This is a genomic window from Vibrio sinus (genome assembly GCF_023634645.1).
Lineage (GTDB): Bacteria > Pseudomonadota > Gammaproteobacteria > Enterobacterales > Vibrionaceae > Vibrio > Vibrio sinus.
Genome location: NZ_JAMKMR010000016.1, coordinates 1 through 57,671 on the forward strand (window position 1 = coordinate 1; position 57,671 = coordinate 57,671).

54 protein-coding genes, 6 tRNA genes and 1 riboswitch (1 of these 61 running past the window's edge) are annotated in these 57,671 nt (G+C 44.5%); of the genes, 44 read left to right on the forward strand and 16 right to left on the reverse strand.

What is annotated here, in order from left to right:
* Window positions 1-144: 144 nt before the first annotated feature.
* The 8 genes from M9194_RS15570 (at window position 145) to thiH (ending at window position 7,203) form a co-directional block, all read left to right on the forward strand.
* Window positions 145-221: transfer RNA gene (locus M9194_RS15570), tRNA-Asp, on the forward strand.
* Window positions 222-439: 218 nt separating this feature from the next.
* A complete protein-coding gene (gene crcB / locus M9194_RS15575; RefSeq protein ID WP_250613610.1) occupies window positions 440-823 on the forward strand; it encodes a fluoride efflux transporter CrcB in 384 nt (127 codons plus the stop codon).
* 57 nt (window positions 824-880) lie between these two features.
* Window positions 881-978, forward strand: a riboswitch (TPP riboswitch).
* A gap of 115 nt (window positions 979-1,093) precedes the next feature.
* Window positions 1,094-3,043: a phosphomethylpyrimidine synthase ThiC gene (gene thiC, locus M9194_RS15580; RefSeq protein ID WP_250613611.1), complete on the forward strand. Its 1,950-nt coding sequence runs from the start codon at window positions 1,094-1,096 to the stop codon at window positions 3,041-3,043.
* A gap of 3 nt (window positions 3,044-3,046) precedes the next feature.
* Window positions 3,047-4,330: a thiamine phosphate synthase gene (locus M9194_RS15585; RefSeq protein WP_250613612.1), complete on the forward strand. Its 1,284-nt coding sequence runs from the start codon at window positions 3,047-3,049 to the stop codon at window positions 4,328-4,330.
* A complete protein-coding gene (locus M9194_RS15590) occupies window positions 4,324-5,097 on the forward strand; it encodes a HesA/MoeB/ThiF family protein (RefSeq protein WP_250613613.1) in 774 nt (257 codons plus the stop codon). Before M9194_RS15585 ends, M9194_RS15590 begins: the two co-directional genes overlap by 7 nt.
* 2 nt (window positions 5,098-5,099) lie before the next feature.
* Window positions 5,100-5,309, forward strand: a complete 210-nt coding sequence (gene thiS / locus M9194_RS15595) for a sulfur carrier protein ThiS (protein WP_250613614.1) — start codon at window positions 5,100-5,102, stop codon at window positions 5,307-5,309.
* Between the two features lie 8 nt (window positions 5,310-5,317).
* Window positions 5,318-6,082, forward strand: coding sequence for a thiazole synthase (locus M9194_RS15600; protein ID WP_250613615.1), 765 nt, complete (start codon window positions 5,318-5,320; stop codon window positions 6,080-6,082).
* An 8-nt stretch (window positions 6,083-6,090) separates the two neighbouring features.
* Window positions 6,091-7,203 carry a 2-iminoacetate synthase ThiH gene (thiH, locus tag M9194_RS15605; protein ID WP_250613616.1) on the forward strand — a complete coding sequence of 371 codons (1,113 nt, stop codon included), beginning with the start codon at window positions 6,091-6,093 and terminating at the stop codon, window positions 7,201-7,203.
* 88 nt (window positions 7,204-7,291) lie between these two features.
* Here the strand turns inward: thiH and M9194_RS15610 are convergent, their stop codons facing one another.
* Both M9194_RS15610 and M9194_RS15615 read right to left on the reverse strand, forming a co-directional pair.
* On the reverse strand, window positions 7,292-9,082 hold the full coding sequence (locus M9194_RS15610) for an aminopeptidase P family protein (protein ID WP_250613617.1): 1,791 nt from the start codon (window positions 9,080-9,082) through the stop codon (window positions 7,292-7,294).
* Between the two features lie 76 nt (window positions 9,083-9,158).
* The gene (locus M9194_RS15615; RefSeq protein ID WP_250613618.1) at window positions 9,159-10,130 is read right to left on the reverse strand and encodes a LysR substrate-binding domain-containing protein; all 972 of its coding nucleotides are present in this window, start codon (window positions 10,128-10,130) and stop codon (window positions 9,159-9,161) included.
* 109 nt (window positions 10,131-10,239) lie between these two features.
* Between M9194_RS15615 and M9194_RS15620 the strand changes: the two genes are divergently transcribed.
* Together M9194_RS15620 and tsrA are read left to right on the forward strand one after the other, a co-directional pair.
* Window positions 10,240-11,427 (forward strand): multidrug effflux MFS transporter, encoded by a 1,188-nt coding sequence (locus M9194_RS15620; RefSeq protein ID WP_250613619.1) that lies wholly within the window; start codon window positions 10,240-10,242, stop codon window positions 11,425-11,427.
* A 199-nt stretch (window positions 11,428-11,626) separates the two neighbouring features.
* Window positions 11,627-11,908, forward strand: a complete 282-nt coding sequence (gene tsrA, locus M9194_RS15625; RefSeq protein WP_250613620.1) for an H-NS-like global regulator TsrA — start codon at window positions 11,627-11,629, stop codon at window positions 11,906-11,908.
* Window positions 11,909-12,020: 112 nt separating this feature from the next.
* On the opposite strand, the gene asnC is transcribed toward tsrA, so the two are convergent.
* A complete protein-coding gene (gene asnC, locus M9194_RS15630; RefSeq protein ID WP_250613621.1) occupies window positions 12,021-12,485 on the reverse strand; it encodes a transcriptional regulator AsnC in 465 nt (154 codons plus the stop codon).
* A gap of 274 nt (window positions 12,486-12,759) precedes the next feature.
* On the opposite strand from asnC, the gene M9194_RS15635 reads away from it, so the two are divergent.
* Complete coding sequence (locus M9194_RS15635; RefSeq protein WP_250613622.1) at window positions 12,760-13,539, forward strand: class I SAM-dependent methyltransferase; 780 nt, start codon at window positions 12,760-12,762, stop codon at window positions 13,537-13,539.
* A gap of 101 nt (window positions 13,540-13,640) precedes the next feature.
* Complete coding sequence (locus M9194_RS15640; protein WP_250613623.1) at window positions 13,641-14,144, forward strand: hypothetical protein; 504 nt, start codon at window positions 13,641-13,643, stop codon at window positions 14,142-14,144.
* A gap of 84 nt (window positions 14,145-14,228) precedes the next feature.
* Here the strand turns inward: M9194_RS15640 and M9194_RS15645 are convergent, their stop codons facing one another.
* Window positions 14,229-14,657, reverse strand: a complete 429-nt coding sequence (locus tag M9194_RS15645; RefSeq protein WP_250613624.1) for a universal stress protein — start codon at window positions 14,655-14,657, stop codon at window positions 14,229-14,231.
* Window positions 14,658-14,817: 160 nt separating this feature from the next.
* Between M9194_RS15645 and ftnA the strand changes: the two genes are divergently transcribed.
* From ftnA to M9194_RS15660, 3 genes are all read left to right on the forward strand, one after another.
* On the forward strand, window positions 14,818-15,345 hold the full coding sequence (ftnA, locus tag M9194_RS15650) for a non-heme ferritin (RefSeq protein ID WP_250613625.1): 528 nt from the start codon (window positions 14,818-14,820) through the stop codon (window positions 15,343-15,345).
* A 71-nt stretch (window positions 15,346-15,416) separates the two neighbouring features.
* A complete protein-coding gene (gene uspB / locus M9194_RS15655; protein WP_250613626.1) occupies window positions 15,417-15,740 on the forward strand; it encodes a universal stress protein UspB in 324 nt (107 codons plus the stop codon).
* Window positions 15,741-15,839: 99 nt separating this feature from the next.
* Window positions 15,840-17,027 (forward strand): BaiN/RdsA family NAD(P)/FAD-dependent oxidoreductase, encoded by a 1,188-nt coding sequence (locus M9194_RS15660; protein ID WP_250613627.1) that lies wholly within the window; start codon window positions 15,840-15,842, stop codon window positions 17,025-17,027.
* A gap of 124 nt (window positions 17,028-17,151) precedes the next feature.
* Here M9194_RS15660 and rcnR read toward each other — a convergent pair whose 3' ends face one another.
* Window positions 17,152-17,424: a Ni(II)/Co(II)-binding transcriptional repressor RcnR gene (gene rcnR / locus M9194_RS15665; protein WP_250613628.1), complete on the reverse strand. Its 273-nt coding sequence runs from the start codon at window positions 17,422-17,424 to the stop codon at window positions 17,152-17,154.
* 114 nt (window positions 17,425-17,538) lie between these two features.
* Between rcnR and M9194_RS15670 the strand changes: the two genes are divergently transcribed.
* Window positions 17,539-18,351, forward strand: a complete 813-nt coding sequence (locus M9194_RS15670) for a nickel/cobalt efflux protein RcnA (protein ID WP_250613691.1) — start codon at window positions 17,539-17,541, stop codon at window positions 18,349-18,351.
* 80 nt (window positions 18,352-18,431) lie between these two features.
* Here M9194_RS15670 and M9194_RS15675 read toward each other — a convergent pair whose 3' ends face one another.
* Complete coding sequence (locus tag M9194_RS15675; protein WP_250613629.1) at window positions 18,432-18,764, reverse strand: hypothetical protein; 333 nt, start codon at window positions 18,762-18,764, stop codon at window positions 18,432-18,434.
* Between the two features lie 288 nt (window positions 18,765-19,052).
* Between M9194_RS15675 and M9194_RS15680 the strand changes: the two genes are divergently transcribed.
* Entirely contained in the window at window positions 19,053-19,877 is an 825-nt protein-coding gene (locus M9194_RS15680; RefSeq protein WP_250613630.1) for an HDOD domain-containing protein, read from the forward strand.
* Between the two features lie 96 nt (window positions 19,878-19,973).
* On the opposite strand, the gene M9194_RS15685 is transcribed toward M9194_RS15680, so the two are convergent.
* A complete protein-coding gene (locus M9194_RS15685) occupies window positions 19,974-20,888 on the reverse strand; it encodes a DMT family transporter (RefSeq protein ID WP_250613631.1) in 915 nt (304 codons plus the stop codon).
* A gap of 216 nt (window positions 20,889-21,104) precedes the next feature.
* Between M9194_RS15685 and rmuC the strand changes: the two genes are divergently transcribed.
* The 7 genes from rmuC (at window position 21,105) to tatC (ending at window position 27,321) form a co-directional block, all read left to right on the forward strand.
* The gene (gene rmuC, locus M9194_RS15690; protein WP_250613632.1) at window positions 21,105-22,586 is read left to right on the forward strand and encodes a DNA recombination protein RmuC; all 1,482 of its coding nucleotides are present in this window, start codon (window positions 21,105-21,107) and stop codon (window positions 22,584-22,586) included.
* 170 nt (window positions 22,587-22,756) lie between these two features.
* The gene (ubiE, locus tag M9194_RS15695) at window positions 22,757-23,539 is read left to right on the forward strand and encodes a bifunctional demethylmenaquinone methyltransferase/2-methoxy-6-polyprenyl-1,4-benzoquinol methylase UbiE (protein ID WP_250613633.1); all 783 of its coding nucleotides are present in this window, start codon (window positions 22,757-22,759) and stop codon (window positions 23,537-23,539) included.
* Window positions 23,540-23,551: 12 nt separating this feature from the next.
* Window positions 23,552-24,160 (forward strand): ubiquinone biosynthesis accessory factor UbiJ, encoded by a 609-nt coding sequence (locus tag M9194_RS15700; RefSeq protein ID WP_250613634.1) that lies wholly within the window; start codon window positions 23,552-23,554, stop codon window positions 24,158-24,160.
* Window positions 24,157-25,791, forward strand: a complete 1,635-nt coding sequence (gene ubiB / locus M9194_RS15705) for a ubiquinone biosynthesis regulatory protein kinase UbiB (RefSeq protein WP_250613635.1) — start codon at window positions 24,157-24,159, stop codon at window positions 25,789-25,791. The genes M9194_RS15700 and ubiB overlap by 4 nt, the downstream gene beginning before the upstream one ends.
* A gap of 46 nt (window positions 25,792-25,837) precedes the next feature.
* A complete protein-coding gene (gene tatA / locus M9194_RS15710; RefSeq protein ID WP_250613636.1) occupies window positions 25,838-26,092 on the forward strand; it encodes a Sec-independent protein translocase subunit TatA in 255 nt (84 codons plus the stop codon).
* A 2-nt stretch (window positions 26,093-26,094) separates the two neighbouring features.
* Window positions 26,095-26,499 carry a Sec-independent protein translocase protein TatB gene (gene tatB / locus M9194_RS15715; protein ID WP_250613637.1) on the forward strand — a complete coding sequence of 135 codons (405 nt, stop codon included), beginning with the start codon at window positions 26,095-26,097 and terminating at the stop codon, window positions 26,497-26,499.
* 60 nt (window positions 26,500-26,559) lie between these two features.
* Entirely contained in the window at window positions 26,560-27,321 is a 762-nt protein-coding gene (gene tatC / locus M9194_RS15720; protein WP_250613638.1) for a twin-arginine translocase subunit TatC, read from the forward strand.
* 82 nt (window positions 27,322-27,403) lie between these two features.
* Here tatC and M9194_RS15725 read toward each other — a convergent pair whose 3' ends face one another.
* Entirely contained in the window at window positions 27,404-28,165 is a 762-nt protein-coding gene (locus M9194_RS15725; RefSeq protein ID WP_250613639.1) for a TatD family hydrolase, read from the reverse strand.
* A gap of 138 nt (window positions 28,166-28,303) precedes the next feature.
* Between M9194_RS15725 and hemB the strand changes: the two genes are divergently transcribed.
* The 3 genes from hemB (at window position 28,304) to spfP (ending at window position 32,920) form a co-directional block, all read left to right on the forward strand.
* Window positions 28,304-29,338, forward strand: coding sequence for a porphobilinogen synthase (gene hemB, locus M9194_RS15730; RefSeq protein ID WP_250613640.1), 1,035 nt, complete (start codon window positions 28,304-28,306; stop codon window positions 29,336-29,338).
* Between the two features lie 569 nt (window positions 29,339-29,907).
* Window positions 29,908-32,691 carry a DNA polymerase I gene (polA, locus tag M9194_RS15735; protein ID WP_250613641.1) on the forward strand — a complete coding sequence of 928 codons (2,784 nt, stop codon included), beginning with the start codon at window positions 29,908-29,910 and terminating at the stop codon, window positions 32,689-32,691.
* Window positions 32,692-32,872: 181 nt separating this feature from the next.
* The gene (gene spfP, locus M9194_RS21880; protein ID WP_438356636.1) at window positions 32,873-32,920 is read left to right on the forward strand and encodes a small protein SpfP; all 48 of its coding nucleotides are present in this window, start codon (window positions 32,873-32,875) and stop codon (window positions 32,918-32,920) included.
* A gap of 276 nt (window positions 32,921-33,196) precedes the next feature.
* Here the strand turns inward: spfP and yihA are convergent, their stop codons facing one another.
* Window positions 33,197-33,862: a ribosome biogenesis GTP-binding protein YihA/YsxC gene (yihA, locus tag M9194_RS15740; RefSeq protein ID WP_250613642.1), complete on the reverse strand. Its 666-nt coding sequence runs from the start codon at window positions 33,860-33,862 to the stop codon at window positions 33,197-33,199.
* A 148-nt stretch (window positions 33,863-34,010) separates the two neighbouring features.
* On the opposite strand from yihA, the gene M9194_RS15745 reads away from it, so the two are divergent.
* The 5 genes from M9194_RS15745 to hemN all read left to right on the forward strand — a co-directional run bounded on the left by M9194_RS15745 (window position 34,011) and on the right by hemN (window position 38,113).
* Entirely contained in the window at window positions 34,011-34,628 is a 618-nt protein-coding gene (locus M9194_RS15745; protein ID WP_250613643.1) for a c-type cytochrome, read from the forward strand.
* A gap of 236 nt (window positions 34,629-34,864) precedes the next feature.
* The gene (locus M9194_RS15750; protein ID WP_250613644.1) at window positions 34,865-35,512 is read left to right on the forward strand and encodes a methyltransferase domain-containing protein; all 648 of its coding nucleotides are present in this window, start codon (window positions 34,865-34,867) and stop codon (window positions 35,510-35,512) included.
* On the forward strand, window positions 35,502-36,074 hold the full coding sequence (yihI, locus tag M9194_RS15755) for a Der GTPase-activating protein YihI (protein WP_250613645.1): 573 nt from the start codon (window positions 35,502-35,504) through the stop codon (window positions 36,072-36,074). The genes M9194_RS15750 and yihI overlap by 11 nt, the downstream gene beginning before the upstream one ends.
* A gap of 9 nt (window positions 36,075-36,083) precedes the next feature.
* Window positions 36,084-36,572 (forward strand): DUF2489 domain-containing protein, encoded by a 489-nt coding sequence (locus tag M9194_RS15760; protein WP_250613646.1) that lies wholly within the window; start codon window positions 36,084-36,086, stop codon window positions 36,570-36,572.
* Window positions 36,573-36,724: 152 nt separating this feature from the next.
* On the forward strand, window positions 36,725-38,113 hold the full coding sequence (hemN, locus tag M9194_RS15765; RefSeq protein ID WP_250613647.1) for an oxygen-independent coproporphyrinogen III oxidase: 1,389 nt from the start codon (window positions 36,725-36,727) through the stop codon (window positions 38,111-38,113).
* Window positions 38,114-38,121: 8 nt separating this feature from the next.
* On the opposite strand, the gene ilvY is transcribed toward hemN, so the two are convergent.
* On the reverse strand, window positions 38,122-39,015 hold the full coding sequence (gene ilvY / locus M9194_RS15770; RefSeq protein ID WP_250613648.1) for an HTH-type transcriptional activator IlvY: 894 nt from the start codon (window positions 39,013-39,015) through the stop codon (window positions 38,122-38,124).
* Between the two features lie 156 nt (window positions 39,016-39,171).
* Between ilvY and ilvC the strand changes: the two genes are divergently transcribed.
* On the forward strand, window positions 39,172-40,656 hold the full coding sequence (gene ilvC / locus M9194_RS15775; RefSeq protein ID WP_250613649.1) for a ketol-acid reductoisomerase: 1,485 nt from the start codon (window positions 39,172-39,174) through the stop codon (window positions 40,654-40,656).
* Window positions 40,657-40,889: 233 nt separating this feature from the next.
* Here the strand turns inward: ilvC and ubiK are convergent, their stop codons facing one another.
* The 5 genes from ubiK to M9194_RS15800 form a co-directional block, all read right to left on the reverse strand.
* On the reverse strand, window positions 40,890-41,147 hold the full coding sequence (gene ubiK / locus M9194_RS15780; RefSeq protein ID WP_250613650.1) for a ubiquinone biosynthesis accessory factor UbiK: 258 nt from the start codon (window positions 41,145-41,147) through the stop codon (window positions 40,890-40,892).
* Window positions 41,148-41,316: 169 nt separating this feature from the next.
* Complete coding sequence (locus M9194_RS15785) at window positions 41,317-44,463, reverse strand: multidrug efflux RND transporter permease subunit (protein ID WP_250613651.1); 3,147 nt, start codon at window positions 44,461-44,463, stop codon at window positions 41,317-41,319.
* Between the two features lie 11 nt (window positions 44,464-44,474).
* On the reverse strand, window positions 44,475-45,581 hold the full coding sequence (locus M9194_RS15790; protein ID WP_250613652.1) for an efflux RND transporter periplasmic adaptor subunit: 1,107 nt from the start codon (window positions 45,579-45,581) through the stop codon (window positions 44,475-44,477).
* 18 nt (window positions 45,582-45,599) lie between these two features.
* A complete protein-coding gene (locus M9194_RS15795; RefSeq protein WP_250613653.1) occupies window positions 45,600-46,181 on the reverse strand; it encodes a TetR/AcrR family transcriptional regulator in 582 nt (193 codons plus the stop codon).
* Between the two features lie 125 nt (window positions 46,182-46,306).
* Window positions 46,307-47,323, reverse strand: coding sequence for a YHYH protein (locus M9194_RS15800; protein ID WP_250613654.1), 1,017 nt, complete (start codon window positions 47,321-47,323; stop codon window positions 46,307-46,309).
* 219 nt (window positions 47,324-47,542) lie between these two features.
* Here M9194_RS15800 and rep point away from each other — a divergent pair, with 219 nt between their 5' ends.
* Entirely contained in the window at window positions 47,543-49,558 is a 2,016-nt protein-coding gene (rep, locus tag M9194_RS15805) for a DNA helicase Rep (RefSeq protein ID WP_250613655.1), read from the forward strand.
* A 70-nt stretch (window positions 49,559-49,628) separates the two neighbouring features.
* Here rep and M9194_RS15810 read toward each other — a convergent pair whose 3' ends face one another.
* Complete coding sequence (locus M9194_RS15810; RefSeq protein ID WP_250613656.1) at window positions 49,629-50,048, reverse strand: c-type cytochrome; 420 nt, start codon at window positions 50,046-50,048, stop codon at window positions 49,629-49,631.
* A 287-nt stretch (window positions 50,049-50,335) separates the two neighbouring features.
* On the opposite strand from M9194_RS15810, the gene M9194_RS15815 reads away from it, so the two are divergent.
* The 10 genes from M9194_RS15815 to M9194_RS15860 all read left to right on the forward strand — a co-directional run.
* Window positions 50,336-50,412: transfer RNA gene (locus tag M9194_RS15815), tRNA-Arg, on the forward strand.
* A 35-nt stretch (window positions 50,413-50,447) separates the two neighbouring features.
* Window positions 50,448-50,523: transfer RNA gene (locus tag M9194_RS15820), tRNA-His, on the forward strand.
* 22 nt (window positions 50,524-50,545) lie between these two features.
* Window positions 50,546-50,622 (forward strand) — tRNA-Pro (locus M9194_RS15825).
* 68 nt (window positions 50,623-50,690) lie between these two features.
* Window positions 50,691-50,766 (forward strand) — tRNA-His (locus tag M9194_RS15830).
* 22 nt (window positions 50,767-50,788) lie between these two features.
* Window positions 50,789-50,865 (forward strand) — tRNA-Pro (locus M9194_RS15835).
* A 548-nt stretch (window positions 50,866-51,413) separates the two neighbouring features.
* Entirely contained in the window at window positions 51,414-53,129 is a 1,716-nt protein-coding gene (locus M9194_RS15840) for a dipeptide ABC transporter ATP-binding protein (RefSeq protein WP_250613657.1), read from the forward strand.
* 60 nt (window positions 53,130-53,189) lie between these two features.
* The gene (locus M9194_RS15845; protein WP_250613658.1) at window positions 53,190-54,743 is read left to right on the forward strand and encodes an ABC transporter substrate-binding protein; all 1,554 of its coding nucleotides are present in this window, start codon (window positions 53,190-53,192) and stop codon (window positions 54,741-54,743) included.
* A gap of 65 nt (window positions 54,744-54,808) precedes the next feature.
* Window positions 54,809-55,786 (forward strand): ABC transporter permease, encoded by a 978-nt coding sequence (locus M9194_RS15850; protein WP_250613659.1) that lies wholly within the window; start codon window positions 54,809-54,811, stop codon window positions 55,784-55,786.
* Between the two features lie 4 nt (window positions 55,787-55,790).
* Complete coding sequence (locus M9194_RS15855) at window positions 55,791-56,729, forward strand: ABC transporter permease (RefSeq protein ID WP_250613660.1); 939 nt, start codon at window positions 55,791-55,793, stop codon at window positions 56,727-56,729.
* Window positions 56,730-56,888: 159 nt separating this feature from the next.
* Window positions 56,889-57,671 carry the 5' portion of an SPOR domain-containing protein gene (locus M9194_RS15860; protein WP_250613661.1) on the forward strand. It continues 168 nt past the right edge of the window, so the window shows 783 of its 951 coding nt (coding positions 1-783); it begins with the start codon at window positions 56,889-56,891; the stop codon falls past the right edge of the window.

Consider the following 57,671-nt stretch of genomic DNA (forward strand, 5'->3'; position numbering starts at 1 on the left):
TCTGTAACTTGAATCTTTTCCAGTTGCGATGCTCATGTGCGATTGCACACTGCGCTTCTCACTGAAAAATCTTCGGCGCTACAGAAACAAATTCCTAATCAAAGCAGTTAGAATGTAAGACTTTGATGAACAAAATTTAGCTGCGGAGTGGTAGTTCAGTTGGTTAGAATACCGGCCTGTCACGCCGGGGGTCGCGGGTTCGAGTCCCGTCCACTCCGCCATTGAATATGGAGCCCTAGTCGAGAGACTAGGGCTTTTTCGTATTTCTCTTATCATTTTTACGAAAAAAGTGACTCCTGTAACTTTTTCGTTATGTTCTTTTTAGTGGGCCTTATCACCCTTTGTAAGCAAAGCGTACGATTGATAAAAACTGGCTTTTTGATTGCTCGCTTTCTCGCCGACTTTGGTTAAAATACCTGAAGTGTTTTTTGGAGGACTTATGAATCAATTAGCTATATTAGGGTATATTGCATTAGGAGGTGCATTTGGTGCATGTTCGCGCTATTTAGTAACAGAGTGGTGTACGGCATTATTGGGCAAAGGCTTTCCTTATGGGACCTTAACGGTCAACGTGGTCGGCTCATTTATTATGGGACTACTTATCGCCGCTTTTCAGAGTGAGATACTGTCTACAGACCCTTGGAGGCAGATAATTGGTCTTGGCTTTTTAGGTGCGCTAACCACCTTCTCTACCTTCTCTATGGATAATGTATTGCTGCTACAACAAGGAGCGATATTCAAAATGGGGTTAAATGTGGTGTTGAATGTCGTATTAAGTATATCAGCCGCGTGGGTTGGTTTTCAGCTCCTCACACGCGCATAACCGATATCATAGATTGACATGAACAGGTTGTTAATCTGCATCAATTTCATATAATGGCTCTACTTGTCGGAGTGCCACAAGGCTGAGACCGTTAAACGGGATCCGTTGAACCTGATCAGGTTAATACCTGCGAAGGGAACAAGAGAGACTTGGCTAGATCCTGTCTAGTTATCTATTCAAGATATCCTTATTTTTTTATAAGGCCATTCTACTTGTAGCATCCATCCGTCAAGCATTTTTATTCTATAAAATATCTAAAGGAAAAATGCTATGTCGAGTCGTAAACAATCAAGATTGGAAGCGAAGCAGTTCATCGATTCCCTCTCTGTCGAACCATACCCAAATTCTGAAAAGGTTTATATAACAGGCTCTCGTGATGATATCAGAGTGCCAATGAGAGAAATTTCTTTGTCTGATAGCTTGGTTGGCGGTACTAAAGAGGAGCCAATACTCGAGCCCAACGAGCCTATCCATGTTTACGATACTTCCGGCTTGTATACTGATCCGACATATACCATTGACTTATATAAAGGTTTACCTAAGCACAGAGAGGCTTGGATAGAGGAGCGTTCTGATACTGAAATCCTCGAGGGTGTGAGCTCGGCATATACCAAAGAGCGATTGGCTGATGAAACTCTCGATGATATGCGAGGCAGTGAGTTACCACGTGTACGCCGTGCAAAACAAGGCCAGTGTGTTACTCAGCTGCATTATGCTCGTAAGGGTATCGTCACGCCAGAAATGGAGTATATTGCCATACGTGAGAATATGGGGCGTCAGAAATACAAAGATGAGCAGCTAAACTTCCAGCATCCTGGGCAGAATTTCGGTGCCAACCTACCTAAAGAAATTACCCCTGAGTTTGTTCGAAAAGAAGTGGCTGAAGGTCGCGCTATTATTCCAGCGAATATTAACCACCCTGAATCTGAGCCGATGATCATTGGGCGCAACTTTTTGGTTAAGGTGAATGCCAATATTGGTAATTCATCAGTGAGCTCTTCTATCGAAGAGGAAGTTGAAAAGCTAGTTTGGTCTACCCGTTGGGGCGGAGACACGGTCATGGATCTGTCCACTGGTCGTAATATTCACGAAACACGTGAGCGAATCCTGCGTAACAGTCCTGTTCCTATTGGTACGGTTCCAATGTATCAAGCACTTGAAAAAGTGAATGGCATTGCTGAGAACCTAACATGGGAAGTGATGCGTGACACGCTAATTGAACAAGCAGAGCAGGGCGTTGACTACTTTACTATTCACGCAGGGGTACTATTAAGATATGTACCGATGACGGCGAAGCGTGTAACCGGTATCGTTTCTCGTGGTGGTTCGATTATTGCCAAGTGGTGCTTAGCCCACCATGAAGAAAGTTTCCTTTACACTAACTTCAGAGAAATTTGTGAGATTTGTGCGAAGTACGATATATCTCTATCGCTTGGTGATGGCCTTCGTCCTGGTTCAGTTGCTGATGCCAATGATGAAGCTCAGTTCTCCGAATTGCGCACGCTAGGTGAACTTACCAAAATTGCATGGGAGTACGATGTCCAGGTTATGATTGAAGGCCCTGGGCATGTGCCTCTTCATATGATCAAAGAAAACATGGATGAGCAGTTGGAGCACTGCCATGAAGCGCCTTTCTACACACTCGGGCCTCTTACTACCGATATTGCGCCTGGGTATGATCATATTACTTCCGGAATCGGTGCTGCGGTAATTGGTTGGTATGGCTGCGCAATGCTGTGTTATGTTACACCGAAAGAGCACTTAGGGCTGCCGAATAAGCAGGATGTAAAGACGGGTATTATTACCTATAAGCTTGCTGCCCATGCCGCTGATTTGGCAAAAGGCCATCCCGGTGCCCAAATCCGCGATAATGCGTTATCAAAAGCTCGTTTCGAATTTCGTTGGGAAGACCAATTTAACTTGTCTCTCGACCCTGAAACTGCTAAGTCCTATCACGATGAAACCTTGCCACAAGAGTCTGGCAAAGTGGCACACTTTTGCTCAATGTGTGGGCCAAAATTCTGTTCGATGAAAATATCCCAAGAAGTTAGAGACTATGCTAAGAAAAACGGCACAGGCTTAAGCGATGATGCTGTTGCAATCAAGTTAATTGATGATCCATTAGAAGGGATGAAGCAAAAATCTAAAGAGTTTTTGGAATCGGGCTCTGAGCTTTATCATCCGGCATCGTCTAAGTCAGAAGTTGCACTAGAGGACTAGCTAGTGATTGTTCTTGTCCCATCGCAATATATGCAGCTGAAGGATGAGATTGAACTTTGTTTAGCATTTGCAGCTCGAAGTGGGTTCGACGTTAACGATGTGGAACTGGGCTTAAGTCCAGCTTCACATGTCGTAGTGAAGGATACGCAAGAAATTCGACTAGATGCGAGCTTCTTGTCATCTTCTAATTCTCACTCAACAACTGATTATTTTATTCACTATCCACTTGAGCATCCGATGAGTTTGGAATCGGCTTGCAACGCTGTTAAGCAAACGAATTCTCTTGTCTGCATTTCTGTTCACGATGAAGCCCAAGCCTATTTCGATGTCTGGTTTAGCCATTGCCAATTTAAATCGGTAAAGCGCAACTGTGATGGCGGTAGTAAGGTGGTCAATCCGCAACGTCATTTCGCTTGGATTATAACAAGTTTAGCCCTGCGCTATTCTTTCGATGATGCTGTTGTCCTCGCCAATAGCTTTGCTAATGTTTCACGTGAAACATGGCCAAGACAATTTGATGACTTTGGCGAAGTTATCATTGGCATTCCAGATCTGGGTTTACAACCTATCAAAGAACAAACAAAAATTCCTCTGAACTTCACTCCGGTATCGAAAGAAAAGTTAGCTCTATACCCAATAGTAGACAACGCAATTGATGTTGAATCCTTGTTGAACCTCGGAGCAAAGACAGTTCAAATTAGACTTAAGCACTTGGATACTAAGCAACGAAAGGCAGAATACAAAAAAGCAATTGATCACGGCAAGCGATTAAACGCTCAGGTATTCATTAACGATGATTGGCAACTTGCGATAGAGCTTAACGCATATGGGGTTCACCTTGGCCAGGAAGATCTAGCAACCGCGGATCTGATTCAAATTTGCAATGCTGGGTTGGCGCTAGGTGTATCAACTCATGGCTATTTTGAAATTCTAAAAACCAACTCAATTAAGCCTAGTTACATAGCTTTTGGTCAAGTGTATATGGCTAAGTCTAAAGTGGTGGACTCTGCGCCACTTGGATTGACAAAACTACGCTTATTTAGGCAGTTAGTCGAATCGATAAAACCTAGTGATTGTACCAAGTTCAATCAAACAGCGACGGTTGCTATCGGTGGTATAACTCTGGACAACGCTAATCAGGTATTAAGTTGTAACGTTGATGGAATTGCTGTTATTAGCGCAATCGCTGGTTCAAATAGCCAACAAGATACAGTGAATCGGTTTTTGTCCATGATAAACAAACATGTTTTAGCTAAGAGTGCTTCAGCTACGGAGGCAACATGTTAAATGACGAGCAATTCCTCCGTTATCAGAGGCAAGTGGCTATGCCCGAAATAGGCGAAAGTGGCCAAGCAAATTTGTCTGAAAGCCACGTTCTCGTTATTGGCTGTGGTGGATTAGGCTGCTCAGTCGCTCTTTTTCTTGCTGGCGCAGGCGTAGGAAAGTTAGTTATTTCCGATGATGACTCTGTAGACATTTCTAATCTGCAACGACAAATTGCCTTTCGAACGGATTCAATTGGATTGAGCAAAACAAAAATGCTAGCCGATCAGATTGAAATGCTTAATCCAGACGTATCGGTAAGAACTTTGAATAAGAGGCTAAAAGAGACTCAGTTAAAACTGGAAGTATCTCTTGCTGATATCATCATTGATTGTACCGACAATTTTAGTTCAAGGCATTTGGTTAATCGCATTTGCTTTGAGTCTCGGAAGCCCCTGGTTAGCGGCGCCGCGATTGGTTGGAAAGGGCAGTTTGTAGTTTTCGATTACCAACAGGCAAACGGATGCTACCGCTGTTTATACCCTTTTGACGAATCACAACAGGCAAGTAAGTGCTCCGATAGTGGAATCATAGGCCCTGTTGTAGGAACGATAGGTAATCTTCAAGCCCTAGCGGCGATACAAAAGCTTGCCATGGGCAAGTTTCAATTTCCGACACATATGTTGCACAGTTTTGATGGGTTGAGTTTGGGCTGGCAGCAGTTTGCTATTCCACAGGACCATAGTTGCGATGTTTGTGGTGCGTCAGGTAAGCAGAATTTAGGAAGTTAACTATGACTACTATAACCATCACTGTTAATGGTGAACCAAAACGTGTGGCAAACGGTGAGAATCTAAATAATTTAATACGCCAATTTGCATTACCCGAGCAGGGTTGTGTCTTTACGGTTAATAATGCCATTGTACCGCGAAGTGAGTGGAGTTCGACGCTTATGTCGAATGGTGACACCATTTCACTATTTCAAGCCATTGCTGGAGGGTAACCTTTACTATGTTTAAAATTGCTGATTTTGAATTCCAATCTAGATTATTTACAGGTACAGGTAAGTTTGCAGATAGGCAATCCATGATAGACTCCATTGTTGAATCTGGTTCGCAAATGGCGACGATGGCCTTAAAGCGTGTCGATCTAGAAAATAAGTCTGATGACATTCTCGCTCCGCTAATCGCTAATAAAATAAAGCTTCTACCCAATACATCTGGTGCGACAACCGCTAAAGATGCGGTGTTTGCTGCTCATCTAGCACGTGAAGCTTTAGGTACCAATTGGGTTAAACTAGAAATCCACCCTGACCCAAGATATCTGCTACCAGATCCAGTGGAAACTTTGCTAGCTGCAGAGCAACTAGTAAAAGATGACTTTATCGTCCTTCCGTATTGCCATGCAGATCCGGTTCTATGTAAACGTTTAGAAGAAGTCGGGTGTGCTGCGGTTATGCCACTAGGCGCGCCTATTGGATCTAACAAAGGACTCATAACTGAGGACTTTCTTAAAATAATCATTGAGCAAGCGAATGTTCCTGTTGTTGTTGATGCAGGGATTGGAGCTCCTTCTCATGCTGCGCGTGCGTTAGAGTTGGGGGCGGATGCAGTTCTAGTTAACACTGCTATTGCCGCATCAAAGAACCCAACGTTAATGGCTACAGCGTTCAAGTTAGCAACGGAAAGCGGCCGCATGGCGTATGAGTCAGGCTTAGCCTCGCAAGTGAATCATGCAATAGCATCAAGCCCACTGACTTCATTTCTTGATGAGTGAGGGTGCTAATGAGTTTCCATCAAATATTTCAACAGCTAAATTGGGATGATATTTACCTCTCAATTTATTCTAAAACTAGTAGGGATGTAGAATCGGCGATAGCTAAAGATCGCATCGATTTAGAGGATTTTAAAGCACTCATTTCTCCTTCCGCTGAACCATACTTAGAGCAAATGGCAGCCAAATCTGTGCAGCTTACCAGGCAAAGGTTTGGCAATACTATTTCTATGTATATTCCTCTGTATCTTTCCAATTTATGCTCCAATGCGTGCACTTACTGCGGCTTCACAATGGAGAACAAAATAAAAAGAAAGACGCTAAATACAGATGAGGTGCGCTTAGAGGTCAATGCGATTAAGAAAATGAACTTCGACAGTGTACTTCTTGTAACGGGTGAGCACGAAACTAAAGTCGGGATGGAGTATTTCAAGAAAACCATACCCACCATAAAAGAACAGTTTAGCTACCTTGCGATGGAAGTGCAGCCACTAGATGAAGTGGATTATGTGCAACTCAAGTCGCTTGGGTTGGATGCTGTAATGGTGTATCAAGAAACTTATCATCCTTCCACTTATGCTCAACATCATTTACGTGGTAAAAAGCGTGATTTTATTTATCGACTCGAAACTCCCGATAGATTAGCTAAGGCTGGAATTGATAAAATTGGTATCGGTGCGCTGATTGGCCTTGAGGACTGGCGCACGGACTGCTTTTTTACCGCCAGCCACTTAGATTATTTGCAGCGGCGTTATTGGAAATCACGTTACTCTATCTCGTTTCCAAGGCTACGGCCATGCGAGGGGGGGCTGCAGCCTAAGTCAATTATGTCTGATAGACAGCTAGTTCAATTAATTTGCGCTTATCGGTTGTTTAGCCACGAAGTCGAGTTGTCACTATCGACGCGCGAATCGGAACACTTTCGCGACAATGTTCTTCCACTTGGGGTGACACACATGTCTGCGGCGTCTAAAACTCAACCCGGTGGTTACTCGAATGAGCAAAAGGAACTCGAGCAGTTTGAAATATCGGATGAGAGAAGTGCAATGACAATTGAATCAATGATAAGGCAAAAAGGCTTTGCGCCAGTTTGGCATGATTGGCATTCCGCCTACTCCGGGTGAGGGGGATGTTTCACGTGAAACATAAAAAAGCGACTCAAAAAATGAGTCGCTTAGAATTAGCACAATCTATTAGATACTGAGGCTGGGGTTAGGAATGGGTTACTGGTTGAGTAGCATTTCTCAACCAGTCCTTTGTTTCCCCATCAACCAGCGTATTCAAATCTGACCACACTTTTTGGTGATAGTCATTCAACCATGCCAGCTCAACTTGGGTTAACAGTGTTACATCAATACAGCGTGTATCAATAGGGCATCGTGTTAACGACTCAAATGTAAGGACCGGGAAGTCACCACTTGATTCTTGTTCAACAACCGTCTCCAAGTTCTCAATTCGAATACCATAAGCATCCGCTTTATAGTAACCAGGTTCGTTGGATAAAATCATACCCGCTTCTAAAGGCACATTAATCTGTTTTTTCGATATACTTTGCGGGCCTTCATGCACACTTAAGAAGTGACCAACGCCGTGACCAGTACCATGATCATAGTCATAGCCTTCCGCCCATAGGTGGTGGCGTGCCAAGGTGTCAATTTGGTAGCCACAAGTACCTTTAGGGAATCGAGCTTGAGCAACTGAGATATGCCCTTTAAGCACTAAGGTAAATTGCTTAGTCATTTCAGCACTTGGCTTGCCTATCGCTATCGTGCGAGTGATGTCGGTGGTACCGTCATGATACTGGCCGCCTGAGTCGACCAAATATAAAGAGTCGTATTGTAACGCAGCCGGATGCTCTTGGTTTTTGTGATTGTAGTGGCACATCGCAGCATTACCACCAGTTGCTGAAATGGTATCAAAGCTTAGATCGACAAGGCTGGGCTCTTCTTCTCTAAACTGTTGTAGTCGATCGGCAAGGGTTGCCTCGGTATGACTGACCGATTGTTCAACTTGCTTGTCTAACCAGGAAAGGAATTTCACCATTGCTACGCCATCTTTGATGTGGCTTGATTTCATGCCTGATAGCTCGGCAGGGTTTTTAATGGCTTTAGGTAGTGCACATGGGTCTAGTGCAGGGACTATAGATGCGCTCACTTTGTCTAAAGTGAGTTTCAGCCAGGCGTTACTTGTACTTGGGTCGATCATGACCTTTTGATTCTCTAAAGCTTGTAGTCGTGATTCGAATTCAGTAGGAGCAAATACGTTAACGCCTTCGCCGACATGGTCGGAAAAGTTTTCAGGTAAACGTGATTGATCAATAAAAAACTCAACTTGGCCGTTATCAAAAATAATGGCTTGAGATAGCAAGACAGGTAGCCTAGATACATCGGTACCACGTACGTTTAGTAGCCAGCAGATAGAATCTAGTGAACTGATCACCGCGCACTTGGCATCATTGTCACTGATGGTTTTTGCCACTTCCAGGCGTTTTTCAACACTGCTGGTTCCTGCAGCTTGGGTACTCATCAAGTAGGCGCTGGACTCAATGGCAGCGGGTCGATCAGACCAAAGAGCATCGATAGGATTCTCTGTTACTTCGACCAGCTGAAACTTAGCGGCTAACTCATTTGAAGTGCTCTCATACCACGAATTTGAATGCATTTTAGGGTCGAAAGCGATGCGGGAATTTGCCGAAAGCTTGGCTTTGATCCACTCAACAGGAGGAAAGTCGATAAGGTGGCAATATTCGAATAGGTCGCTAGGAACTTGACTCTTTACTTGTACCGTATACCGTCCGTCCACGAACATGGCAGCTGAGTCGCGGCTGATCACAGCTGCGCCAGCTGAGCCGGTAAAGCCAGTTAACCAATGTAACCGTTCATTGTGCTTGGGAATGTATTCCCCTAGGTACTCATCTTCATGAGGAATAATAATAGCGTCATAGTTGTTTTGCTCGAGCCAAGAGCGTAACGCGTTCACTTTAGAAATAACGGTTTCAAGCATTTAAGTATTCCTTATAGTTAGGACTTAATCTTTCCTATTGAGTTATTGTTGAGTAGGGTTAAAGTCGACACTAACGCTACTCTTTTTCCGCTTGCAACGCAATTGTTCTAAAGTGTAAAGTTTTTTCTTCAATGATGTTGCGTAGCCATGTCAATGCCGGTTCATTTGCTCTGTCTCGATGCCAGAACAGGGTGTAAGCCATAGGTGGAAATGGCAAAGGCAAAGGTAGGATCTCCAAATTCAATTGTTTAGACACTAACTCGATGAAATGTCGTGGTGCAGTAAAGACAAGGTCTGTGTAGGTACACAGATTGGCCGCGCTATTAAAGTCAGGCACTATGATGGCGATATCGCGTTGATGACCAAGATCGGCGAGTCGATAGTCTAGTAGCCATCGGTCGTTGCCATCGCATCTGACTTGAACATGCCGAAGGGATAAATACGTCGCTAAATCCCATTGTTGGTTAGCTAATATGGGGTGGTCTTTGCGAACCACACAGAGTGTTGAGTCTTGATAAATCTCTAATTCAGCAATGTCATTGGGTGGGAGCATGGTAAGTTTGGCGTCATTAATATCAATGTCTTTGCCGGTGATACCGAGATCTAAATCACCTGACTGGAGGTTCTTAAAGGTGTTGTCTGCCCAAGAATGGGTGGCAATGGTTAAATTTGGAGCCTGGTGAAATACTTGTGGCAAGAAATGAGAAAATATCAGTGGGAAGACGCTTTCAACGGTGGCGATATGAAAACAATGGTCGCTCGATGTTGGAATGAATTTTTCTGGTTCGATCAAAATCTCTAATTGGTTAACGATATGATCGATTTTGGGCTTAATGTGTAAGGCTTTTGGGGTAGGCTTTAAGCCGTGTGAAGTGCGAACAAACAAAGGGTCATCAAACTGATTTCTGAGCTTCATTAGCGATTTACTCACTGCTGACTGGCTAAGATTTAGTCGCTGTGCTGCTCTCGTGACGTTTTGTTCGTCGAGCAAGACGCTGAAGCAAACCAGCAAATTCAGATCCATTCTTGATAATTTCTGAATGCTCATGTGATTTTCCAAATAGGAATATTAACCATGAGTATATATCATTTTCATTCATAGCCCTAAATCGATAGAATGCCCGGTTAATGTTAGTTCGATTGGAAATTATGTTGCGATGAAGGCCAAATCAATAAGTAAAGCACAAGTGATGACTCTAATATTACTTGTATTATTCAGTCCTCTGGCGATTGATATATACTTGCCAGCGTTGCCGACCATCGCTAACGAATTGGGCGTATCTAGCACCATCGCTCAGGATACGATTACTTGGTTTCTATTTTCAATGGGATTGGGGCAATTGTTTGCTGGCCCCCTGGCTGATAAGTTTGGTCGTAAAACCATCGCAATTTTTGGTGTGGTGGTGTACGGCCTCAGTGCATGGTTTTCTTATCTAGCTCAATCAATGGACTGGCTGCTCATAGCGCGATTGATGCAAGGATTTGGCGCCTGTGCCACTTCTGTTGCTGCGTTTGCTGCGGTAAGAGATCTTTTTGGTCCTACGCGCAGTGGAAAAATGATCAGCTATTTAAACGGGGCAATTTGTTTTATCCCGGCTTTGGCACCAATTTTAGGTAGTTGGCTAACCATGCAGTTTGGCTGGAGAAGTAATTTTGGTTTGATGGCCAGTTTTGCTGTTGTGGTATTGGTTTTGCTGACTGTGTTTATGCGAGAGACCAATACGGTGCAACAAACCCAATCCGTATTTAAACTCGATAGATATTGGTCGGTGTTGAAAAATCCTTCATTTTTGTTTCATGCCAGCATGTGTCTTCTGGCAATGGCAGCGATACTGGCTTACGTGACCTCAGCGCCAGTTGTGCTTATCGAGCAGCTAGGCTTGACGATGAAGGAATTTACGCTTTGGTTTAGTTTCAATGCGGTGATTAACATCTTTGTTTGTATGTATGCGCCAAAAGTGATGGATAAAATAGGTGCACACAAGTGTCTGGTCATCGGTTCAGCGCTGCTCGTCATCGCTGGTATAGCGATGTACTCACTGTCAAGCATTCACACCCCCGCTGCGTTTATGGTGCCTGTGTTTATATCATCGGTAGGCTGCGCTTTGATTCTCGGCTCGGGGGCTGGTGAAGCGCTCGCCCCTTTCGGTGACAAAGCAGGCACAGCGGCAGCGCTACTCGGTTTGTTTCAAATGAGTGGTTCGGGTGTGCTAGTGAGTTGGGTACAAAGTTTGACTTTGATGCCACAGATATTGGTAGCGTTGCAGATGGTATTGATTGTGCCCGCGTTTTTGATTTTAATGACTAAGGCATATCGTCGCTGGCAGTTTAATCAGGCTAAGTGAAAATAATTCGGCTGGTCAGGTGCTTACCTGATGTAAAATCGTTTTGAATGCCATATCATATTGCTATCTCCCTGCATTTACTGCAGGGAAATGCCATAACTCAATAATCATGTTTAAATATTCGAGAAACAGGTGTATATTTAAATTTGATTTATTCAACTATTCTATTTCCGATATATCCACTGGAAGTTATATACTAATGACGATGACCACCTATGAAATGGCACGCGTTCTGGAGCAATTAGAAGATTCTCCAGAAAAAATAATGTTTGGTAAGTTATTAAATGAACTGGGCAATCAAAGTGGCGAGCGAATTCAAAGTGCAGCTAAACAGGTTCCCCTTCATTTACTGCGTGATATTGTATTTCAATTTCAACAAGTGATTGAATCTCGCAAGGATGAGCAAGTAGGAGAGCTAGCTAAGCAATTGGCAGAACAGGGTATTTCTGCAGAAGAGCTAGAGAAATTCCTCAACCGTTAAATTAATTCTGCGTTCCAATAGCTACCGGGCTTTTATTTGAAAAATAAGAGCCTAGTTTATTTTATTCTTTTTTAGTGAGCCTTAATTTGCCATTAAGTTTAATGGTATTAGCTTAAGGGTTTACATTGCGGTTTATTGGGTTTTGCAGCGATATTAACGTTTCGGTTGATTGGACTTCATCAATTGATTGCAGCTTGTTTATTAACACTTCTTGCAACTCTTCGATAGAGCGACACATTAGTTTTACGAAAATATTATAAGCGCCTGTCGTGTAATATGCTTCAACGACTTCTTCTAATGCGTTCAGTTTCTCCAGTGCGGACGGATAATCTCTAGCTGCATTTAAGTTTATGCCGATGAAACAACACACATCGTAACCAAGCTTTTTGGTATCAACAATGACCTCAGTTCCTTGAATTATTTGTGCCGCTTTCATCTTCTCGATGCGTACGTGAATGGTTGCGGGGCTGACTTGAAATTGTTTCGCCATTTCTGCATATGGAGTGCGGGCGTCTTCCATTAGTGTTTTTAATATGGCCTTGTCTAGTTGGTCAATTTTGGAAGCAGCTGTCGACATAACATTCTCTATTAATGATGAAAGTAAAACTGGCCTAATAGTAGCTTTATAAAGTAGATAGGCTCAAGCTACTCATTGTCGGAACAATAGAAATATCAATGTATAGGTCAATAGATTAGAATGAAAGGCGTATATTGGAATTTTAAGTTTTAATTAATAAATTTCTTTATTAACCATTGCCTGCCTAACAAAGCGACCAGTCGGATACTTTATATAGGTTATAAAGGCTTTGTTGTGGTTGGTAAAACCTATCACTTTTTAAAAGGGCAAATGATTGCGTATTAAGCTGATATCAGAGGCGACTGAAAGGCCTGATCATTTAACAACGTTAGCTAAGCAATTCGGGTTAGAGCATCAAGACAATCACCCGTTTGCTCTCGTGGATACTGGTGAGCGCATTGAATTACGTAAGCTTGATGAACCCAAGCTTGGTGCGGTCTATGTCGACTTTGCTTCCGGTTCTGTTGCTCACAGGCGTAAATTCGGTGGTGGTAAAGGCCAAGATATTGCCAAGGCAGTTGGCATCAGTAAAGGGGGCTTACCAAGTATTCTAGACGCGACAGCAGGACTAGGTCGAGACTCTTTTATCTTCGCGTCCTTAGGTTCTCATGTACATATGATTGAGCGAAATCCTATGGTCGCGATGCTGCTTTCTGATGGTCTCGAGAGGGCAAAACAAGATCGCGAAATAGGGGCGTGGGTAACGGAAAGAATGTCACTCTCGTTTTCTGCGGGTCAGCTTGCGCTTGAATCTAGCTCTGTGGAGGGATCTCCACTGAAGCCAGATGTTGTGTATCTCGATCCTATGTATCCCCATGCCGAAAACAAAAAAAACTCAGCCTTAGTAAAGAAAGAAATGCGCGTTTTTCAAAGTGTGGTCGGTGCTGACAATGACGCTGATGCATTGTTGCAACCTGCACTTACTGTGGCACAAAAACGAGTGGTTGTTAAACGGCCCAACTATGCGCCTTGGCTTGCGGACAAAAAACCATCGATGTCGATAAAGATGAAAAAAAACAGATTTGATGTTTACGTTTTAGCTTCAATGACTTAGTACACAGCTTTATAAATAAGCGTGTGTAAACAGTTGCGTCTACGGCTTTGCACAGGTATAGATAATTACGAATCATTTTTATTCTTGTCTGGAGTGGTGGCATGGTAAAACGTTTTTGTAAGATGAATCGTCAGGAAATTTCCAGTAGCCTTGGGCAAATACATCAGTTGGTCTCTGCGCCTAAGTATATTTGTCGCGCTTGTATTCGCACCTCTTCTTATAAAGGCTCACTGTGTAAGCCAAATCTTATTTCCACTGAGAACATAGCCCCGGCTTCACCTCCTGCACATCAATCAACGCAAAGTATACGACAGACGCTTAACAGCTCTACCGTATCGGATAAAACTTTAGTTGTAAGTGAGTGTTTACCAACATCAGATGGCACTGAATCTAACGAGATAACCAAGAAGAAGAGCAAGAAGCTTAAGAAAAAGCTCGCCAAGCAAAGCAAGCAGTTAAAAAAGCTGAAAAAACTGGGCAAGAAACAAGACAAGTTACGTAAAAAGCACGAGAAGATTAGGCGCAAGATACAGCGTGTAGATAGCCAGTTGACCACAGGTCTTGTACAGACCAAAGACACTATCGAGAGGCCTTTGGTTCATTAGCCACTTTGGTTTGTTAGCCACATAATGGAAAACACCATTGGGGGCTTTGTTAGTATAGTGCCCCCAAAGCTCACCAGAATGCCATTAGGCGTCTTTTAATGGTACAACTAACATATCTACAGGGGAGTAGTTAATCAGCTGTTTGGTTGAGGATAAAAACTTACTCCAAAAATCTTGGTGATGGCCGCATACTAGCAGATCAACTTGGTATTCATTGATCTTGTCACACAGCTCATTACTTAAATCACCACTACCTACCAAAGTGTGTTTTATCGGGTAGTCTGCTCTATCGGCAATTTTTTGTAGAAATTTTTGCGACGACTCCATGGTTTGATGCTGGGTTTCGGCTAGGTTGATATCGATTAAACCGGTGTAAACTTCAGCGTAATTGACGTCGATATGGATAAAAGACAGCTCTGCGTCTAATGGGGTTGCTAGGGCCACTGCTTTTTCTACGAGGTAGTCGCTTTCTTCGGATAGATCGACTGCAACTAAAATATGCTTATAACTCATGGTTATTTCCTCTTTTTAATCACCTACTTAAAGCCTATCACTACATGTTGGCTAAATATGTCGTTGTGATCTCAGTTACACATTCAGCATGCAAGATGATATCTTTGCCGAAACCTAGCCTGGCTAACCGCCAAGACGAAAAAATAATAGGAGACTTTTTATGCTATCAAGTGCGATGGTTGAACAATTAAATGAGCAAATTAATCTAGAATTTTTTTCATCCAATCTATACTTACAAATGAGTGCTTGGTGTGAAGACAAAGGCTTCGAAGGTGCGGCTGAGTTTCTTCGTGAACACGCAGTTGAAGAAATGCAGCACATGCAGCGTCTATTCACTTACGTAAGCGAGACAGGCGCCATGCCAATTTTAGGTGCTATTGTAGCTCCGCAACATGAGTTTGACAGTCTAGGTGATGTGTTCCGATTGACTTATGAGCATGAGCAAATGATTACCAGCAAAATCAACACACTAGCTCATGTAGCGTTTACTTCGCAAGATTACTCAACGTTCAACTTCCTGCAGTGGTATGTCGCAGAGCAGCACGAAGAAGAGAAGTTGTTTAAAGGGATTTTAGACAAGCTAGAACTTGTAGGGGAAGATGGTAAAGCGTTGTTCTTTATCGATAAAGATCTAGCGACAATGGCAAAAGAAGGTTCATCTTCTATTATGGATGCCCAAGCTGAATAGCTGAAAAGATAGCGGTTGCATTGATTATCTTTTTCTTCTGGGCATGTAAGTGAAGATGTAGGGAGGAAAAGATGATCAGTGGAGACACTATTTTATTTGCGCTTACACTTGTTACGGTCATCAATGTAGCAAGATATCTCACCGCATTACGTTCACTCATATACATAATGCGAGAAGCTCACCCACTTTTATATCAGCAGGTTGACGGTGGTGGATTTTTCACCACGCATGGAAATGTGACAAAACAAGTCCGTCTCTATCACTATCTCAAAACCAAAGAGTACCACCATCACCACGACGCGTTATTTACCGATAAATGCGATCGTGTTCGAGAGCTATTTATTTTATCGGCCGCTTTACTGGTTGCGACATTAATGGTCGCGGTAATTCTTTAGTCTAGGATTTGTCAACCCTAGTAAATGTGGTTAAACTGACGGCCTTTGCAAGGATGTGCGTTCGCACATCCTTTTTTGTTATAGCGATGTGAGAAAGTCATGAGTAATAAATTTGATGTCATTGTGATTGGTGCAGGGGCCGCTGGGCTCATGTGTGCAGCGCAAGCTGGCAAGCGCGGGCGTCAGGTATTGGTGATCGATCACGCTAAAAAGCCAGGGCGAAAAATTCTCATCTCAGGGGGTGGTCGCTGTAACTTTACCAATTACGATGTGTCTGCAAGTCACTACTTATGCGCAAACCCTCACTTTGTAAAATCGGCGCTATCGCAGTACACCAATTGGGATTTCATCTCACTGGTTAGCAAATACCAGATCGAATTTGAAGAGCGCGATCACGGACAGCTTTTTTGCTTGGACTCGGCCAAGGATATTGTTGCCATGCTGCTCAAAGAGTGTGATATGCCAAACATCCAGCAAAGATACCAAGCTGATGTGCATAGCATAGAAAAGCAACAGCAGGGGTTTGAAGTCAAGATCGGTACGGATATTTATCAATGCGAATCCTTGGTCGTGGCTACTGGTGGCTTGTCGATGCCAAAGCTTGGCGCGACTCCGTTTGGCTATCGTGTGGCAGAGCAATTTGGATTAACGGTTGTGCCCACCACCGCAGGCTTGGTTCCTTTTACCTTGCACACAGAAGACAAGCAGGCATTCTCAGAGCTGTCTGGTATTGCTATTCCGGTTGAAATCACCGCTGAAGATGGAACAGTCTTTAAAGAAGCATTGTTATTTACTCATAGAGGGTTATCAGGGCCGTCTGTATTGCAAATTTCGTCTTATTGGAAGCCTGGTCAGAAGGTTTCTATCAATTTAGTTCCAGATGCAGATATCAACACCTTGTTGTCCAAATCAAAGGATAAGCATCCAAATCAAACCATGAAGACAACTTTAGCCAAGATTTTGCCTAAACGGTTTATTGACGTGCTTATTGAAAGAAAAGTGTTTATCGACAAACCATTAAAGCAATTTAACCCCAAAGAGCTCGATGACATACAGCGTATACTGGAAAACTGGCACATTGCCCCCAACGGGACGGAAGGCTATCGGACGGCAGAAGTGACACTCGGTGGAGTGCATACTGACCATATTTCTTCTAAAACAATGGAATGTAAAACGGTAGCCGGATTGTATTTTATTGGCGAAGTGATGGACGTGACGGGTTGGCTCGGCGGCTTTAACTTTCAATGGGCATGGTCAAGTGGCTATGTGGCTGGGCAATGGGCGTAAAGGTATTTAGGAACAATTAAGCTTGTCCGTTATCATTCCATCTCTGGCCAATCTAAAATACGTTCATCGTTTTTTGTCGCAAAAGCGAGAAATTAGGCTCAGATAAACACTCGAAACATATTCGTCATTTAATATACGAATTCAATACACTCAATACGACTTCCAAATCGGCCTCGCGTTTTTCAATGTTGTCTTCGAGGACAATATGTTCAGTGATATGGCCTTTGATCATTTCTCGCATTAAGCCGTTCACTGCGCCTCTAATTGCGGCAATTTGTTGTAATACATCGGCGCATTGCTGTTCTTCATCCAGCATTTTCTTTAATCCGTTAACTTGGCCCTGAATTTTGCTCACGCGAGTGGTGAGTTTTTTCTTGTCTCTTACCGTGTGTGACATTTCCGCCCCCTTGTGATGTGAAAAGCCGCCCTAGAATAAAGGAGAATTTAGCATCGTTTTATACTGGAGGGGAGTATAGTCTGAAGCACTTTTACTTTGATCAATTTTCTATCTATGGACTTCACGACATTACTTCACCAAGGCAATGCTTGGTTCTTTATTCCAAGTGCTATTTTGCTTGGCGCTTTACATGGCCTTGAGCCAGGCCATTCAAAAACGATGATGGCGGCATTTATTATTGCGATTAAGGGCACTGTAAGACAGGCGATCATGTTGGGGGTAGCGGCGACGATATCCCATACTGCCATTGTGTGGTTTATCGCATTTGGCGGAATGTATCTTAGTCAGAAATTTACCGCATCATCCGTTGAGCCTTGGATGCAGTTGATATCTGCGGTCATCATTTTAGGTACGGCCACTTGGATGTTTATGCGAACTTGGAACGAAGAGCGTCAATGGAAGGCGGGGCATGTCCATCATTGCGATGGTCACCATGATCATCATCATGATCACGCTGAATCACATTCACATCATGATGATGACGAATTTGAAGATGCACATGCGCGAGCGCATGCAAAAGACATTGAGAAACGTTTTACAAACCGAGAAGTCACCAATGGGCAAATTGTTTTGTTTGGGCTGACAGGAGGCCTGATCCCTTGCCCGGCAGCAGTCACGGTACTGCTCATTTGCTTGCAGTTAAAAGCGCTCGCTTTAGGAGCGACCATGGTCATTTCTTTCAGCATTGGTTTGGCGCTAACCCTAGTGACTGTTGGGGTTGCGGCTGCAGTCAGTGTCCAGCAAGCAACAAAACGTTGGAGCGGCTTAAATACCATTGCTAAAAAAGCGCCGTATCTTTCCTCAGTATTGATAGGGTTTGTTGGGGTATATATGGCTGTGCATGGCTATTGGCTGATTAGCCAATAACTTGCTTTAGCATCTCAAGACTGACAGTTTACACCAAGCGCCCGTTCAATAAAGGGCGCTTTGTCTATGTCATGATGTTATTAACTGTTGCTGGCACTTTTAGGGAATAAAGCGGTGGTGGTAGCCACTTGTCCATCAGGCGCGGTTGATTGAATTGTATAGTGTTTATTGCCATGGGAGAGGTTCGAAATATAGACAGCGCCATCGTTATTGGTGCGGTATTGTTCAACTAAGCCATTATTTTTTAAAGTGACTGGTGCATTTTTAAGGATTTGGCCATTGTCGCTTACCGAAATCCTGGTGTAAGCCCCCATAGGCAATACATGGATTTGCATTTGATCGGCATTTGACGCAAAAGCCCCAGCTGAAAATAATGCGCTAAGTGAAATAAGTGTAAGTAGTGCGTTTTTCATAACGGATTCCTCTAAAAGATACTATTAAATTGTTGGGCTCAAGACGGGTTGCTTATCTTGTTTGCCGTTGCGACATAAGATATCGATAGAGGGCGGTGACAAAAACAGTAGTTGTCGAAATAAGCTTTCGACATTGTGCAAATATACAAAATGTTATTCTTCGATCGGCACTCTTCTCTCCCACAGAGCTTGGAATTTTGGCTAAAAAAATCGCTTCAATCTTCCCTCAAGAATGATGAACTTGTCCTATATTAAATGAATAAATAATTATAATAAGGACCAAGCATAATGAGTCATGAAGCACTGATTTCTCGAATTAACGAACTGCCAAGAATTGAAAGTGTATTGCAAGAGTTACTGGAAATGGTCAACCGAGAAACCATTGATTTTGGTGAGCTTTCAAGAAAAATGTCAATGGATCAAGTGCTCAGTGCCCGCGTGCTACGCATGGCGAACTCTGCTCATTTTGGTGGAGCGAAAGGGGTCTCTACCATTAATGATGCGATCATTCGAGTCGGTGGCGGTGCTATTCGAACACTTGTCTCTTCTTCGATTCTGTCAACGACTTTCCCTCGTCTTGAAACCCTCAACTTAAAAGACTATTGGTCGAATACCTTTGAAATTTCTATGATAGCCAGCACTGTCGCGAAACGAGTGCGGTTAGATCCGAATGAAACTTTCACCACGGGCGTATTGCACAATATTGGCGAGCTGATGATTCACGCTCTGGTTCCTGAAAAAGCGCTGGAAATTAAACACCGAGTCGACTGTGGCGAAAAAAAGTCCGTGGTACAGCAAGAAGTGTTAGGGACAGATTCTCAAGAGCTCGGCGCGGCGTTGGCGCAAAATTGGAAGTTTCCTGCTGACATGGTCGATGCTATCGCGAATGTAAACCACCCAGGCCGTGCTGGTGACTCGAAGAAATTAGCCTGTGTACTGTATTTGGCGAGAGATATTCACAATAAGTGGGATTCCATGCTTGGGGAGGAAGAAAAGCAAGCGTTTCTTGCTAGTCACCCCGCAGCCACAGCGCTTAAGGTCTCTGATGATTTGGTCGTCGAAGTCGATAAAGTGCGTGGTCAGGGCAGTGAGCTTGCCTATCAGCTGTTTTAATGCATTTTTTATTTACACGCTCGGAATTCAGCATGTTCGTACAACTCAGGGTTAGCTCGTGGCCAGTTTGCTTTAGTTGCACTGGCCACTTTTCGTTTATTTTACTTTCCGACAGCTGTTAAGCGTTCTGCGTTGGCCAAACTTAATCTGCTGGATCACCAGACCAATGACAATAAAGACTAAGCCAATTAAGGTTGAGGGATGGATCTTTTCTCCAATGATGGTGGCTAATAGAATTAAGGAAATAAATGGAGAGGCAAAGATTAAGTTGCTGATCCTTGATGTATTGCTTGTCAGCCTTAACGCGGTTAACCACAGCACATAGGTGATCCCCATTTCGAACAGCCCAGCATAAGAGACTGCTAACCACCCCTTGATTGTAATGTGGCTCCACTGGGCGTTTTCGTAAAAGCAGATGCCAATAGCAATCGGAATGGCAATCAGAAACCCAAGTAATAAACTGATCATCGGATCGGCTTTATTTTTGGTATTGAGTATCCAGTAGGTGGCCCAGAGTAGGGTTGAAATAAGTGCTAGAACGACCCCTAACGGGCTTTGAAAATGCAGTCCTAACAAGTTGTCTTGCGTGGCAATGACCAAGACCCCAAAATAGCTAAATCCACAGGCAACCCAGTCTTGTTTACGTATCGATTGACCGAGAAATATCGCCGCCATCAAAGTAAGCGTAATGGCCCAACTATAGTTAATGGCTTGGGCTTGGGCTGCTGGGAGTAAGTCATACGCTTTGAAAAGAATTAAGTAATAGGCAAGAGGGTTAATTAAGCCTAGGGTTATGTAATACAGTGGGTTAGCAGAAAAAGTGGACAATAACAGAGGCAGCTTTTTTTGTGCGCCACATATAATGCTCAGTGCACAGGCTGAGACAATGCTGGCGATAGTTAGCATTTGGATTGGCGTAAATTGTTCTAAGGTAATTTTAAAGGCGGTAGCCACTGTTGACCAAAGTAAAACAGCCGCTATGCCAAATCCGAAAGCACGACGTTCGTTCATTGCAAGATATCCCTTAAGCGTGATTGGAAAAAGTGTTGTAATTTTTATGTCACGCGCCTTAATGCTCGCTGTATACCTAGCCAAAAGGCCCGTTTTCATTTTTATTTTTAGGCTGGCGTCAGTCTATATGCTGCTCGAGTTTGCTACAAACTGGACATTTATCCAGTATAGAAATACCATTTAATTGTATTTGGTTGAATGAGTTAAGTGGACAATATGCTGTGGATTTTAGAGTACAAAGATGCCTTGCTCTCGGCACTAGGTAGTTCAGTGATCATCGGTCTTGGTGTGGGGTGGTGGGCTAAGCAGCAAAGTGCCATCCGTCTCGCTCAGTTGAGTCAGCGGTTGGAATCCAGCCAACAACTCCATCAAGCTCAATCAGCCCAACTGCAAAAAGAGCTAGATAACCTTCAGCACGATCTGATGGAGCTAGACAATGAGCGAGACAAAAGTGCCTATGAGTTAAAACAGACCCAAAACAAACTGATTGTAGCGGTAGAAAAGTTGCGTCACTTAGAGACGATTAAGCAAGAAAAAGCAAAACTTACCCATGAGCTAGAAAGCACGCGAGCACAGAAAGTTCAACTGGAAGTGAAGGTTCGCGAACAGCAGGCCCGTCATGAGCAACAAGTTCAAGCGAATGAAGAGAAACTGCAGTTATTAGAGTCAGCGGAAACTCGATTAAAGCAGCAATTTGAGCATTTAGCCCATCAAGTTTTTGAAGAAAAAAGCGCAAAGGTAGATCAACAAAACAAACAAAGCTTAGAAGGCTTGTTATCACCGTTAAAACAGCAGTTAGAAGGGTTTAAAAAGCAAGTCAACGACAGCTTTCACCAGGAAGCCAAGGAAAGGCACACGCTAGTGCATGAGCTGAAAAACCTACAGCGACTGAATGAACAGATGGCTAAAGAAGCCCTCAACCTGACAAACGCGCTCAAAGGTGATAACAAACAGCAGGGGAACTGGGGGGAGGTGATTTTAGCCAAGGTCTTGGAAGAATCAGGATTGCGGCAAGGCCATGAGTATCAAACCCAGGTTAGTTTGCAAAATGAGTCGGGTAAGCGTTTTCAACCGGATGTCATTGTCAACTTGCCGAACAATAAGCAAGTGGTCATAGATGCTAAAATGACGCTGGTGGCTTACGAGCGGTACTACAACGCGAGTGATGATGGAGAAAGAGAGCGGGCACTCACCCAGCATCTCACAGCCTTACGTGCGCATATCAAAGGTCTCGCGCAAAAAGATTATCACCAACTACAAGGTATCGAATGCCTTGATTACGTTTTGCTATTTGTCCCCATTGAGCCTGCCTTCCAAGTTGCCATTCAAGCTGATCCCAGCTTGGTTAAAGAGGCGCTTGAGCAAAATATTATCTTGGTCAGCCCTACGACTTTATTGGTTGCATTAAGAACCATCGACAATTTGTGGCGCAATGAGCGTAAGAATCAGAATGCGCAGATTATCGCGGAGCGGGCGAGTAAGCTGTATGACAAGTTGCGACTATTCATCGATGATATGGAAGGTCTGGGTGGGGCACTGGATAAAGCGAATCAAAGCTATCAAGGTGCAATGAACAAACTGGTCACCGGGCGTGGTAACGTGATTCGGCAAGCGGAAAGCTTTACCGAACTCGGTGTTCAGGTTAAAAAACCAATCTCTGCAAAAATAGCAGCCAATGTTAAGTCAGATTTCGATTAAAACCAGCTCATCCTGAGATTTATTCACCACAATTGCTACCACCTTAGCCTGTGTATAAAGTAAACTAGCGAGCAGTTGAATTGAGGTGCCATACTCAGACGTCTTGATGCATAGATTGACAAGGTGTTTGGGTTAATTGCGCGAAATAGATAGTGATCAGGAAACAGAGAATGAAAGAGACTAATTCGCAGTCTAGTGTAGAGTCCAAAGACAATGAAACCACTCATTTTGGCTATGAGACGGTAGCCAAAGAAGAGAAAGTCGCTAAGGTTGCAGAGGTATTTCATTCTGTCGCTACCAAATATGATGTCATGAACGATCTCATGTCGGCAGGTGTGCATCGTTTGTGGAAGCGTTTTACTATCGATTGCAGTGGAGCCAAGTCAGGGCAGCGTATTCTTGATCTCGGAGGTGGTACCGGAGATTTGACCGCTAAATTTTCCAAAATTGTTGGTGAGAATGGCCACGTTGTCTTGGCCGATATCAACAATTCGATGCTCAATGTTGGCCGTGACAAGCTGCGTGATAAGGGTATCGTTGGTAATGTGCATTATGTACAAGCCAATGCCGAAGAGCTGCCTTTTCCTGATGATTACTTTGACTGCATTACCATCAGCTTTTGCCTAAGAAACGTCACCGATAAAGATAAAGCGTTGGCATCAATGTTTCGAGTGTTAAAGCCGGGCGGTCGTTTATTAATTTTAGAATTCTCCAAGCCAGTCTCTAAGTCCCTTTCTAAACTTTACGATGCGTATTCTTTCCATATTCTGCCTAAGATGGGCCAGATGATTGCCAATGACTCAGAGAGCTACCGATATCTTGCAGAATCTATCCGTATGCACCCAGATCAAGACACATTGGAAAGCATGATGGAGAAGGTAGGCTTTGAGCAAACCAAGTACTACAACCTTACCGGTGGCATTGTTGCCTTACATCGTGGCTTTAAGTTCTAAGAGGCGAATACTATGCCATTAAAGCAGCTCGCGACTGCGTTGATTGAGACGTCATTGAATGCCGTGGTGCAAGACGACCCTGAGTTGAGTCGTCGCCTGTCGCGCCTTAAAGGTAAAACGATTCAAGTGCTGGTGCGAGAGTTGGACATGACAATGACGTTTGTGTTGAGCCAGCAGCAGATAGATGTGTTGAGCCAGTATGAAGGCGCTCCTGACTGTTACCTATCTTTCCAACTGAGTGATTTACGCGAGCTGCGTGATCAAGCCAACATTACTAAACTCATCAAACAAGACAAATTGATTTTAGAAGGTGATGTTCAGTTGGTACAAAAATTTGCCCAACTGATTACCGACTGCAAACCAGATATCGAAGAATGGTTGTCTAGAATCACAGGCGATGTTGTGGCTCATACTGTCGTTCAAGGTGCGAAAGATGCAGGCAGCTTCTTACGGGGCCGATTTCATAAGCACCAAGATCACCTCTCTCAGGTGCTAACTGAAGAATGGCGCTTCTTGCCTGGTGCGCTAGAAGTGGCCCATTTTTGCGATCAGGTTGATGAAGTGAAAAGTGCTTCGGCAAACCTCGAAGTTAGGCTCAAAAAGTTATTGGAGCAAATATGACCCCCACTGAGCTGAAACGCTTATATCAAATAATAAAGGTTCAGTTAGAGTATGGTTTGGACGAATTATTGCCAAACCATCAATTGGCCAAAGCGCCACTTGTTTTACGTAAATCCTTATTTTGGATCAAGAACAAACACCCGGACAAACCCTTAGGTGAGCGACTGAGGCTAGCGCTTCAGGAATTGGGGCCTGTTTGGATTAAGTTTGGTCAAATGATGTCTACGCGGCGCGATCTCTTTCCCGATCATATTGCAGACCAGCTGGCCATCTTACAAGATCAGGTCGTGCCTTTTGATGGGGAGCTTGCCAAGCAACAAATCGAACAAGCTTTGGGTGGCGATCTGACGCTTTGGTTTGAGAACTTTAATATCGAACCTTTAGCCTCTGCCTCTATTGCTCAAGTGCACACTGCTAACTTGAAAGACACTGGCCAAGAAATCGTTATTAAGGTGATTCGCCCCGATATTCAGCCGATTATTCGCGCCGACTTAAAGTTGATGTACCGTTTGGCCAGAGTTGTGGCTAAAGCGCTACCGGATGCAAGAAGGCTTAAGCCCGTTGAGGTGGTGAGTGAGTATGAAAAGACCTTGTTGGGGGAGTTGGACCTACGTAGAGAAGCGGCCAATGCCATCCAGTTAAGGCGTAACTTCGAAGGAAGTGATGAGTTATACGTGCCGGAAATCATGACGGATTTTAGTAATAAAACCGTTATGGTGTCTGAACGAATCTATGGTATTCAAGTCTCTGATATCGAAAGCCTAGTTAACAATGGCACCAACATGAAGCTATTGGCTGAGCGCGGTGTTCGGGTGTTCTTTACCCAAGTATTTAGAGATAGCTTCTTCCACGCGGACATGCACCCAGGCAATGTGTTTGTTGAGTATGATCATCCGCAAAGTCCCCGTTGGATAGGCTTGGATTGTGGCATCGTTGGCACGCTCAACAGCGAAGATAAACGTTATTTGGCAGAGAACTTTTTGGCTTTCTTTAATCGAGATTATCGTCGCGTAGCAGAGCTACACGTAGAATCGGAATGGGTTCCACGTGAAACGAACATCGATGAATTTGAATTTGCCATCCGAATGGTATGTGAACCTATATTTGCTAAACCGTTATGCGATATTTCGTTTGGCCATGTGTTGCTCAATCTGTTTAACACGGCGCGTCAATTTAATATGGAAGTTCAGCCCCAGTTGGTGCTGCTACAAAAAACCTTGCTCTATATCGAAGGCCTTGGTCGCCAATTATACCCCCAACTTGACCTTTGGGCGACTGCCAAGCCATTCTTAGAGGAGTGGATGTCGAATCAAGTGGGTCCGAAAGCGTTTTTAAACTCGGTTAAAGATAGAGCGCCACTTTGGGCAGAAAAGCTCCCTGAGTTGCCAGAGCTACTTTATGACAGCCTTAAGCAAGGCAAATTGATGAATCAAAGATTGGAGCACTTGTTCCAAGGTTATCGTCAAACTAAGCGCTCAATAGCGATCGGCAACTTTATGTTTGGCGCAGGCGCTACGGCCATGATTTGTGCAGCAATATTGCTCAATCATACGGGTGAACACCTATCTTTAGGGTTAGGAGTCTTGGGAGTCACACTTTGGCTACTGAGCTGGAGATTTTATCGCAAATAGACGTTAGTCTACGATCAATATTTTTGTGATCCATAAGGGAATTAATATGGGTGGAATCAGTATTTGGCAGCTTCTTATCATAGCTTTGATAGTGGTGTTGCTGTTTGGTACCAAAAAGCTACGTGGTATAGGTACGGATCTTGGCGGCGCGATTAAAGGATTTAAGAAGGCCATGAGTGATGAGGACTCATCGGCGCAAGATAAAAAAGTGGATGCGGATTTCGACAGCAAGAATATTGATCAAAAGAAGGAGCAATCTGAACAATCTGTTGAAAGCAAAAAAGATAACGAGCAGGCTTAAACGTGTTTGATATCGGTTTTTGGGAACTGATTGTTATCTTTGTGGTAGGGCTTGTCGTACTCGGGCCTGAACGGCTTCCTCATGCGATTCGAAGCGTTTCTCGATTTGTCTCCAGTGCTAAAAATATGGCAAATGGCGTTAAGGAAGAAATCTCGAGAGAATTAAAAGTTCAGGAGTTACATGAGAATTTACGCAAAGCAGAACAAAATGGCATGGAAGGTTTATCGGCCGATCTCAAGTCTTCGGTCGATGAGCTTAAACAGGCCGCTAAATCTGTTCAGCGTCCCTATGCAAAAGAACCAGCAGAGGATAATGCATCCCAATCTAGCCCAACGACAAGCAGTGATATGACTGCTGTTACTGGTGAATCGCCTGATGCACCGGTAGATAAACGTAAAGCTGAATAATAGCAACTGGAAGGAGCAATGGACTTGATGTCTCCTTCTTAGCTTTATCGAGTAATGTCTATGTCTTCTATGGAACAGTCGCAGCCCTTAATTTCTCACCTGTTGGAACTGCGCAATCGTATTTTACGCTCGCTCGCAGCCGTCATATTCGTCTTTTTATGTTTGGTGTATTTTTCCAACAACATCTATGACTTTGTCTCCGCACCTTTGGTTGAGCGTTTACCACAGGGGGCGACCATGATAGCTACGGATGTGGCTTCTCCATTATTCACGCCTTTGAAGCTTACTTTAGTGGTGTCGATTTTTATCTCGGTCCCCGTGATTCTTTATCAGGTATGGGCGTTTGTTGCCCCCGGCCTATATAAGCATGAAAAGAGGCTTGTCATGCCACTGCTGTTTTCAAGCACCTTGCTATTTTATTGTGGGGTCGCGTTTGCCTATTTCGTCGTTTTTCCACTGGTATTTAGCTTTTTTACCGCGATTTCGTTGGGTGGCGTCGAGTATGCGACGGATATTGCGAGTTATCTTGACTTCGTTTTAGCGCTATTCATGGCTTTTGGTATTGCATTTGAGGTACCTGTCGCGATTATTTTGCTGTGTTGGACGGGAGCGACTAGCGCTAAAGCGTTAAGTGAAAAACGCCCATACATCATAGTGGGTGCCTTTGTAATCGGCATGTTGCTAACACCGCCCGATATGATTTCGCAGACTTTGTTAGCGATTCCGATGTGGTTGTTATTTGAAGTAGGGCTGTTTTTTTCTCGTTTCTATGTCCGTAAGCAAGATGATGAGACGCAAGAAGAATCTGAAGGCGCACAGTAATCTTGCATACTAATTGAGGCAATGAAAAAGGCTGACCTGGTCAGCCTTTTACTCTGAACGGTGTCTCTAAGCTTTGCTGAGGCTAAAGCTTGAAGAGCTGTTTGGCATTGTTAGTGGTGATGTTATCCACGTCTTCTAAACTCACTCCTTTCAGCTCAGCGATTCTATGAGCAACCAACTGAGTGTAGGCTGGCTCATTGCGCTTGCCTCTGTGAGGAACGGGGGCTAGATATGGGCAATCGGTCTCTAGAATAACAAAATCCATGTTTACATTAGGGATCACCTTATCCATCCCGCCATTTTTAAATGTAGAGACGCCGCCGAGTCCTAGGTGAAAGCCAAGGTCATTGATGGCCTTGGCTTCTTCTACACTGCCGCCAAAGCAGTGGAACACACCTGTTAGCGAGCCATCTTGTTCTTTTGCAAGTAATGCTAGAGTTTCAGTCATTGAGTCTCGGGTGTGAATAACCGCAGGCAAGCCCATCTCTTTGGCCCAGTTGAGCTGATGAGCAAAGGCCCACTCTTGCTCTTTACGAAAGGTCTTATCCCAATAGAGATCGATACCAATTTCTCCCACCGCAATAAAGTCATGTTTGTCGTACCAAGCGTATATGGTGTCGAGCGTGCTTTTAACTTCAGCATTCACATAACAAGGATGTAGACCCATCATAGAGCGGCATACGTTAGGGAACTCAGCCTCAGTTTTTAACATAGGTTCGATAGAATCGAGGTCGATATTAGGCAATAGAATTCTATCAATGCCTTGGCTAAGGGCTCTTTCAACAACCAGAGCTCTATCTTGGTCAAATTCTTCGGCGTATATATGGGCGTGGGTATCTATCATAATTATTTCAGGCAAAACGTTAAGGCAATCTTGGCTAAAGTATACGGCAGTGAGCACGCTAGGTCATTTTTAGTAAACAGGCGATAACGAACAGTGATATGATTTCGCAGGTCCAATTTATCTGACGAGGAGACGAGTGTGTCAGTATCCATTCAAGGTCAATTTCCACAGCGTCGTATGCGCCGTCCACGTAATCATGATTTTAGCCGTCGATTGATTGCTGAGAATCAATTGTCAGTGAACGATTTGATTTATCCAATGTTTATTCTGATGGGTAAAGATCGTCGAGAGTCAGTTGAGTCTATGCCTGGTATTGAAAGGCTTTCTATCGACTTGATGCTTGAAGAAGCCCTACACCTAGCTAATCTTGGTGTGCCAGCGATTGCATTGTTTCCTGTGGTTAACCAAGATGCTAAAAGCTTGTGTGCCTCAGAGGCATTCAATCCCGAAGGTTTGGTACAAAGAGCGGTGAGGCAGCTTAAAGAACACATTCCACAAATGGGTGTGATAACAGACGTAGCGCTTGATCCGTTCACCACTCATGGCCAAGACGGCATCATCGACGAAAACGGCTATGTACTGAATGATGAAACGACAGAGGTGTTAATTAAGCAGGCTTTGTCCCATGCCGAAGCCGGGGCGGATGTGGTCGCACCATCAGATATGATGGATGGACGAATTGGTAAAATTCGTCAGGCATTGGAAGAGGCAGGTCATATCAATACCCAAATTATGGCTTACTCTGCAAAATATGCATCGAGTTATTATGGCCCGTTTCGTGATGCGGTTGGTTCAAGCTCAAACCTAAAAGGTGGCAATAAGAAAAGCTATCAAATGGATCCTGCCAATTCCGATGAAGCGATTCACGAGGTGGCTATGGATATTAGCGAGGGGGCGGATATGGTGATGGTTAAGCCAGGTATGCCTTATCTAGACGTAGTACGTCGAGTCAAAACTGAATTACAAGTACCCACATTTGCTTATCAAGTGTCAGGTGAATACGCGATGCACAAAGCTGCTATTGATAATGGTTGGTTGAGTGAAAAAGAAATCGTGTTGGAGTCTTTGTTGTGTTTCAAGCGTGCAGGTGCAGACGGGATTTTGACTTATTTCGCTAAAGATGTTGCCGAATGGCTTGCGCAAGATAATGTGCCCGCCTCGACAAAAATTTAATCGACATTAGATGCAAATGATATTTTTTCTCATTTAGTGTTGACATGCAATTGAGAATGATTATTATTAATCACGTATTTAGGAATAAGGCGACACCTGATTTTTAGATACGACATTGCTCACATTGCTTCCAGTGTAATTTATAGCTTTTGGTTAAATTTACTCAATCACAATTCGTAAGTTTAATTACTTTTTGCTAGGCGACACCCAATTAGGTGTCGCTTTTTTATTGTCTTCGATAAATGATGATCATCCTATGGCATAAGGTTTGGCGTGGTATTTTCCACAGAAGATGATCATGTTTAGATCGAAGGCAAAAAAGAGGATCTAAATAAAATTTATTATATTACATGATCTTATAATGATTAGATTCTTGTTTCCAGATAAGGGTGAAGAAGGGCGTTGAATAATATAAACAGACTTATCCACAATTTCGCCGACATCTTTGATGGAAACGCTACCCTTCTAGGGGCGTCACTTTAATTTGATCAAGTATATCATCATGGATTCAAGTAATCAGTCATGGCATCCTAGGCAGATCTTCCTTTTAACTTTTGGATTTAAAGATAATGGCCCTTATTCCAGACAACCCATTAATACTGATTGATGGATCTTCTTACCTATACAGAGCGTTTCACGCTTATCCAGGGACCATGAGTAATGGAGAAATTCCTACCAATGCGGTGTATGGCGTAGTCAACATGCTGAGAAGCATGATGCGCCAATATCCATCCGATCGTATCGCGGTTGTGTTCGATGCCAAAGGCAAAACCTTTCGTGATGATATGTATCCTGACTACAAAGCCAATCGCCCACCAATGCCGGATGATTTACGTTGTCAAATTGAGCCTTTGTACAATGTTATAAAGGCCTTAGGGTTGCCTCTTATCTCTATTGAAGGGGTGGAAGCGGATGATGTCATCGGTACCTTGTCCGATCAGGCAGCCAAGGCGGGCATTCCTGTATTGATAAGTACAGGAGACAAAGATATGGCCCAGCTAGTTAATGAGCACGTTACCCTGATCAATACAATGACTAACGTGATACTCGACAGAGAAGGGGTTATCGATAAATTTGGTATTCCACCTGAGCTCATCATCGATTACTTGGCCTTGATGGGAGACAAAGTGGATAATATCCCAGGGGTTCCGGGAGTGGGTGACAAGACGGCAACCGCCTTACTGCAAGGTATTGGTGGACTTGATACGCTTTACCAACAACTCGATGACATCGCTGCATTAAGCTTTCGCGGTTCTAAAACGATGGCTAAGAAGCTGGTGGATAATAAAGACAATGCGTATTTGTCCTATGAGCTGGCAACCATTAAGTTGGATGTGGAGCTTGATGAAACGCCAGAAACTTTGCGCAAATCAACGCCAAACCATGATGAGCTGGTGAAATTATATGGCCAACTCGTTTTCAAGTCCTGGCTAAATGAGCTGCTGGAAGGAAATGATGCGACAGCGGCTCCTGCTCGTTCACCTTCGATATCAGCCACGCAATCGCAAAGCCAGCCAGAGGCGGCTAAGGTTGAGATTGATCGCAGCCGTTACGAAACCGTTTTGGATAAGGATACCTTCAATCAGTGGCTTGAAAAGCTGGAAAAATCCTCCGTCTTTGCTTTTGACACTGAAACCGACAGTCTCGATTACATGGTGGCAAATTTGGTCGGGGTATCTTTTGCCATTGAGGAAGGCCAAGCGGCCTATGTGCCATTAAGCCATGACTATCTCGATGCACCTGAGCAGCTTGACCGTAGTTGGGTATTGCAGCAGCTTAAACCTATATTGCAAGACTCAGAGCAGTTTAAAGTGGGACAAAATCTAAAATACGATGCTAGCGTTCTGGCTCGTTATGATATTGAACTTAAGGGTATTAAGTACGATACCATGTTAGCGTCTTACGTATTGAATAGTGTCGGTGGCAAGCACGATATGGATAGCTTGGCACTGCGCTTTCTTCAGCACAGCTGCATATCTTTTGAGCAAATTGCGGGTAAAGGCAAAAAGCAGCTCACTTTTAATCAAATCGACCTAGAGCAGGCGTCACCTTACGCTGCGGAAGATGCCGATGTGACATTGAGGCTTCACAATCACTTAAATCAGTGCTTACAGGGCGAGAAAAAGTTGAACTCGATATATCAGGATATCGAAGTGCCATTGGTTCCGGTTTTGTCTCGCATGGAACGAACCGGTGTGCTCATTGATGACATGCTATTGTCTGCCCAGTCTCAAGAAATCGCTATTCGGCTGGATGAACTAGAGCAAAAAGCCTTTGAGTTAGCTGAGCAAGAATTTAACTTAAGTTCGCCAAAGCAGTTGCAAGCGATATTGTTTGAAAAAATGGCTTTGCCTGTGATTAAGAAAACGCCATCCGGTGCACCTTCTACCAATGAAGAAGTGTTACAGGAATTGGCACTCGATTATCCATTGCCGAAGCTATTGCTTGAATATCGTGGCTTGGCGAAACTGAAATCGACCTACACGGACAAGCTGCCGAAAATGATCAACCCGGAAACAGGGCGCGTCCATACTTCTTACCATCAAGCAGTTACCGCAACAGGACGTTTATCATCGACCGATCCTAACTTGCAAAATATCCCGATTCGTAACGAGCAAGGCCGTAGAATTCGCCAAGCGTTTATAGCGCCACATGGCTATAAGGTCTTAGCTGTCGACTACTCTCAGATCGAGCTGCGCATTATGGCTCACTTATCTGGAGATAAAGCATTGCTAGAAGCATTTCAGCAAGGCAAAGATATCCATGCGGCCACCGCAGCTGAAATTATTGGTGTCGACATCAGTGAAGTGACCAGCGAACAAAGACGTCGCGCCAAAGCAGTGAACTTTGGATTAATTTATGGCATGAGCGCATTTGGTTTGTCAAAACAACTGGGTATTCCTCGAGGCGAAGCGCAAGGGTATATGGACAAGTATTTTGAACGTTACCCAGGTGTGATGCAGTACATGGAAGATACTCGTAGCCTAGCTTCTGAGCATGGCTATGTGGAAACCATTTTTGGTCGCCGCTTGCACTTGCCTGAAATTAAATCTCGTAATGGCATGCGTCGTAAAGCGGCTGAGCGTGCGGCGATCAATGCGCCAATGCAAGGTACCGCGGCCGACATCATCAAAAAAGCCATGCTATTGGTCGATGATTGGATACAACAGCAAGATCAGGATGATGTCAGGCTGCTGATGCAAGTACACGATGAGCTGGTGTTTGAAGTAAAAGAATCTCGTTTGCAAGAAATTGAAAGTCAGATACAAAATCTGATGGAATCAGCAGCGCAACTCGACGTACCTTTGGTGGCTGAAGCTGGCTCGGGTAACAATTGGGATGAAGCCCATTAGGATTTTACCCCCGTAAAAACAGCAAATTATGAGGTTTATTTGTAACTGTCCAATAACAGCTAATCGATTAACAATAGGTGGAGTGTATTTTTAGTAAAAAAATAGTGAAAAAAAATTACATAAAGCATTTTACTTTTCGATCAAATGTTGTACATTAGCAGGCGTAGGGTACAGAGGTAAGATGTTCTATCTTTCAGACCTTTTGTTTCACGTTATTGGATTAGGCTGATTCAGCCGCCCCAGTCAGTATTTGACTGGGGCGTTTTTTATTCTGGCTTGTCAATTTCTACCCAGTCCTGCGCTTTCTCTTTCACCAATTATCCGACGCTATGATTCGAACGAATTGTTCTGAACTGTAACAAAAATACATAAAAGTATGTTGTGTGGCAGTTCCGATCAATAACACGCAGCTGCCTAGCTAGGATCTGACGCAAATAAAACGAAGCAACATAAAAAAGCCAACACGCTAGGTGCTGGCTCGGCGAGATTAATCGGCTAGGGGTTCTCAGTTATCCATATCGTCAATGGAATCATCTTCAAGGTCTTCATCCTCCAGCATTTCAGTAAATGCGGGAGCGAACCACTGGTCAAGTTTATTACGCAGTACATCCACGCCAATACCTTTCAATGAAGAAAAAGCATCAACTTGCACGTCGCCACCAAAGGCGAGTGCAGCCTCACGGATCTTCAACACCTGTGCTTTGCGCGCGCCACTTTTTAACTTGTCCGCTTTGGTCAACATCACTTGAACTGGAATGTTGCAATCCACTGCCCAGTAGATTAATTGCTGATCGAGATCTTTCATTGGGTGGCGTATGTCCATTAGCACAACCAGCCCTTTGAGACAGGTTCTCTTTTGTAGATATTCGCCTAATGATTTTTGCCATTTCTTTTTCATTTCCAGCGGCACTTGGGCAAAGCCATAGCCAGGCAAATCGACGATGTGGCAGTTTTCGTCGACCTTAAATAAGTTAATAAGCTGGGTCCGGCCCGGCGTTTTACTGGTTTTGGCTAAACTTTTTTGATTGGTGAGTCGATTCAATGCACTGGATTTTCCCGCATTGGAGCGACCAGCAAACGCAATTTCAATACCTTCATCTTCCGGTAAATGTCGGATATCCGGCGCACTGGTGATGAAATGCGTGTTTTGATACTTAATTTTGGCGCTCACTGTTAACTCCATCTCGACTTTGTATTATTGATTGATCACTTTTATGGGATTATGTGTAAAATAATCATGCTCGGCATAAAGTCGCCTATTGTAGCATGAGTGACGCAGCGGAGTGGTAATGGAAGCCAGATAATTATAATGGAATGTCATGAAGAAATTAGTGCTAATCGTAAGCCTTTTAGCTAGCGGGCCTTTATGGGCTCAAGGTGATATCGAAGCTGGTAAGGCAAAATCCGAATCTTGTGCCGCTTGCCATGGTCCTGATGGTAACAGTTTGCTAGGGATTTACCCCAACCTAGCGGGTCAACATGAAAAGTATTTGTTCAAGCAGCTCAAAGATTTAAAGCTGGGTATGGAGACCAGTGGTAAACAAGGTCGGTACAATCCTGTCATGAGTGGCATGGCATTGCCTTTATCTGAACAAGATATGGCAGATTTAGCCGCATACTACGCTTCTCTTCCTGCACAAGAAGGCACAACGCCAGAAAATGTGGTTGAGCAAGGCAGGGCATTATACTCCGGTGGCGACGAAGAAAGAGGCCTGACGGCGTGCATCGCCTGCCATGGACCTAGAGGCCATGGCGGTGAATTGTCCGGTTTTCCTAGGCTTTCTGGCCAGCAAGCGGAGTACATTAAAATTCAGTTAGAGGAATACCGGCAAGGTAGCCGAGCCAATGATATGAATGCCATCATGCGAGATATCGCGAAAAAGTTAACTGATGAAGACATTGCAGTGCTTTCGCAGTATGTCGGTGGATTGCATTAACGTCTTATCCCATTCATACCATTAGTTGATGTTGTCTCCTAGCGATACGATATGAAAACACCTCAAGTGCCGTTGAGGTGTTTTGTTTGCTTCCCTTCTTGTTTTATTCCCTCATTAACCTTTGTTTCTATTTAGGGCAGGGTGCGTTGAGCCGATTTGTTGAAAAAAAGAGCAATAGCACTCCACACCTGTGATGATTTCTGGTATGTTTCGCATCCCCGAGAAAGGAACAGAAGATGTATCACTGTCCATTATGCCAATCAACAGACACAAGGCATTATCATTCAGATAAACGTCGTGACTATTTTCAATGTTTCGATTGTCAATTGGTATTTGTCGATCCTAAGCAGCGTTTGGCGCCTGCAGAAGAAAAAGCAGAATACGATTTACATGAGAATGATGCCTCTGACATAGGCTATCGAAAGTTTTTGTCTAGACTGGTTAATCCGCTGGCGAATAAACTGGTAGCTAATTCGCATGGGTTGGATTTTGGCTGTGGCCCAGGACCAACTTTATCTCTCATGTTGAGCGATCTGGGCCATACAACGGCGTTGTACGATGTGTACTTTTACCCAGATAAAGGTAGTTTGCATAATCAGTATGATTATGTCACCGCAACTGAGGTGATTGAGCATCTGTATCATCCAGGAGCGGTTTGGCAACAATGGCTGGGCTTGCTAAAAATGGGTGGCTGGCTGGGTCTAATGACCAAATTAGTCAAGGATGTAGAAGCGTTTTCAAAGTGGCATTATAAAAATGATCTGACCCATGTGGTCTTTTTTAGTCGTGAAACATTTGAATTCTTGGCAAAACGGGACAAACTCCACCTAGAATTTATAGGTAATGATGTAATTTTACTGAGGAAAACCAGTAATGAGTCGTAAAAAGAAATCTAGAAAACCAGGTTCTACTGGTGATGTAGATTTGATTGTTACTCGCAATCGAACTGAGTCTGATGTTGAAGGCCGTCTACGTAAGAAATTGAAAAAGCGCAAAGGCTTAAAAACGGGTAGCCGTCATTCAGAGTCTGCCGAATCGGCGACCACAATGGGTAAACAAAAGCGTGATCCTCGCTTGGGCAGCCAGAAGAAAATACCTTTGGTTGTTGATAACAAAAAACCAACAAAACAAGAGAAGAAGCTCTCAGCTGAGAAAGAGCTTGAGATGCTAGAAAATGATGCTCAGCTCAATGTATTGCTTGCGCGTCTTGAACAAGGTGAAAAGCTAGGCTCTGGCTTGCAACGCTATGTAGACGAAAAGTTGGATCGCATTGAAGCCTTGATGAGCCAGTTAGGTCTATTGACCGAAGATGAGATGCTAGAAGAAGAGCCTCAACGAGATCAAGCAACGGCGAGCAGCAAAAAAGCCGATAAAAAATCATCGGTTGGCGAGCAAGACTTACTCGACCGATTTGAAAATTTAGACTTGGATGATTTCAACCAATAGAGGTTTAGGATGAACGTTACGTTACTCGCCACGGTAGGCGGATTGATAATACTCGGCCTAGCAATTTATGCTGGTTACTTATTACTGTTGCTGAAAAAGCAAAATCAGTTGAAAGCCAAGCATCAGCAACTGGCGATCAATAAGCGTAACGCCAATATTTATGACAACGTCAATACCTTGTGTATGGCTGGTATACAAGGGCAATGTGACTTATCTGAAATCAGTATTCGTGTGTATAACATCATGGACTATGTACAAGGCGATGAGCGTGTCGACTTTGCACGCGAATACCCAGCGACCAGTGAGCTTTACGAGATAGTTAAAGACATGCCTCGTGGAGAGGAGCGACAAAAACTGGCTAAAAAAGATCGTATGAAGCAAAACTTGGCACGCAGTAAAGCAGAAGCTCGCTTAAATGATGCTATTGTCAGTGAGCTAACGCGACTAAAAAACCGCGTTAAGCCATTAAATGATCAAATTACTATCCAGATGGTCTAAATGCGGTACAATTCCTCGCAAGTGATAGCAATTAAGTGACCACGATAGCAGCGCGAAATGAATTTTTGGCTTAAGTTGTTCACAGTGGCGAAGTATGGTGTGCTTAAGAAGCGGCGCTGGCCCTAGGTTTTAGTTAAAGATGGAATGCTTATATGTCTCAGCAAGTTGAGTTTGGTCAAAACGCAGTTTGGGATCAGTCAGTTATTGAAAAGTATAACTATTCGGGCCCTCGTTATACCTCTTACCCAACAGCACTAGAGTTACACGAAGTTTTTACTATTTCCGATTTAGACATGGCGTGTACTCAGTTTCCAGAGCGGCCGCTCTCGCTTTATATACATATCCCATTTTGTCATACCCTATGCTACTACTGTGGTTGTAATAAGTTCATCACTCGCCAAGAACAAAAGGTGAATGAGTATCTCGATGTTCTAGTGCACGAGATCAGACAGCGCGCTTTTCTTCTTCAAGGCAGACAAGTTGTGCAGTTGCACTTTGGTGGTGGAACACCGACTTATTTAACCAAAGAACAGCTTAGTCGCATTATGGATACGCTAAGAGAGGAATTCGCCTTTCAAGCTGACGCTGAAATTAGTATTGAAGTCGATCCGCGCGAGTTCGCCTTAGATAGACTCGACCATTTGGTTGATGAAGGGTTTAATCGCTTAAGTATTGGGGTACAAGACTTCAATAAAACGGTACAAAAGCTGGTGAATCGTGAACAAGACGAACAGCACATTGTCGCCTTGTTTAATCGGGCGAGAAAACTTAATTTCCAATCAATCAGCCTTGATCTGATTTACGGTCTTCCTCAGCAAAGCCAGGCTTCGTTTGCTGAGACACTGTTCAAAGTGTTAAGCCTAAGGCCGGATCGTCTATCGGTGTTTAACTATGCTCATATGCCTAAGGCGTTCGCTGCACAAAGAAAAATCAATCAGCAAGACCTACCTTCGGCCGAGGAAAAAATCGCGATATTGCAAAATACCATAGCAACACTCACTCAAGCCGGATACCAGTTTATTGGCATGGATCATTTTGCCCTTCCCGACGATGAATTGGCTGTCGCTCAACGAGATGGCAAGTTGCACCGCAACTTCCAAGGGTATACGACTCAAGGTGATTCTGATTTAGTTGGCTTTGGTGTGTCGGCGATATCGATGATCGGTAACGCATACGCACAAAATCGTAAAAATCTTAAAGAGTATCGCACTCAAGTCGATGAAGAGCGGCATGCTTTGTGGCGTGGGGTGGTGCTAGATGAAGATGATTTGGTGAGAAGTTATGTGATTAAGCAGCTGATCTGCAACTTCCATGTGAGCAAAACTGAGGTAAACGACAAGTTTAAGATAGAGTTTGACCGCTATTTTAAGCAGGATTTAGCACTACTTGAGCCTTTCATTGCCGACCAACTCGTCACTGAAAGCAATCACGAGCTTGTAGTAACGGCGCGTGGCCGACTGCTTATTCGCAATATTTGTATGTGTTTCGATAGATATTTGCGCGAGAGGCAGCATCAGCAGCAATTTTCTAAAGTGATCTAGCGATAGAGTTAGCTGGCAAACATCACGCTGTTTGAGCCGATTTTCCATAGTGCCTGAATCAAAGGGTCACTCAAATTGGCTCGTTGGCAACACAACCCCAGTTTAAACGGCTTGATAGGCTCGACTTTCAGTCGTTGAATATTATCTTTCACTGGGCTATTTGATACCACGATATCCGGGACAATACCGACTCCACACCCTAGTGCCACCATACTGACAATGGCTTCATGGCCTGCCACTTGAGCATAAATCTTCGGCTTAAATTTCATCTGCTTAAACCAGCTATTCGCTCGCTCTCGCGCCGCTCCTGCTTCGGGGATAATGAAAGGCACTTGAGTCCAGTTGGGCTTGTCTTTTTGCAACTCTTCACCAAAGTTACTGACCCCACCTGGCGCAATGATAGAAAAAGGCATTTCAGCAATTACTTTAAATTCGAGCTTTGGTGGTAAGGAATCTGGCATCGCCGATAGTGCTAGGTCGACGTCATCGCTCATGACTTTTTCTATGGCCTGGGCGGGATCGCCGGTCGAGAGTTTGTATTCAATCAAAGGCTGATGCAGTCGAAACTCAGAGAGAAGGGCCGGCAAATACGTATAACTGGCGGTAACAGAGCAAAAAAAGCGCACTTCACCTGTGAGGATACGGGTGTCTTGGTTGAGCTCGGCTAGGTACTGTTGCCATTCTGAGACGATTTTCAAGGCCACTGGAAGCAATTTGCTGCCCGCATTGGTCAACTCGACCGAGCGGTTATCGCGAATAAACAAGGCTTGCCCAACTTGCTCTTCCAATTTCTGCACCTGCCTACTGAGTGCAGAAGGGCTCATGTGCATGGCTAAGGCACTTTTTTGAAAGCTTCGACTATCACAGAGGTGAATAAATATGGACAGTGTTTTTAGATTCATTATTGGTTTATCCATGTTGCAAAACTTGCAATGACTTCTTGTAAATATATCACTTTAAGCAAGCTTGTGTTGGTACTAATATGGGATTCACTTTTTGCTTTTGGTGAGTTGATTACCAACAGGCATCATTTAAACAATGACGATTAGGATAAGAAAATGGCGAACTACTTTAATACGTTAAACCTACGCCAGCAGTTAGATCAGCTAGGCCGCTGCCGCTTTATGGATAAAGAAGAATTTGCTAGTGAAGCAGATTATCTAAAAGGTAAAAAAATAGTAATTGTTGGTTGTGGCGCGCAAGGTTTAAACCAAGGCCTGAATTTGCGTGACTCAGGTCTCGATGTATCTTATGCCTTACGTCAAGCTGCCATTGATGAGCAGCGCCAATCGTTTAAGAATGCCAAGGATAACGGTTTCACTGTCGGCAGTTATGAAAATCTCATCCCACAAGCAGACTTAGTGATTAACCTTACACCTGATAAACAACACAGCAATGTTGTTGAAACAGTGATGCCACTGATGAAGCAGGGGGCAGCACTGGGTTATTCACATGGCTTTAATATTGTCGAAGAAGGCATGCAGGTTCGCGAGGATATTACTGTTGTCATGGTCGCACCAAAGTGTCCAGGAACTGAAGTTCGCGAAGAATATAAGCGTGGCTTTGGCGTACCGACATTGCTTGCGGTTCACCCAGAAAACGATCCTAAAGGTGAAGGTTGGGATATCGCTAAAGCTTGGGCAGCGGGTACAGGTGGACATCGTGCAGGCTGCTTAGAGTCTTCTTTCGTGGCGGAAGTTAAATCGGATTTATTGGGTGAGCAAACCATTTTGTGTGGCATGCTGCAAGCGGGCTCAATCGTTTGCTACGAGAAAATGATTGCTGAAGGCATTGACGCAGGCTACGCGGGTAAGCTCGTTCAATATGGCTGGGAAGTGGTCACTGAGGCCCTTAAGTTTGGCGGCATCACTCATATGATGGATAGATTGTCTAACCCTGGCAAAATCAAAGCATTTGAATTATCAGAGCAGCTGAAGGATTTAATGCGTCCACTGTACAACAAGCACATGGATGACATCATCACCGGTGAATTTTCTAGAACCATGATGAAAGACTGGTCTGATGGTGATAGCAACCTGCTAGGTTGGAGACAAGAAACGGGCGAAACGGCATTTGAAAACAGCCCTGAGTCTGATGTTGAGATTTCTGAGCAAGAGTACTTTGATAAAGGTATCTTGATGATCGCCATGGTGCGTGCAGGTGTTGAGTTGGCTTTTGAAGCCATGACATCGTCTGGCATCATCGATGAATCAGCCTACTATGAGTCTTTGCATGAGTTACCACTGATTGCCAACCTAGTTGCCCGTAAGCGTTTATATGAAATGAACGTGGTGATTTCAGACACGGCAGAGTATGGCAACTACCTATTTGCCAACGTTGCAACACCACTGCTGCGCGAGCAATTTATGCCTTCGGTTTCCGCTGATGTGATAGGTAAAGGGCTTAACGAGCAATCTAATCAAGTGGATAACGCGCGTTTGATTGAAGTGAATGATGCTATTCGCAATCATCCAGTAGAATATATTGGCGAAGAGCTTCGCGGCTACATGACTGATATGAAAAGAATTTCCGTGGGTGGCTAACTCTTTACCACAGGTGATTGTTAATACGAGTTAGTAAAAATTTGAACTCTGTCATTGTAACAAAGGGTTAAAATTATTAACTTAGCGTCAATCAATATAGTAGAGATGGCATAAGCCACATTTTTGGTTAACGATAAATACAAAACCAAACACATCAAAAAACAAAAGCTTGGTCGCCGTTGACCAAGCTTTTTTTGTTCTAATAAGCTTTTTTCTTCTATTACGAAAAGGGGCTATTCACTGTCCTTATTGAGCTTAGCTTCTAGTTCGGATAGCTTCTGCTCCATCTCAGTCAGCTTCTGCCTGGTTCTCATTAACACTTGTGTCTGCACATCAAACTCTTCTCGGCTGACAACGTCTAGCTTGTTTAACTGACCCTGGATGACCTGACGGACTTTTTGTTCAACGTCCGTACCCAAATCTTTCACAGGCTGTGGCATAGAGTCATGAATTTGCTTGGCGATTTGCTCAAGCTTTTTTGGATCAAACATGGATTTAATGCTCCTATATCTTTGCTGACATTTTATACCCAAATGACATCAAGATGCGAGCTTAGTTGGCAATAGGCAAACCCCACACTCTTATCTGGCTGGAATAAATTTAGATAAAGAAAAAGGCCACCAAAGTGACCTTTTATTCTTTAAGCGGAGATAGCTCCATTTAGCTTGAAGGGTTTTCTCTATCCTTTAGCTGTTTGTGCGCCGCTTTCGCTTCATCGATACGCGCGAGCTTTTCTAAGTCCTTGTCTTCAACAAACACTGGCAGTGGCTTATGTTTTTCCGCGAGGAAAGTATAGATAACTGGCAATACGAATAGTGTAAATATCGTACCAATTGCCAAGCCAGCAACGATGACCAGACCTATGTTGAAACGTGCGTGTGCACCAGCACCTGTTGCGTACAGCAGGGGTACCAAACCTGCAATCATCGCAGCCGTTGTCATCAGGATTGGACGAAGACGCGTCTTCGCAGCAATCATGACCGCTTCCATTTTAGAGCGCTGATTGTGTAATTGCTCTTCTTTGGCAACCTCACAGATTAGGATACCGTGCTTGGATATCAAACCGACCAGGGTTATCAATCCAACTTGAGAGTAGATGTTCATCGTCGTTACGCCGAAGAACGCCCCCCATGCCAGTGCCACCAATGCGCCACATATTGCCAATGGAACGGATACCAAGATGACCACCGGATCTTTTAGCGATTCGAATTGAATAGCTAGTACCAAGAAAATGATGGCAATTGCTAGCGCAAACGTGACGTAAAGAGCGTTACCTTCAGCCATGTATTGTCTAGACTCACCTAGGTAGGTGTGGTTGTAACCTTTTGGTAGCGTTGTCGCCGCAGTATCTTGTAACCAATTGATCGCTGTACCAATGGCGGTTCCAGGTGCTTGAACAGCGCTAATGGTCGCTGAGTTTAGCTGATCAAAGTGTGGCAACGAGCGAGGTTGACCGATGATTTTGATTTTCACAAACGCGCTAAGTGGAACTTCTTTCCCGTTGGAAGAGCGCACATAATATTGATTGAGCGACTCTGGGTTCAAACGCCACTTACGTTCTACTTGTGGTATCACCTCATAAGAGCGGCCTTCAATATTGACACGGTTAACCTGTGCATCAGACATCATGGTACTTAACGTTTTACCAATGTCTTGCATGGTCACGCCGTAAGCGCCCGCTTTTTCCTTATCGATGTTGATTTTCATCGTGGCTGAGTTGAAGTTCAGGTTCAGCTCTGAGAAAACAAACATAGGGTTGGCTTTGATCTTACTGAGCATGTCAGAGGCGACGCTGTACAAGTTCTGGAACGAGTTAGGCGTAGAGATGACCAATTGGATCGGCATGCCTGAACCAGCGCCAGGTAACTCTGGTAGCTGGAATGCAGCAATACTCATGCCCGGAATGTCTTTGACTTGTTCACCAACGCGTTTCGCGATTTCTGCTTGGCTTGCGGTACGGTCACCCCAAGGTACTAGGGTTGCAATCCCTAATGCTTGGTTGGACTCAGGTACACCGGTAAACACCATCGAGAATTTCACTTCCGGCTGTTTGGACAAGATCTTGTTCACATCCTCCATCGTGTTGCTGAGATAGTCTAGGTTAGCATTGGCTTCACCGGTACCCATCATCATAAACACACCGTTATCTTCTTTCGGTGCCAGCTCGCTTGGTATGAACTTAAACAAAGCAGGCAGCACGGCAAACACGATAACGGCAAAGCCAATGACGACAATTCGATGATCCATGATAGCCGATAGTGCTCTCTCGTACTTGTTCGTCAGCTTATCTAAACTCGAATGGACTTTACTCTCAAACTTGCTTGGCTTTTGGTTGGCCTTGATCATTTTTGAGCACATCATTGGCGATAGCGTCAGAGCCAAGATACCCGAAATGAATACCGATCCTGCCAAGGTGAGTGCAAACTCTTTAAATAACGAGCCAGTAAGTCCACCCATCAAAGCAATCGGTGAGTATACGGCCACTAGGGTCAATGTCATGGCAATAACAGGAATGGCGATCTCTCGCGTACCGATTATCGCGGCCCTAAATGGCGATTCACCGAGCTTAATATGCCGGTCAACGTTTTCGAGTACCACGATGGCGTCATCCACCACCAGGCCTATCGCCAGAACCATGGCGAGTAACGTCATCAAGTTCCACGAGAAACCAAACATTTGCATCACCATCGCCACACCGATGAGCGACAATGGAATGGTCACAATTGGGATGATAACTGCGCGGAAAGAGCCTAAGAACAAGGTAATAACCACCAATACGATCAGTACCGCCTCACCCAAGGTCTTAATGACTTCAGTAATCGAATCATTAATGGCAATGGTTGAGTCATACATGATGCGCATTTGGATGGTGCTAGGTAGGTTCTTTTGCAGATCAGGTATCAGCTTGCGAACATCTTTGGCGATATTAATAGGGTTAGCCGTTGGTGCTGCGTTGATGGCGGCAACCACCGCTTGTTCACCATTGGCGCTAGCACGGATGGTATCGCGACTTTTTGCTAGAGTGACTTTGGCCACATCGCCTAGGCGAATGATGTTACCGTTATCTTCTTTAACTACGAGTCTTTCAAGTTGCTCTGGGCTATTTGCTTGGGTATCGGCATCGCCGTTATACAGCACAAATAATCCGGTCGCTTGTCCTGCTGCTGACTGATAGTTGTTTTGTTGCAGCACATTGTTGATGTCGCTCGCGGTTATATTCAGAGCTGCCATTTTGGCAGGATCTAGCCAAACACGCAGTGCGTAATCGGTACCGCCATACATTTGCACTTTGGATACACCAGAAACGGTGACCAGCTGAGGGTTAATCACCCGCTCTAAATAGTCAGTCAATTGGCTGGTATTTAAAGTCTTACTGGTAAAGCCTAGGTACATCACCGCGGTGCCTGAATCTGCTGATACGGCGACCGTTGGGTCTTCTGCATCACTTGGTAGCTGCGACCGAACCGAGTTGACTTTGGCCATAATATCGGCCAGAGCTGCATTCGGATCGGTGTTGAGCTTCATGTTCACCGTAATAGTCGATGTGCCCAACACAGAGGACGACGTCATGTAGTCGATGTTATCGGCCTGAGCAATGGCTTGTTCTAAGGGCTGAGTGATGAACCCTTGAATCGTATCAGCACTCGCACCATAGTAGCTGGTGGTCACGGTGACCACAGTGTTTGTCATTTTAGGGTATTGTCGAACTGGCATCTTAAAGGCTGCTTGCAAGCCAAGCAGCGCAATTAAGAAACTGATCGATACCGCTAAAACTGGACGTTTTATAAAAACATCAGTAAAGCGCATGAATCCTCCAATTACAGCATTGGTGTTTTGGCTGGTGGGTTGGTCGCATCGCTTTCAACCACTCGCACTTTCGAGTCGTTCGATAGATGCACTTGTCCTGATGTGACAATTACGTCGCCAGGTTTGACTCCGCTGAGCACTCGGGCGATACCACCAGTGCGCTCACCGACTTTCACCACTTCCTGCTTAACGCGTTTTACGCCATCCACATCTTTGACGATGTAAATGTTGTCGCCATACAAGTTGTAGGTAATGGCGGTTTGCGGCAGGGTGATTTGGTTCGGTATTTCAGGAAGCAAGATATTGGCACGAGCGAACATGCCGCTAAGTAGCTTGCCGTCACTATTTGGGATGTCGGCTTGTATTTTAATTAAGCCACTTTGCTCATCCACGGCAGGCTCGATGGCTTTGATCGCACCTTTGAAGATCTGATTGGGGTACGCGTCGACAGAGATATCGACTTCTTGGCCAACTTTAACCTTAGAAATATCATTTTGCGGAATGGTGAACACGAGACGCATCACGCTGGTGTCTTCAAGCTGAACAATCTGAGTGCCTGACTGAACGTATTGACCTAAGTAGACGTTGCGAATACCAAGTACACCAGAGAATGGTGCTTTAATATTACGCTGCTCAATCGTGGCTTTCAGACTTTTAATTTGTGCCACTAGAGACAGGTAGCTTGCTTGCGCATCATCAAAATCTTCCTGCGATACAGAGCCTTTTTGGTAAAGATCTTTGTAGCGCTTGTACTTGGCAGCAGCTGCAGGCAGATTGGCTTCGGAGCTTTGCAGGTTGGCAATCTCAATGTCTGAGTCGAGGGTAACCAGTGATTGACCCGCTTTGACTTTTTGTCCAGAGTCAAATGAGATTTTCTTTATGACGCCACTTTGTTCGCTGGACACAGTGACGCCTTGGTGGGGTTCGATAAAGCCGATGGCTTGAATAACAGGTCTCCATTCCGTTGCCTTGGCGGTGGTGACGGTGACCGGATATTCTTGCTCAGGCATATTGGCTAAAAATTCCGATATTTTCTTTTCTTTAAACATATTAATACCGATAACACTGCCAAACAGTACCAACGCTATCAATAGCATTATCAAGGTCCACTTTTTCATTCTGTTCAGAACTCCAAATTAGTGAGTGATTATTGCGTCCCAGCAAGCGTCCAGCGCCGCTTCAAGCACCTCTTCATTGAGTTCACAGAACCCAAGAGAGTGCTTGCGGGCGAGCTCTACACTTGCTTCGAAACTTAGTACAGCAAGAATTTCGTTATCAAGGGGTTTAAACAAGCCTTGTTCTTTCCCTTGATCAAATAACTTATGCACTTCTGAGAATATCTTCCATTCCTGCTCGCGCACGCAGTATAGACGGGTGGCGGCAAGCGCTTCGTATTGCATTCGATTGCTAATGGTTTCAATGTTGGATTGTGCAAACTTCCAAATGTTGAACCAAATCGTACGAAAGCGAAGCTTTAGTGGCATTTCATCGCTGATGCCTTGTTGAGTGGCGTCAGCCACACGCGTAATTACACTTAGCCGAACATCGTCGAGCAGTTGCTCTTTGTCGGAGAAGTAACGATAGATGGTTCCTGCAGCCACTCCGGCTTTCTTTGCCAGCTTGTGCATCGAGAATCCTTGTACTCCATATTCTGCGACGAGTTTCTCAGCTGCTGCCAAGATTTGTTGGCGCTTATCAATTGCTTCCTTACCAGACATGTATCAGCTCATGAATAGTCAGTGAATGAACGTTCATTCATTATAGTATGAATGTACAATAAAGATGCAAGAAAAGATTGCAGGTTGAGAAAAATAATTGCTTTTTTAGGTCTCTTTTCCTTTATTTAGTTCCATTGACTCCCTCGTGGTGGAGGCGGAGGCCCTTTGCGGCCTGGTTTCCTTCTCGGCCCTGGCCGTTCATGGGAATGGTGGCCAGGAGAAGCTTTATTAAAGGATGGATCTGGGGTGCCCTTGAAACAATTTATAACGTATGGGTAACCACTTGTTACATAATAGCCATACTGGCCATTGAGCGTCATGCCATTGCACTCATCAAGATCACCTGAACCTGAGACAAAAACGTAATCGTCCCGATACGTTCCATCGTATTGCCCCCCGGGATTTCCAGAGCCTGAAGGGCGCACTCCTTTTTTTAGTTGATAGCTAGATTTTGCCTCGCGGATAAGCGAGTTGTTTTGAAAATATGGACCATAAATAGGGAAGCCGTCTGCTGCAAAGCCAATGACGGGTGAGACTTGACTGTTATTATTCACAAATAGCGCATTGGGAGTGGCATGGTAGTGATAGGTTCCGTCGGGCTGGGCATGGGCATTATGTGAATCGGTTTTAAAATCGCTGTACGTGGCAGCGGGGTCGTATCGCCATTTCTGATCCATATTAAAACAGCCAATTTTGCCATTGCCTACGCCATAACAACCTGCCGCGAGTAAATCGACTTTTACACCATTGAGAAACACAGCGTTGTCAGTACGCAATGATATTGGTGTGGGTGACGGCGCAAACTTGGGGTTCGTAGTCACCTGAAATTTTTGATTCTGCGCTGTCACTTGATTGGGAAACGAACGATCGCCGTCATTATAAGCATGATTAGGAATGGCATTACTTTGGAAAGAACATTTGTCTCCGTCCACCGAGATCGTAAGGTAGGCGTTTTTGGTGAGTCGCTCATTAATATCACGAGCCGTCGCGGTATATTGGCCAACATAATCACGACAATGAGCACTACGCTTTTTCAATATCACGTCGGTAATGTCTGTTCCATCACCAGAAGTTATTGTGTAGCTCGCCATGGAGGAGAAAGAGGCGCCAAGGGAAGCGAGTAAGGTAATGTGCGATTTCATTCCTTGTCCTATATAATTACTGAGCTCTTGTATTAGTGTAGAAATGAGGCTCGGTTAAGCTTCTATTTGTATTGGTTTTTGTGAGCAAAAGAGCACGCCATTGAACCTAGCTTTACGTGACTTGAGCGGTTCGTCCATGAGTCTTACCTTGAATTCTAATAGTAATCACGCAGTGGCGAGATTACTATTACCCCGTTTAAAAAATAATGAGAGATCGGAATGAAGCTGAATGAGAGACAAAATGAAGCGGTGAGGTATGTTTCCGGCCCATGCCTGGTGTTGGCGGGGGCTGGCTCGGGTAAAACTCGCGTGATCACCAATAAAATTGCTTATCTCATTCAGCAGTGCGATTACAGAGCAAGAAATATTGCTGCCGTTACCTTTACCAACAAAGCCGCCCGGGAAATGAAAGAGCGGGTTGGGCAAACATTAGGTAAGAAAGAAACGCGTGGGCTAATGATTTCGACGTTTCACACTTTGGGCCTCAATATTATCCGTCGAGAGTACAAAGCGCTGGGTTTAAAAGCGGGCTTTTCTCTATTCGATGATCAAGACCAGTTAGCCTTACTCAAAGAGCTCACGGAAAAACAGTTGGATGGGGACAAAGATCTGCTTAGACAATTGATGAGCACTATTTCAAACTGGAAAAGTGGCAACCTTTCTGCCGAGCAGGCCAAAGCGGGTGCGAAAGGGGAGCAAGAACAGCTTTTTGCTTTTTGCTATGAAATGTACCAAGCACAGATGAAATCGTACAATGCTTTGGATTTCGACGATCTGATCGCTCTTCCCGTGCTGTTACTCAAACAAAACCAAGAAGTGCGCCAGCGCTGGCAAAACCGTATCCGTTATTTATTGGTCGATGAGTACCAAGACACCAATACCAGCCAATACGAATTGGTCAAACTGCTCGTTGGAGAAAGAGGGCGACTGACTGTTGTTGGCGACGATGACCAGTCGATTTATTCTTGGCGAGGAGCGAAACCACAAAATCTTGTTTTGCTCGGACAAGACTATCCCAACTTACGCATTATTAAGCTTGAGCAAAACTATCGCTCCAGTCGTAGAATTTTGCGGGCGGCAAATATCCTGATTGCGAATAACCCGCACGTGTACGAAAAAACGCTGTTTTCAGAGCTCCAAGAAGGAGAGCGACTGAAAGTTTTACTGGCGAACAATGAAGATCACGAAGCGGAGCGAGTGACAGGTGAGATCATTGCGCATAAGTTTTTAAATCGGACCGAGTACCGTGATTACGCGATCTTATATCGTGGTAATCACCAATCTCGCTTGATAGAAAAGTTTCTTATGCAAAACCGCGTGCCCTACAAGCTGTCGGGTGGCACGTCATTTTTTGCCCGTGCTGAAATCAAAGACATCATGGCGTATCTGAAAATTTTGGTGAACCCCGATGATGACAACGCCTTTTTGCGCATCGTAAACACGCCGAGACGAGAGATTGGCCCAGTAACGTTAGAAAAGCTGGGCAGTTATGCCAATATGCGTGGTAAAAGTTTATTTGCTGCGAGCTTTGAAATGGGCTTAGAGCAGCATTTGACGGGGAGGGGGTTAGACAATCTGCGTCGATTTACCCAATGGCTAGTATCAATTTCTGACAATGCAGAAAGAGGCAATACTGTCGAGGTGGTGCGATCGTTAGTTCGAGACATCAACTATGAAGATTGGCTATACGAAACATCGACCAGTGCCAAAGCTGCCGAAATGAGGATGAAAAACGTCTCTGATCTCTATTCTTGGATAGTGGCTGACCTGGAAGGTGATAATTATGACCAAGAAGAGAAATCACTAAAAGAAGTGGTTCAACGACTGACATTAAGAGACATGATGGAGCGAGGTGAGGAAGACGAGGATACGGATGCGGTACAGCTGATGACGCTGCATGCTTCCAAAGGGTTAGAGTTTCCCTATGTCTACCTTATTGGCGCAGAGGAAGGCTTGTTGCCACACCAGACCAGTATCGACAACGATGATGTCGAGGAAGAAAGAAGGCTGATGTACGTAGGCATTACTCGTGCTCAACGCGAGCTGAGCTTTATAGTTTGCAAAGAGCGTAGGCAGTTTGGTGAGTTAATTAAGCCCACACAAAGTCGTTTCCTTGATGAGTTGCCGTTTGATGATCTCGAATGGGAGGCGAGCAAAAAGCCCGTCTCACAAGAAGAAAGAATGGCCAAAGGGCAAGCTCATATTGCTAACTTGAAAGCCATGTTCAAAAAATAGCACGCTCTGTATAGTAATGTGGCGAACGCCAAAGGTGATAACACCTTTGGTGGTGGGCCGTCGGAGCTTGCTACATTCCCTCAATCATATGATTAATGGCCGCCACGATTTCATCGTCGGAGCAATCCATACAGGTCCCCTTCGGTGGCATGGCATTGAGACCTTCGATCGCGTGTTTTTTCAGTGTGGCTTCGCCTTGCGCAATGCGTGGAGCCCAGTCGCCAGAATCACCCGTTTTAGGTGCCCCACTGACACCAGAGCCATGACAAGCAATACAGAACGTGCCATATACGGTGGCACCATCTCTTGGCCCACTCGGCGCTGCCGCTACCGGAGCGTCTCCAGATAAATAAACGCTACCAACAGGCGCAATGCGTTCTGCAATAGCGTCGTATTCTACTTGGCTGAGCTTAGCGGCAGTTGCTGCAGATGAGAGGCCGAAGCCTAATATAGTGAATAAGACGCAAACTTGGCGCCGAGATATATCCATTAATCTCACTTTACTTTCCCTAGGTAATAACGTGCTTAATCGTTATTGTGCACGTATCAATGTTCCAGTTGTATTATCGGTAAAACCAATATAAACAGTGAGTAATTATAATCCGGGAAATGGTAGTAAGAAACTACAAGTTATCAGCTTCAAGGGGTTTATCACATCCAAATTCGAGTTTTGTTTGGATTAATTGTTGAAAAAGACATCAAACAAGAAAAAAAGTTGAAAAAGTACTAGACGATCTACAGTGATATACGTATTATTCCACTCCGCCGATAGGGCATGCGCCCGTAGCTCAGCTGGATAGAGCGTTGGCCTCCGGAGCCAAAGGTCGAAGGTTCAAATCCTTTCGGGCGTGCCAATTCCACGGAGGAATTGATCGGTGAAAAATTTATGGTGGCTATAGCTCAGTTGGTAGAGCCCCGGATTGTGATTCCGGTTGTCGCGAGTTCAAGTCTCGTTAGCCACCCCATTCTTTTCTAAGAATGCTGTCTCGGTGAATAGCGCAGTTTGGTAGCGCATCTGGTTTGGGACCAGAGGGTCGGGGGTTCGAATCCCTCTTCACCGACCACTTTTATAAGCTTGGATTTTAAATCGGAGCATGACTAGGCAATTAGCCGGTTGTTACAAAATTTGATGGTGGCTATAGCTCAGTTGGTAGAGCCCCGGATTGTGATTCCGGTTGTCGCGAGTTCAAGTCTCGTTAGCCACCCCATTCTTTTCTAAGAATACTGTCTCGGTGAATAGCGCAGTTTGGTAGCGCATCTGGTTTGGGACCAGAGGGTCGGGGGTTCGAATCCCTCTTCACCGACCACATCTTAAAGCCTCAGTAGAAATACTGAGGCTTTTTTGCGTTTGCACGTTTTAATTTCCGAGTATTTGATATGGACTATGCTCCGTACTCGGTCATTTTCCTAACTCATTTTGAGATGTATGTCTTTTAGTTTCCCGCCTAAGTAGCATTAATATTGCTAATTTTTTGTTATGTAAGTCACAAGTTTTAAACAAAGAATACGACTTCATGCCAAGCGCATAATCACCAACCTCAGTATATTGAGCTGGTTTCTTATTAATAATTTAAAACATAGCAATATAGGCAGTTAATAAGAGCTTCTATATCCCATCGCGTAATTGTTATGAAAACAAATGTCGACTAAGTGCATAATTATTTAATCTTGCGAGCAGAATTAGTTTAACCTCCTTCGTATTACGCGGACATCATGTTGCTTTTTTGTGAATTATTTGCCAGATTTACAAGTCATAAATTCACTATGTTGATGGTATGGTGTCAAGATATTTTCTGTCTGTAGTAATTCGCTCAAACTGACACCATTAGCAGACAAGGCAGTAGAGGTCTGGTAGATGTCGCTTTTAGAGGTTAAAAACCTTCGTATTGAGTATCCCTCTCGTCACGGTGTTCACGCCGCGGTCAAATCCCTTTCTTTTAATATCGAACGCGGCGAGATCGTTGGCGTTGTTGGTGAATCTGGAGCGGGCAAATCAACAGTTGGTAATGCTGTTATTGATTTGCTTAGCCCTCCTGGGCATATAGCCAGCGGTGATGTTTATTTAGATGGCGAGAAAATTTCTGGGCTCAGTGCCGAGCAAATGCGTAAAGTTAGGGGATCAAAAATCGGCTTTATATTTCAAGACCCGATGACGTCTTTGAACCCCTTGTTCACGGTTGAGCGCCAGCTAAAGGAAACCATCCACGCTAACATGAAGGTTTCAGATCAAGAAGCCTATCAGCGTGCGTTGTCACTGATGAATCAAGTGGGCATTCCGCAGCCTGAAAACCGTTTAAAACAATATCCTCATCAGTTTTCTGGTGGTATGCGTCAACGGGTGGTGATTGCCATCGCGCTTGCAGGCGAACCGGATTTAATCATTGCTGATGAACCAACCACTGCACTCGATGTATCAATTCAAGACCAAATCTTAAGCTTGATTAGAGAGCTATGTGTTAAGAACAATGTGGGCTGTATGCTGGTGACCCATGACATGGGCGTAGTGTCGAATGTGACTGACCGTGTTGCCGTTATGTATCGTGGGGATTTGGTGGAGTTTGGCCCAACAAGCAAGGTGCTAGGAGACCCAGAGCATTCCTACACACGCAGTTTGATTTCTGCCGTTCCTCGTTCAGACGTGAAGTTGGATCGCTTCCCATTAGTTAGCTATATCGAGGAGGCGACAGAGCTTGAGCCTATCGACATCAAAAATCACTGGCTTGGGCAAAGCCAAGATCAAAAACAGTATTCCGGCTCGCTACTGTCGGTAGACAGTGTCAATCTGTGCTTTGTGACCAAAGATTCTTTGTTTGAAAGTCGACGAGAATACGTACAAGCCTCTAATAATGTTAGCTTCGAGGTATTCGAAGGAGAGACATTTGGCTTGGTGGGGGAGTCTGGCTCAGGAAAATCCACCATAGCGCGCGTTATTGCAGGCTTATATGCCCCCAACTCTGGGACAGTCACGTTTGAAGGTATCGATTTAACCGCGCTTAAGTCTGAAAAAGAACGTCGCCCCTTGCGTCGCCAGATGCAAATGGTGTTTCAAAACCCGTATACCTCAATGAATCCAAGGATGAAAATTGCGGATATTATTGCCGAGCCTATCCGTTTTCATAAGCTGACGGAAAATGAGCTGCAAACGCGGCAAATTGTTAGTGATCTGCTAGAGCATGTTGGGCTTGGCAAAATGGCAGGTGTTAAATATCCCCATGAGTTTTCCGGTGGTCAGCGACAAAGGATCTCTATTGCTCGTGCACTGGCGACAAGGCCTCGCCTGCTGATATGTGATGAGCCAACTTCGGCACTGGACGTTTCCGTTCAAGCGCAAATACTCAATCTGCTGAAAGATCTTCAAGATGAACTCAACTTAACCATGTTGTTTATTAGCCACGATTTGCCGGTTATCAGGCAGATGTGCGATCGAGTTGGGGTGATGCAAATGGGGACGTTATTAGAAGTAGCCCCCACCGAGCAGCTATTTTCTCAACCAGAACATGAGTACAGCAAACAACTGATTTCTCTGATGCCGGAATTTACTGGCTTAAGAGAGGACATAAAAACGGCCTGAGCCGATAAATAAAGCAAATACAACGACGAGGGATTAGTTTCCCGCAAAGGAGTTATGCAAATGAAAAGCATAAAAGGCACATTAGCAGCTGCAATCATGGCAGCTAGCTTAAGCTTCAGTGCAGTGGCAGCGGATATTAAGGTCGCTTATGACGCGGACCCAGTATCTATGGATCCCCAAGAACAGTTATCTGGCGGTACATTGCAAATGTCCCATATGGTCTTTGACCCTTTGGTGCGCTATCGGCAAGATCTGAGCTTTGAGCCGCGCCTGGCAGAAAAGTGGGAGCGGATTGATGACAAAACCTATCGCTTTCATTTACGCAAAGGCGTGAAATTCCATTCAGGTAACGACTTTACCGCAGATGACGTGGTATGGACGTTTAATCGTCTGAAAACCTCCCCAGATTTCAAAGCCATTTTTGAACCGTATAGCAAAATGGTTAAGGTCGATGACTATACCGTCGATCTCGTTTCTGAAGATATCTACCCTTTGGTTTTACAAACCGCTACCTACATTTTCCCGATGGATCATAAGTTTTACACCGGTAAAACTGCCGATGGCAAAGACAAGTCTGAGATTGTGAAACATGGTAACTCGTTTGCCTCAACCCATATATCAGGTACCGGGCCGTTTACGGTGACTGGTCGCGAGCAAGGGGTCAAAGTCGACTTTGAGCGATTTAAGGGCTATTGGGACAAACAGTCCAAAGGCAATGTGGACCATTTAACCTTAGTGGTCATTAAAGAAGACGCCACACGTGTCGCAGCATTGCTATCAGGCGATGTGGATATGATTGCACCGGTTGCACCCAATGATCACAAGCGCGTGGAGAAGGCCAAAGGTATTGAGTTGGTGACCCTGCCTGGTACTCGTATCATTGAGTTCCAAATGAACCAAAACAGCAATGAAGCGCTGAAAGATCCTCGTGTGCGCCAAGCGATTGTGTATGCCATCAATAACAAAGGCATTGTTAACAAGATAATGAAAGGCTTCGCGACTGCAGCCGGACAACAAGGGCCAAAAGGCTATGCGGGTTACGATCCAAACCTTGTTCCTCGTTACGATTTGAAAAAAGCCAAGCAGCTGATGAAAGAAGCGGGCTACGAAAATGGTTTAAAACTGACCATGATAGCGCCAAACAACCGTTACGTGAATGATGCCAAGGTCGCTCAGGCCTCTGCGGCGATGCTGTCTAAAATTGGTATTAAAGTTGATTTGAAAACCATGCCAAAAGCTCAGTACTGGCCAGAGTTTGATAAATGCTCTGCCGATATGCTGATGATTGGCTGGCACTCAGATACGGAAGACTCGGCGAACTTCTCTGAGTTCTTGACCATGACCCGTGACGCGAAGACAGGGGCAGGGCAATATAACTGTGGCCATTACTCTAACCCTGAAGTGGATAAGTTGGTTGAAGCCTCCAATGTTGAAACGGATCCAGAAAAACGTGCAGAGATGCTGAGAAAAGTGGAAGACATTTTGTATAAGGATGCAGCATTTGTTCCTCTTCATTGGCAAAACCTAGCATGGGGTACCAAGTCTAACGTCAATATTCAACCTATAGTAAATGCGATGAATTATCCATACTTTGGTGATCTTGTCGTTAAGTAAACTTATTAAGCCACCTAGGCAGCTAGCTTAGGTGGCCTTTTACTGTAATAAACAAAGGGGAAGAAATGTTTTCATTTCTGGTCAATCGCCTATTTCAGGCACTGATAGTGATGTTTGTGATCAGTTTGGTGGCGTTTGCCATTCAGGATAACCTGGGTGACCCGTTGCGTGAGCTTGTTGGGCAATCTGTCTCGGAGGCTGAAAGACAGCAGCTTCGAGATGAACTCGGACTCAACGATCCGTTCCTGACCAAATATTCTCGATTTATTGTTGGGGCCCTACATGGCGACCTCGGCACATCGTACTTTTTTAAGCGGCCAGCTGTTGAGGTAATTCTTGATAAGTTGGTGGCCACTCTTGAGCTAGTGTTTGGGGCGACGGTGCTTATCATCGTGCTGTCGATACCTCTGGGGGTCTATTCAGCCATTCACCCTAAGAGCTGGTTTTCTAAAGCCGTGATGGCAATCAGTAGTGTAGGTATATCGATTCCGGTATTTCTTACCGCGATCATGTTGATGTATGTTTTTTCCATCGAATTGGGTTGGCTGCCTTCTTACGGACGAGGTGAGACGACGGATGTACTGGGTTGGCAGTCAGGTTATTTCAATTTAGATGGCTTGGCTCACTTGATTCTGCCTTGCGTATCACTGGCGTCAATTATGCTGCCGCTGTTTATTCGCCTTGTTCGCTCTGAAATGCTAGAAGTGCTGAGCTCAGAATACATCAAGTTCAGTAAGGCCAAGGGCATTGCTCTTAAAAAAATCTATTATCAACACGCACTGAAAAATACCATGTTACCTGTACTCACGGTCGGCGGCGTGCAGATCGGTACTATGGTTGCCTACACCATATTGACCGAAACGGTCTTTCAGTGGCCGGGTACTGGCTTCTTATTTTTAGAAGCGATCAATCGGGTTGATACGCCTTTGATTACCGCCTACGTCATTTTTGTTGGATTAATCTTTGTGGTGACCAATACCATAGTGGATCTGCTGTATGGCATCATCAACCCGACTGTGAACTTGACAGGAAAAGGAGCCTAAGCGAATGAATCAAACTGCAACTGCTCCATCTCGTTGGCAGCGTTTTAGACAATCTGACTTTCTATATTATTTCTTACGAGACAAAGTGGCGATGGTGAGCTTCGCCGTGTTTATGGTCTGCTTTGTCGTAGCGATAGCTTCGCCAATTATTGCACCGACCGACCCATATGACTTGTCTTCGATTGACATCATGGACTCTGAATTGCCACCTTCCTGGCTTGAAGGCGGAGAATCAAGGTTTGTGTTGGGTACCGACGATCAAGGCCGGGATATCTTGTCTACCATTTTATATGGCTCGCGTTTGTCGCTCACTATTGGTTTCTTAGCCGTTGGGCTGCAGCTGGTATTGGGTATTGTAATTGGTTTGTCGGCAGGTTACTTCGGTGGTCGAATCGATAGTTTCTTGATGCGCTTTGCCGATGTTCAGCTATCTTTCTCGACCATGATGGTCGCCATCATTGTTTCCGCCATATTCAAGGCCAGTTTCGGTAGTGAGTTTTATAGCCAATACGCGGTACTCATGTTGGTCGTCATCATTGGTGTCGCAGAGTGGCCACAATACGCAAGAACCATTCGTGCTTCTGTACTTGCCGAGAAAAAGAAAGAGTACGTCGAAGCGGCAAGGGTTATGGGCTTCAAAGCACCACGAATTATGTTCCGTCATATCTTGCCTAACTGTTTGTCACCGATCTTAGTGATATCCACAGTACAGGTGGCCAACGCGATTATGTCTGAGGCAGCGCTGTCTTTCCTTGGTTTGGGCCTTCCGGTAGACCAACCTTCTCTGGGGTCGTTAATCAGTATCGGTTTTAACTACATATTCTCAGGGTCTTGGTGGATCACTATCTTCCCGGGCATCGTACTCGTTACCCTAGTGCTGGTGATTAACCTACTTGGTGATTGGTTACGAGATGTGTTCAATCCAAAAATTTACAAAGGCTAAATCAGCGCTGGATTGACTAATTAATCCACAACAATTATCTACCTGAACAAAGAGTCGCAATAAAATGCGGCTCTTTTTTTGCATGTTGTTTGTGCAGAATGGTTTCAATAATTAGCCGTCAAAAAGTTTACTCATAGCTGTTTATAATGGGTGATGGAAATGAAAATGGAATGTTTCTTAGCCATACGCGACTTGTTTAGGTATGGCACTCGCATATTGTTGGTATTCATAGGGCTTGCATTCATGCCAGTAACTGCAAACGCGTCGCCGTCATTTTTGTGTGGTGCCACGCAATCGTCGGATAGACAGTTGGCAGTGCTGAACAAGACTTGCCCGATCGGCAAAGGCATGTGGGGCAAAAAATCTCCGGCAAGTGCACACTCTTACTTTTGGATTCAGTGTGGAATGCTGGAAACTGCTATGCCGCTGGATGTCGCTAAGGTGTTGTATCAGCACATTTCGACGGATGTATGGATGAAGGCTGAGCGTAGCGGTTATCGGTGTCTTATTGGGCCTTATAAAAGCTATAAACAAGTTAAACTGGAACTCGAACAGGTGAAGAAGATTTCTCGTTACCGCGATGCCTTTATTCGCGAAGTCACCGAAAATACTCACGTATCGCGAGCGCCGGCTAAACAGAAAAGCATAAAACAACACAGCAACTCACGTTTTTCCAGCTATGACGAAGCCGTTAGTTCTAGCAGGAAAAAAGCTTTACTACGTCAAGCCATGACAGAAAAAAATGACTTGCCTGAAATTCGTTTGCAGACGCAAATCGCTGGGACAATGTATCAAATTCCTTATTTAGGCCAAGAAACGCAGCAATACTATATGGAGCATGATAGGCCTTGGACTCGTGTGAATTATGCCACTGCAGATAAAGTGTGCCATCAGCTTGGAATGCGACTGCCTTCTGAGGGAGAATGGAATCAATTACTGCAC

Excerpts from the sequence above, each read along its gene's own strand:
- uspB (WP_250613626.1), top strand. The coding sequence starts at position 15,417 with ATGATCAGTGGAGACACTATTTTATTTGCGCTTACACTTGTTACGGTC.
- hemN (WP_250613647.1), top strand. The coding sequence starts at position 36,725 with ATGTCTCAGCAAGTTGAGTTTGGTCAAAACGCAGTTTGGGATCAGTCA.
- ilvC (WP_250613649.1), top strand. The coding sequence starts at position 39,172 with ATGGCGAACTACTTTAATACGTTAAACCTACGCCAGCAGTTAGATCAG.
- thiC (WP_250613611.1), top strand. The coding sequence starts at position 1,094 with ATGTCGAGTCGTAAACAATCAAGATTGGAAGCGAAGCAGTTCATCGAT.
- ubiB (WP_250613635.1), top strand. The coding sequence starts at position 24,157 with ATGACCCCCACTGAGCTGAAACGCTTATATCAAATAATAAAGGTTCAG.
- tatC (WP_250613638.1), top strand. The coding sequence starts at position 26,560 with ATGTCTTCTATGGAACAGTCGCAGCCCTTAATTTCTCACCTGTTGGAA.
- M9194_RS15750 (WP_250613644.1), top strand. The coding sequence starts at position 34,865 with ATGTATCACTGTCCATTATGCCAATCAACAGACACAAGGCATTATCAT.
- rcnR (WP_250613628.1), bottom strand. The coding sequence starts at position 17,424 with ATGTCACACACGGTAAGAGACAAGAAAAAACTCACCACTCGCGTGAGC.
- M9194_RS15760 (WP_250613646.1), top strand. The coding sequence starts at position 36,084 with ATGAACGTTACGTTACTCGCCACGGTAGGCGGATTGATAATACTCGGC.
- M9194_RS15725 (WP_250613639.1), bottom strand. The coding sequence starts at position 28,165 with ATGATAGATACCCACGCCCATATATACGCCGAAGAATTTGACCAAGAT.
- M9194_RS15590 (WP_250613613.1), top strand. The coding sequence starts at position 4,324 with ATGTTAAATGACGAGCAATTCCTCCGTTATCAGAGGCAAGTGGCTATG.
- yihI (WP_250613645.1), top strand. The coding sequence starts at position 35,502 with ATGAGTCGTAAAAAGAAATCTAGAAAACCAGGTTCTACTGGTGATGTA.
- M9194_RS15680 (WP_250613630.1), top strand. The coding sequence starts at position 19,053 with ATGAGTCATGAAGCACTGATTTCTCGAATTAACGAACTGCCAAGAATT.
- M9194_RS15790 (WP_250613652.1), bottom strand. The coding sequence starts at position 45,581 with ATGAAAAAGTGGACCTTGATAATGCTATTGATAGCGTTGGTACTGTTT.
- tatA (WP_250613636.1), top strand. The coding sequence starts at position 25,838 with ATGGGTGGAATCAGTATTTGGCAGCTTCTTATCATAGCTTTGATAGTG.
- ilvY (WP_250613648.1), bottom strand. The coding sequence starts at position 39,015 with ATGAATCTAAAAACACTGTCCATATTTATTCACCTCTGTGATAGTCGA.
- M9194_RS15645 (WP_250613624.1), bottom strand. The coding sequence starts at position 14,657 with ATGAGTTATAAGCATATTTTAGTTGCAGTCGATCTATCCGAAGAAAGC.
- crcB (WP_250613610.1), top strand. The coding sequence starts at position 440 with ATGAATCAATTAGCTATATTAGGGTATATTGCATTAGGAGGTGCATTT.
- M9194_RS15800 (WP_250613654.1), bottom strand. The coding sequence starts at position 47,323 with ATGAAATCGCACATTACCTTACTCGCTTCCCTTGGCGCCTCTTTCTCC.
- M9194_RS15795 (WP_250613653.1), bottom strand. The coding sequence starts at position 46,181 with ATGTCTGGTAAGGAAGCAATTGATAAGCGCCAACAAATCTTGGCAGCA.
- M9194_RS15855 (WP_250613660.1), top strand. The coding sequence starts at position 55,791 with ATGAATCAAACTGCAACTGCTCCATCTCGTTGGCAGCGTTTTAGACAA.
- M9194_RS15745 (WP_250613643.1), top strand. The coding sequence starts at position 34,011 with ATGAAGAAATTAGTGCTAATCGTAAGCCTTTTAGCTAGCGGGCCTTTA.
- M9194_RS15670 (WP_250613691.1), top strand. The coding sequence starts at position 17,539 with ATGGACTTCACGACATTACTTCACCAAGGCAATGCTTGGTTCTTTATT.
- M9194_RS15840 (WP_250613657.1), top strand. The coding sequence starts at position 51,414 with ATGTCGCTTTTAGAGGTTAAAAACCTTCGTATTGAGTATCCCTCTCGT.
- M9194_RS15640 (WP_250613623.1), top strand. The coding sequence starts at position 13,641 with ATGGTAAAACGTTTTTGTAAGATGAATCGTCAGGAAATTTCCAGTAGC.
- ftnA (WP_250613625.1), top strand. The coding sequence starts at position 14,818 with ATGCTATCAAGTGCGATGGTTGAACAATTAAATGAGCAAATTAATCTA.
- ubiK (WP_250613650.1), bottom strand. The coding sequence starts at position 41,147 with ATGTTTGATCCAAAAAAGCTTGAGCAAATCGCCAAGCAAATTCATGAC.
- M9194_RS15660 (WP_250613627.1), top strand. The coding sequence starts at position 15,840 with ATGAGTAATAAATTTGATGTCATTGTGATTGGTGCAGGGGCCGCTGGG.
- thiS (WP_250613614.1), top strand. The coding sequence starts at position 5,100 with ATGACTACTATAACCATCACTGTTAATGGTGAACCAAAACGTGTGGCA.
- M9194_RS15845 (WP_250613658.1), top strand. The coding sequence starts at position 53,190 with ATGAAAAGCATAAAAGGCACATTAGCAGCTGCAATCATGGCAGCTAGC.
- asnC (WP_250613621.1), bottom strand. The coding sequence starts at position 12,485 with ATGTCGACAGCTGCTTCCAAAATTGACCAACTAGACAAGGCCATATTA.
- tsrA (WP_250613620.1), top strand. The coding sequence starts at position 11,627 with ATGACGATGACCACCTATGAAATGGCACGCGTTCTGGAGCAATTAGAA.
- M9194_RS15685 (WP_250613631.1), bottom strand. The coding sequence starts at position 20,888 with ATGAACGAACGTCGTGCTTTCGGATTTGGCATAGCGGCTGTTTTACTT.
- ubiE (WP_250613633.1), top strand. The coding sequence starts at position 22,757 with ATGAAAGAGACTAATTCGCAGTCTAGTGTAGAGTCCAAAGACAATGAA.
- rep (WP_250613655.1), top strand. The coding sequence starts at position 47,543 with ATGAAGCTGAATGAGAGACAAAATGAAGCGGTGAGGTATGTTTCCGGC.
- M9194_RS15810 (WP_250613656.1), bottom strand. The coding sequence starts at position 50,048 with ATGGATATATCTCGGCGCCAAGTTTGCGTCTTATTCACTATATTAGGC.
- polA (WP_250613641.1), top strand. The coding sequence starts at position 29,908 with ATGGCCCTTATTCCAGACAACCCATTAATACTGATTGATGGATCTTCT.
- M9194_RS15610 (WP_250613617.1), bottom strand. The coding sequence starts at position 9,082 with ATGCTTGAAACCGTTATTTCTAAAGTGAACGCGTTACGCTCTTGGCTC.
- rmuC (WP_250613632.1), top strand. The coding sequence starts at position 21,105 with ATGCTGTGGATTTTAGAGTACAAAGATGCCTTGCTCTCGGCACTAGGT.
- M9194_RS15600 (WP_250613615.1), top strand. The coding sequence starts at position 5,318 with ATGTTTAAAATTGCTGATTTTGAATTCCAATCTAGATTATTTACAGGT.
- M9194_RS15785 (WP_250613651.1), bottom strand. The coding sequence starts at position 44,463 with ATGCGCTTTACTGATGTTTTTATAAAACGTCCAGTTTTAGCGGTATCG.
- M9194_RS15615 (WP_250613618.1), bottom strand. The coding sequence starts at position 10,130 with ATGAGCATTCAGAAATTATCAAGAATGGATCTGAATTTGCTGGTTTGC.
- M9194_RS15850 (WP_250613659.1), top strand. The coding sequence starts at position 54,809 with ATGTTTTCATTTCTGGTCAATCGCCTATTTCAGGCACTGATAGTGATG.
- M9194_RS15700 (WP_250613634.1), top strand. The coding sequence starts at position 23,552 with ATGCCATTAAAGCAGCTCGCGACTGCGTTGATTGAGACGTCATTGAAT.
- M9194_RS15620 (WP_250613619.1), top strand. The coding sequence starts at position 10,240 with ATGAAGGCCAAATCAATAAGTAAAGCACAAGTGATGACTCTAATATTA.
- thiH (WP_250613616.1), top strand. The coding sequence starts at position 6,091 with ATGAGTTTCCATCAAATATTTCAACAGCTAAATTGGGATGATATTTAC.
- M9194_RS15675 (WP_250613629.1), bottom strand. The coding sequence starts at position 18,764 with ATGAAAAACGCACTACTTACACTTATTTCACTTAGCGCATTATTTTCA.